The organism is Achromobacter sp. 2789STDY5608615, assembly GCF_001298995.1.
Taxonomy (GTDB): Bacteria; Pseudomonadota; Gammaproteobacteria; order Burkholderiales; family Burkholderiaceae_B; genus Achromobacter; species Achromobacter insuavis.
This window is the reverse complement of sequence record NZ_CYTY01000024.1, coordinates 1-54232: the sequence shown is the minus strand read 5'-3', so window position 1 is coordinate 54232 and position 54232 is coordinate 1. Positions and strand designations below refer to the sequence as shown.

Sequence of the window (54232 nt, the reverse complement as noted above, 5' to 3'; positions counted from 1 at the left end):
CTGTTCGACACCACCCAGCGTGAGTACGGCCGTCTCGACGTGCTGTTCAACAACGCCGGCCGCGGCGCGCCCGCCATGCCGATCGAGGAATTGCCGGTGGCGCTCTGGCGCGAGGTGGTCGATACCAACCTGACCGGCATGTTCCTGTGCGCGCAGGCCGCGATCCGGGTCATGAAGGCGCAGACGCCGCAGGGCGGCCGCATCATCAACAACGGTTCGATCTCGGCGCACGCGCCGCGCCCGTTCTCGATCGCCTACACCGCCACCAAGCACGCGGTCACCGGCCTGACCAAGTCGATCTCGCTGGACTGCCGGCCGTACCACATTGCCTGCGGCCAGATCGACATCGGCAACGCCGCCACCGACATGACCGAGCGCATGGCCGCCGGCATCCTGCAGGCCGACGGCAGCACCAAGGTCGAGCCGCGCATGGACGTGGCCCACGTGGCCCAGGCCGTCGCCGCCATGGCCCGCCTGCCGCTGGACACCAACGTGCAGTTCATGACCATCATGGCGACTACCATGCCGTTTGTCGGCCGCGGTTGACCGCGGCGAGCGTCACCAACAAAAAAGCGCCCGAGGGCGCTTTTTTGTTTGGTTTCCGGTTTCTTGCCGGGCATGAAGTCTGATGCACTGCCGCCGCTCACCGTCAATAGGTTATCTGATCCGAGAGTGTGACTTACGACCAACGCTTGGTCGGACAAACCGGCTCGCGGCATTCCAATCTTCGCCTTCCCTCCATCCAATGCCTAAGCATGATTGCGTGCGGGTACATAGGGAGAGGGGATGGTCGGGTGGTTGCGGCAGGGGGTATGGCTCTCGTTCAGCCTGCTGGTGTTCATGGTCTCGGCGTCTGCACAGACGCAGGATGGCGCCGCGCAGGAACTGTTGCGCCAGCAGGAGCGCGTGAGGAGATTGCGCAAGCAGCTGGAAACGGCGCCGAATGCACGGGCGCAGCCGGCGCGCGCTCCGTCACTGGATCTGTTGCCGCAGGACGAGACGCCATGTTTCCCGATTGGCCGCATCCGGCTCGATGGCGAGGATGCCCAGCGGTTTCTCTGGGCCCTGAGCGCCGCCGACCCCGAGAACGATGCCGCCACGGGACGATGCCTTGGCGCCGAGGGCATCAGCGTGGTCATGGCGCGCGTGCAGAACGCCGTCGTTGCGCGGGGGTTCGTCACCACCCGTATCCTCGCCGCGCCCCAAGATCTGAAGGGAGGCACGCTGACGCTTACCGTCGTGCCCGGTCGCGTCCGCGCCATTCGTTTTTCGCCGGGCACGTCGCGCCAGGCCACGGCCTCGAACGCCGTGCCGGTCAGGCGCGGCGACCTGCTCAATCTGCGCGATATCGAACAGGCACTGGAAAACTTCAGACGCGTGCCGACCGTAGAGGCCGACATTCAAATCACGCCTGCTGAGGGAGACGATGCACGCCCGGGCGACAGCGATGTGGTGATCCTCTGGCAGCAGCGTTCCCCACCCGTGCGCTTCAGCGTGTCACTGGACGACGCCGGCAGCAGGGCGACCGGCAAGCTTCAAGGCGCAGCCACACTTTCGCTCGACTCCCCGCTCTCGTGGAACGATCTGTTTTACATCAACGTCAGCCGCGACATGTTCAACGCCAGCGGTAAGGGTACTCGGGGTTACACCACACATTACGGCGTGCCCTGGGGCTACTGGACACTCAGCGCCACCATCAGCGGCTACAGGTACCACCAGACCGTTGCCGGATACAGCCAGAACTATGTCTACAGCGGTACCAGCAACAACGCCGAAATGCGCCTGTCGCGTCTGGTTTACCGGGATGCCAGCCGTAAAACCTCGTTCTACGGACGCGGCTGGATGCGCAGGTCCGGCAACTTCATCGACGACACCGAAATCGGGGTTCAACGGCGCCGCGCCGGCGGTTGGGAACTGGGCCTGACCCACCGTGAATTCCTGGGCGAAGGCGCACTTGATGCGGGTCTCGCCTGGCGGCATGGCACTGGCGCTTTCAAAGCGATGGCCGCGCCCGAAGAAGACTTTGGCGAAGGCACTTCGCGGATGAAGGTCATCACCGCCGACATTCAACTGGTGGTCCCGTTCCGGCCAGGGGCGCTGCGAGCCCGTTACACCGGCAACTGGCGCGCGCAATGGGAGCGTACTCCGCTGGTGCCGCAAGACCGCTTCTCGATTGGCGGTCGTTACACCGTACGCGGCTTTGACGGCGAACTGACGCTCATGGGCGAGCGTGGCTGGGTCTGGCGCAACGAAATCGGTCTGCATCTGGGCGCCGCACAGGAACTCTATCTCGGGGCTGACTACGGCCATGTATCCGGCCCTTCCACTCGTTGGCTCCAGGGGCGCAATCTTGCAGGCGCGGTCATAGGCCTGCGCGGGGGCGCCGCAGGATTCTGGTGGGATCTGTCTGCCGGCACGCCGCTCTCAAAGCCTGGAGGTTTCCGGAGCGGGTCGCTGACGACCGGTTTCAGCCTCAACTGGTCCTGCTGAGTCCGCACGGATTGCGCGCAAGCAAAGGAAATCGATGGCATGAACAGGAACCTCCACCGCATTGTTTTCAACCGGGCACTGGGCCTGTTCCAGGTCGTCGCGGAAATTGCCCGGCGTGACGGACCGGGTCAAGGCGCGGGTGGAGGCGCCGTCGGCAGCCGTTTCTTTGCCACATTCAGACCGCTGGGCCTTGCCTTGGCTTTCGCTCTCGGGCAAGCGGCTATCAGTACATCGGCGAATGCACAGGTCATGGCCGACCCTGGCGCTCCCGGCAATCAGCGGCCGACGGTGCTGGAAGCGGCTAACGGCGTCCCGTTGGTGAATATTCAGACCCCGAGTGCAGCCGGCGTTTCACGCAATACCTACAGTCAGTTCGATGCCGGGCAGCAGGGCGCCATCCTCAACAATTCCCGCAGGGACACGCAAACGCAGCTCGGCGGCTGGGTTCAGGGCAACCCGTGGCTGGCGCGCGGCACGGCCCGTGTCATCCTCAATGAAGTCAACTCCAGTGACCCGAGCCGGCTCAATGGCTATGTCGAAGTCGCGGGCGATCGGGCGCAGCTTGTCATCGCCAACCCAGCAGGCATTTCCTGCGATGGCTGCGGCTTCATCAACGCGGACCGCGCCATCCTCACCACCGGCCGGCCAGTCATCAATGGGGGTGCGCTGGAGAGCTATCGGGTCAAGGGCGGCACCATCCGTGTCGATGGCCAGGGCATGGATGCCAGTGCCACGAACTACACGGATCTGATTGCCCGCTCCGTGCAAGCCAACGCCGGGATCTGGGCGCGGCAGCTTCAGATCACCACCGGGAGCAATGACGTCAGCGCCGACCATGCGAAGGTACGGAAGACCGCCGCCAGTGGTGATGCGCCAGCCTTCGCGCTGGATGTCGGCGCGCTCGGCGGCATGTACAGCCAGAAAATCGTGCTGGTGGGAACCGAGCATGGCGTCGGGGTGCGCAACGCCGGCACGATGGGCGCTCAGGCCGGGCAACTGGTGCTCACCGCCGACGGACGTCTGGAAAACCTCGGAACGATGCAGGCCGGCACCGACGCCCGCCTGGACGCGAGCGGCGGCCTTGCCAATACCGGCACGCTCAGTGCAGGCCGCGAACTGGCGATCAGCACCCCGAAGGATATCGACAACCGCAAGGGGACACTCAATGCGGGGCGTATCGAAGCGATTGCGCAGTCCCTGACCAACCGGGACGGGGTCATCGGACAGACCGGCTTGCAGGACCTGGCACTTCAGACGGGTCACATCAGTAACCGCGATGGCGGTCGTATCGGCCTCGCCGCGCCACAGACGGATACGGCTTCGGGCGTTGGTGACGTGCCGAATGCGGGTACGGACGGCGGAACTGACAGCGCTGCCGGGGACTCGCCACATGGCGGGAACGCCGGCGACGATGGCACTCAGCCGGGCGCCGGCGTTGCATCGTTGCCCAAGGGGGCACTCAACATCTCCACGATTGACAACGACGGCGGCCGCATCCTGGCTGGCGGGCACATCGACCTGAGCGCAAGCGACGGTTTCGACAATGACGGTGGACATCTGGCCGCGCGTCATTTTGAAGTGAGTGGTGGCGACCTCGGCAACCACAATGGAGAAATCAGGATTGCTGCCGACGCCCGGATGACCACGGGGCTGCTCAACAACGATGAAGGTCTGATGCAACTGAACGGTCCTGTCGTCCTGAACGCGCAGGAATTCTCCAACCGTGCCGGCGCTTTCCTGCACAGCGACACTTCCGATACTCACATCAGGATCAAGGGACGGCTCGACAACCGCGACGGTACGCTGGCCAGCAACGCCAGCCACATTGTCGTTGAAGGGCAGTTTGATAACCGTCGCGGCAATGTCATCACATCGGGTGATGCCACGTTACAGGCCACCGACCTGCAGGGGGCCGGCGGGAGCATCGTCAGCAATGGCGCGCTCGATATCCGTGGCGATAGCACTGACCTCAGCGGCGGCAACACCTCCGGCGAGCGTATTCGTATCAATACCGGTCGCCTGCTCAATGTCGGCGGCAAACTCATCGCCACCGGCGAGGACCTGCTTACGATCCGGGCTAGGGAGCGCGTGGACAATTCCGCGGGGACCATCGCCGGTAATGGCGCACTCGATCTCCAGGCCGGCTCGCTGGTTAACCGCGATGGCATCGTGCAGACGGCGGGCACAGCGGACACCCGTATCGACGTGGCGGGCTTTCTGGACAATGCCGGCGGCACGCTGGTCACGGCCGGAGCCACCACCGTGCGGGCGGGAGGACTGCTCAACCAGCGCGGCACGGTACAGAGTGCCAGCGACGGGGGCCTGGACGTCGACGTCGCCGGTAACCTTGATAACCATGACGGCGGCCTCATAGCCAGCGTTGGCAAGGTCGACGTGAGAGGCGGCGCGCTGGACAACCGCGATGGCGCGCGGATCTTCTCCACCGAAGGCAGGCTGGGCGTGGACACTCGCGGCCGCACCGAGAATGCTGGCGGCATCCTGCAGGCTACGGGTGATGTCAGTCTGGCCAATGGTGGACTTGGCAATGCCGGTGGCACGGTGCTCGGCGCCAGCGTCGCGGTTGATACGCGTCTGGCCTCGCTCGACAATGCCGGCGGCACCATCGCCAGCACCGGCGGTTTGCTCGACATCGACAGCGGTGCGCTGAACAATGCCCGCGGTCTGCTGCAGTCCCGGCAGGGGATGCGCGTGGACACGCATGGCCAGGCACTGACCAATATCGATGCCGGCAGCACCGGCGGCATCCTCAGCGGCGACACGCTGGCTCTGAACAGCGGCGACCTGAATAATCGCGACGGCGTCGTGTATAGCCAGGGAGATCTGATTGCCCATACCGGCGACATCGACAACGCTGCCGGGCAACTGGGAGGCAGCGCTGATGCCGATATCGGCGCAACGTCGATCGGTAACGCTGGCGGCAGGGTTCAGGCGGGCAATGACCTGAAGGCCTTCCTCTCCGGGGTCGCAAACAACAGTGGCGGCCTGATGGTCGCGGGTAATGGCCTGACTCTTAACGCCGCGCGGATCCTCAATCGCGACACGCAAAGCGTGCACGCCAGTCAGCCGCTCGGCTTGCAGGGCGCCAGCGTGGCGCTCGCAGCCAGCCACATTGACAACACCGCCGGCACCATCGCAGCCGACGGCGGTATCGGTATCCGTGGCCCGGACGCGGCAGGTCAGCTCGATAACACGCGCGGCAGTATCTCTTCGGGCGGCAGCATCGACATCGCCGTCAGCCGTGTCCTGAATCCGCTCGGCACGCTGATTGCCGGCCAATTAATCAACGTGGCCGCCGACAGCCTGGGCGGTGATGGCAGCTTGTTGTCCAGGGGGGGGGATTTGCGCCTGAGCCTGCGGCAGGACTTCACCAACCTCAGGGAAATCACCGCCAACGGCCGTGCCGATATCGGCACCGCGGGCCTGTTGACCAACCATGGCATATTGCAGGCGGGCGACCTGGACGCACAGGGCGCCGACGTCAACAACAGCGTCACCGGTGAGATGCGTGGCGTACGTACCACCATCGCTGCCCGCAACATCCTGACCAACCGCGGACTTATCGACGGCAGCCAGACACGCCTCGACGCTGGCGCCCTGGATAACGTGGGCAGCGGTCGGCTCTATGGCGATCATCTTGCCATCCGGGCCGGTACCGTCAACAACCGCGAGGAAGAAGGTCTCGCCGCCGTCCTCGCGGCGCGTCAGCGTCTGGATATTGGCGCCCGCTTAATCAACAACCGGGAGAAGGCGCTGATTTTCAGCGCGGGCGGCGGCAGTGATGCGCTGAACATCGGCGGCACGCTGGACGCCAACGACCAGACCGCCGCAAGCGCCGATCTCATCCTCAATGACAGCGCCACCATCGAGTCACTGGGCGGCCTGACCGTCGACAGCGCCCGTTTGCTCAATCGCAATCTGCATTTCCGTACCGAACTGGCGCAAATCAGCGGCCCGACCAGGTACCTGTATATCCAACCTGAAGGCAATCCTGAAAAACACGATGCCGGCGAGTACCGCTGGGAAGGCTGGAGCCGCGCCGGGCGTTATCACCACAAGCAAACTGGTGCGAAGATTCATGACTGGACCCAATACGACGTCATCCGGACCGAGTACCAAACGCAGGTGGTCGAAAGCGCGCCGGCGCTCATCCGCGCGGGCGGCAACATGACCTTGCGTGGCGATGAACTGGTCAACGACAAGAGCCGGATCATCGCTGGCGGCGTCCTGCAGGGCGACCTGACCCGGATCGACAACGTGGCTGCCCCGGGCGAGCACAGGATCCGTCAGAGCGGAACCAGCCAGTACACCTACTCAAAATGGCGTGGTGGCACAAAACGTTATCACCAGCGCAAATGGGACGGGAAGATTGCCTACGTCCCGGACGACATCGTGCACACGATCGACCTCGATGTTTCCAGCTTCGTGCAGAATGCCGTTGGCACAGGCAGCGGCTTCGCGGTGACTGAACGCCAGGAGCATCAGGTCGGCGCCATTGTGGGCGACGGCGTCCGTGCCAACGGCAATTCTGACCCAAAACGGATAACGGAAGTCCTGGCGGACGTAAACCGCGTCGACAGTCCGGGGGAGGTTACGGGGGCACATGTTAATGACGGTAGCGGTCCCGGTCGGATCCCGGGACAGGAGGCGGCGGGCGGCAACGGCGAGGCGCCGGTGATCATTCGCACCGTTCAGGTGGACGCGAACACGCCCGCCAACAGCCTGTTTCGTGTTGCCCCGAATGCCAGTGGCCACCTGGTCGAGACCGACCCGCGTTTCGCCGACTACCGAAACTGGCTCAGTTCCGACTACATGCTGTCCCAGCTTGGCCATGACCCGGCCACCGTGCACAAGCGACTGGGCGACGGCTTCTACGAACAGAAACTGGTTCGCGACCAGATAGGCCAGTTGACTGGCCGCCGATTCCTCGACAGCTACGCCGATGACGAAGCGCAGTACCAGGCATTGTTGGACGCAGGCGTCACCTATGCGAAAGAATGGAATCTGCGTCCTGGCGTGGCACTCAGTGCCAGGCAGGTGGCCCAGCTCACCAGCGACATCGTCTGGCTGGTCGAACGCGACGTGACGCTGGCCGACGGCAGTATCACGCGCGCGTTGGTGCCACAGGTGTACGTCCGCGTAATGCCAGGCGACATTGACGGCAACGGTACCCTGTTGGCCGCCAGTGCCATCGACTTCAACCTGAAAGGCGATCTTGTCAATTCCGGCACCATTGCCGGACGTGCGGTGGTCAACCTTGCCGGCGAGAACCTGCGTAATCTTGGCGGGCGCATCGCTGGCGGTGCCATGGCGCTTGACGCCCGGACCGATATCGACAACATCGGCGGAACCCTGAGCGCGGGTAGCGCCCTACAGCTCATGGCAGGACGCGACCTCAATGTCGCCAGTACCACCCACACCGGCGCCAGGCGGGCCGGACGCAGCGATTTCAGCCGAACCAGCCTGGACCGCGTGGCGGGCCTCTACGTCACCAACCCGGGCGGCATTCTGCTCGCCTCGGCGGGCCGCGACGCCAGTCTGATTGCGGCCCGGGTCATCCATAGCGGCAAGGATGGTCAGACGGCTGTCGCCGCCGGCCGCGACCTGACGCTGGGCACGGTCAGGATCGCCGAACAGGAAAACAACGTCGGCAACGCCCACAACTATCTCAAACAAGGCTACGCGCAAGATGTGGGCAGCCAGATCAGCACGGCAGGCGACCTGCGGCTGCAAGCCGGGCGCGACCTGAACGCCACCGCCACCAGTGTCACCAGCGAGCAGGGCGTCCTGGCTGCCGTGGCGCAGGGCGACGTGAACATCCTGGCTGGCGAAGCGAGCAGCAACTGGGCCGAAGGCCACCAGCACAAGTCCAGGAGCCTGCTGGGCTCCAGCAAAAAGACCGCCCGCGACAGCCGGGAAGATAGCCGGGCGATTGCCAGCACCTTCAGCGGCAACACCGTCGCGGTGCGCGGCCAGAACGTCACCGTCACCGGCAGCAACGTCGTCTCCGATGCCGGCACGACCATTGTGGCCAACAACAACCTGACCCTCCAGGCCGCCACCGAAAGCAGCACGGAAAGCCATTTCAAGGAAACCCGAAAAAGTGGCTTCCTCTACGCCGGGGGGGGGCTCGCCTTCACCATCGGCAGCCAGATGCAAAGCGGCGACCGCCGGGACGTCAGTACCCGTGCCGCCGCCTCGACCGTGGGTTCCACGGAGGGCGACGTGACCCTGGTGGCGGGTGACCACTACCAGCAGATCGGCAGCCACGTACTGGCGCCGCAAGGCGATATCGACATCCACGCCCAAAAGGTGGATATCGTCGAAGCGCGGGAAACCGGCAGAAGCGTGGAACAAAGCAAGTTCCGCCAGTCCGGACTGACCGTGGCGTTGTCGGCTCCGGTGCTTGCGGCCATCGAGACGGCAGGGCAGATGAAGCGCGCTGTCGGCCAGACGACTGACGGACGCATGCGGGCGCTGGCAGGCGCAACCACGGGGCTGGCGGCCAAGAACGCCTACGATGCCGTCCAGGCCGACCCGCAGGCGGCCGGCGGCGTCAATGTTTCCATCACCGTGGGTGCCAGCAAAAGCGGCAGCAAATCCACCACCGCCACCGATACGGCTGCCGGTTCAAGCGTGGCCGCGGGCGGCGATGTGCGCATCCGTGCCGCCGGCAGTCGGGATTCAGACCTGACCGTGCGCGGCAGTGACATCAGCGCGGGTGGCGACGCCATACTGAAGGCCGATGGCGGCATCAACCTGCTGGCGGCTGGAAACACCGTCGAAACCGACCGCAAGAACAGCAGCGCCAGCGCGGGCGTGGGCGCGGCGATTTCCGTGGGCCAAGGCGGCCCGGCGTTCGGCGTGACCGCCAATGCGAGCGGGGCCAGAGGCAACGGCGAAGGCAAAGACGTGACCTGGACCCACAGCCACGTCACCGCCAGCGAGCGTCTTACCCTGGAATCCGGCGGCGACACCCGCCTGCGCGGCGCGGTGGCCAGCGGCAAGCAGGTGGTGGCCGACGCGGGCGGCAACCTCAGCATCGAGAGCCTGCAAGACACCAGTACCTTCAAAAGCAGGGACACCCAGATCGGCGGCAGCGTGACGGCGGGGACGGGGTTCGCCGCCAGTGGCAGCTACGCCAACAACAAGGTGGATGGCGATTTCGCCAGCGTCATGGAGCAATCGCGCCTTGAAGCAGGCGATGACGGCTTCAAGATCAGCGTCCAGGACAACACCGACCTCAAGGGCGCGGCCATCGCCTCTTCCGAAGAGGCGGTGAAGCGGGGTTTGAATACCGTGATGACAGGCAGCTTGACTGTCAGCGACATCGAGAACCACAGCCGGTACAAGGCGACGGGGGTGAGCCTGTCGGGAGGCTTCAGCGTTGCCGGTGACGACAAGCCGTCAGGCGGCAAGAAAGAAGGCGACGACGGTAGCGCCAGGAAGGCTGATGAGTCCTCGGCCAGCAATGTCGCTGGCAAAGGTGATACATGGTCGGTGCACAACTTCGGCAACAGCGTCAGCGCTGGTGCGCCGGGCATGAGCGCGCGCAAGGGCAGCGAGAACAGCGTGACGCACAGCGGTATCAGCGGCGCGGCCGTGACCATCGCCGATACCAACGCCCAGCGGGAACGCACCGGCAGGACCGCCGATCAGGTGCTGGCCATGCTGGATCGAAGCGTGCTGGCGGGCGATGGCGCCGGCGGCCTGACGAAAAAATGGGATGGCGACAAGCTGCGCCGGCAAGTCCAGGCCGAGGCGGAAATCATCGCGGCGTTCGGCCAGCAGGCCGGCGCGGCCATCGAGCGCCACGCGGAACAGAAACGCGCGGAACTGCGCCAGCAGATCAAGGCCACGCAAGACCCGGAAAAGATCGAGGCGCTGCAGGCACAGATCAACGAGATCAATACCCAGGAGCGGCTGCTGAACGTGGCGGTGGGCGCGCTGGGCGGCTCGGGCGGCGTGGCGGCGCTGCAGGCGGGTTTGTCGGAGGCGGCCGACCGCATGCGGCGGTACACGATCGCGGATTCGGAGAAGTTCGCCGGTATTACCGATGAGGAGACGATGCTGGATAACAAGAGCGGGGAGAGCGGGGGTCTTCGGGGCGATGGATTTAAGACGGCGGGGACGCGGGTGGTGTTGGATATTTTGTGTGGGCCCGTAAATAAACAGTGCAAGACTCAGCACGATGCCAACAACCAGCCCGTACTCGATGAAAACGGCATTCCGAAACTTGAGTTGGATGGAAACGGGCGCGTCCAGTTTGATCCATCCAGGGCTGAAATGTCGTTGGCCAAGTTTCTCGAATCCGACCCAGGGAAGGAAATGCCCGGCCCCACAGGCGGCAATCAGGGTGGACCCGGAACGCTTCTCGGTCTTGCGTATTCGCCAGGGGGAGTTCTTGATCTTGCACACGAGGCTTATGGCGGATCGCATGACTTCATCGGCGGCACCCTGAGCGGCTTTTACGACGAGCAGGGCAATGCCCGGCGCGGCCTGACGCCCTTGCAGAAACGTATGTACGAAACCTGGACCGGCATTGCCCTCGTGCCAGCCACTCCTTTTGCGCTATCAGAAGCGCTGCCGCCGCAAGCATGGAAAGCGCTGGACATTTTGTTGAGGATGAAACGATGAAAACGATGATCAGACTATTTTTTGTCTCTGTTCTTCTGCTGTCGGTGACTGGCTGCTACATCACCAAACAGGGGCGGTTATGTGGCATTACCACGTCGCAGAATTCTTGCTACCCGAATACATATAGAGAGGCAATGTATCCCACTCCTCTTCGAGACTACTGGGTGGGTTCGGATAGTGAATCACGATCACAAGATTGGGTCAGTTGCGGTGGAGACCCTGATGGATGGTTTCACGCCGCAGATTCAAGGTCAAGGCTTCAGAGTATTCAACGGTGCATGCTAAAGAAGAATTATCAGTACATCAGAAAATGCGATAGCGAATTCAGGCGCACATTTCCGTCCTGCGGGGCGCCTTGATAATGCGCTTCGGGGCTAAAAACCCCTTTTTGACATGCTTCCAGCCACCTTGTCTGTGTTGATCTGCATATTTATTTTCTGATATCGAAGCGATAAAAGCGATGATGAGATTATTCTTGCCTCTATTTTTTTCTCTGTTGGCGGCTGGCTGCTGCCCCATACAAGGGCCGAATGCCTGCGCCGACAATGCGCACTGGGATATATATAAAGCGAATCTCCGCGTGGAAGATTATGGATTACTCGATGGCCAAACCGATAAGGCCCGTTTGAGGGATTGGAAGGAGTGTGGCGGTGCGAAAGATGGCTCCTATGATCTTGACGAGAAAACACGAACCCATGAGCAGTATTGGAGAGAGTCGATGGCATTATTCAATCGCATCCGACTCTGCATGGAGGCAAAAAACTACATCTTCGTCGGCCAATGCGATAGCGAATTGAAGCGCGCATATCCGTCATGCGGAGAAGGCAAGGACATGTCCGGGCGTATTGGCGGAGACCCAGGGCGGACCCGGAACGCTTCTCGGATTTGCGTATTCGCCTGGGGGAATTCTTGATCTTGCACATGAGGCTTATGGCGGATCGCATGACTTCATCGGCGGCACCCTGAGCGGCTTCTACGACGAACAGGGCAATGCCAGGCGTGGCCTGACGCCCTTGCAGAAAGGTATGTACGACACCTGGACCGGCATCGCGCTTGTGCCAGCCACTCCTTTTGCGTTATCGGAAGCGCTACCACCCCAAGCATGGAAAGCGCTGGACATTTTGTTGAGGATGAAACGATGAAAACGACGATAAGGCTATTTTTTGTCTCTGTTCTTCTGCTGTCGATGACTGGCTGCTTCTATATCAACAAAAGGGGGTATTTGTGCAGCATCACCGAGTCGCAAACCCTCTGCGACCCTGTGTTGAGTGCCTGGGTTGGGCACGGGGTCCTCCCGATGGAGATGTATTGGCCGTTCAATGGCCAAACAGAGGAAGGTCGTTGGAGGGATTGGAAAGAATGCGGTGGAGATAAAGACGGAAGCTTCTATATTAAGGACTATAGCAAGCTTACTGTTCATGACGAACGGTTTCGTAGGGAATCAGAGGCATTGTTCGATGAGCTTAAACGCTGCATGCAGAAGAAGGGCTACCAGTTCGTTCCCCAGTGCCACCAACTAGAGAAATGCGGCCCACCGCCTCCAGCGCCAAACGGCGTATCGTGGCCAACTTGGGCGTCGGACGTGTGGCCGCCGCAATCGCTGGGGGATCGCCCGCCGCCGCGGCATTTTTTACCGCCGCGGCAAGGAACGCCTTGAGCAATGGCGCGCACCGGCAAGACCGCCGATCAGGTGCTGGCCATGCTGGATCGAAGCGTGCTGGCGGGCGATGGCACGGGCGGCCTCACGCCCTTGCTGCCCCCTTGGGGCAGCAAGTCCACAGCGCACAGTGTGAGAGCCTATCTACTTCTGCGCCAGCATCTGGCCCTTGGCCGTGTCGATGTAGCTGCGCGCGCCGAGATAGCGCTTGGACCAGTAGGGATTCTTCATCTCGTCCACCCGCACCTTGGCGCCGCGGCGCGGGGCGTGCACGAACTTGTCCTGGCCGATGTAGATGCCCACGTGCGAGGTGATGCCGCGGCCGCGGGTGGCGAAGAACACCAGGTCGCCGGGCTTGAGCAGTTTCTTGTTGGACACCGTGTCGCCCTGGGTGCGCTGCTGGCGCGCGGTGCGCGGCAGTTCCAGGCCCGCGATCTCGCGGAAGACGTAGAGCACCAGGCCGCTGCAGTCGAAGCCTTCGGCGGCGTCGTCGCCGCCCCAGCTGTAGGGCGTGCCGATGGCGGACAGGCCGGCCTGCACCACGCGTTCGCGCAGGGTGGGCACGGTCGGTTCCTGTGCCAGGCTCAGGCCGGACAGGGTGGCGCGGGCTTGTTCGGAGGGGATGGACGCCTGGGCGGCGCCGGGTAACCAGGAGAACGTCAGGGCCAGCAGGGGGGCGGAGAGGAAAGCGGGAAGGCGGAACAGGGCGGATCGTGCTTTTCGCGTAGGCGGCGTCATTACGTCACTTCAAGAATCGGAGTGGGCGGCATGGCTTTGTCGGGTCGGACAAGCCGGCGGAAAGGGGTGCAGGGGAGGCTTGAGCTTCACAAACTGCCATCGCATTGTAATGGAATAAAGTTTCATTACATTTGTAGTGCAATGCAGCATCCTGGCGGCGCGCCCGTTACCTCGGCCAGTGGGGAAAAGGTAACGGGCGCCGCGCCTGGCGACTAGAAACTGCCGCGCAGGCCGACCATCACGGCGCGGCCGCCCTCGGGGGCGACGTCGCGCAGCACCGACGTGGCGTAGCGGATGTCCTGGTTGGTCAGGTTGATGCCGCGCACGTAGGCCTGCCATTGCACCGCCGCAACCTTGAAGCGGTAGCCGGCGTTGGCGTCCAGGCTGTAGTAGCCCGCCGTGGCGGTGTCGTTGTCCGGGCGGCTGTGCTGGGCGAAAGCCTTGGAGACGCTGACGCCGGCGCTGTAGGGCCCATAGCCGTAGTCCAGCGCCACGCGCAGGCGCAGCGGCGGGATGCGCGGCAGCGAGCGGCCGGTGTCGCTGTTGCGGGCCACGGTGTAGTCGCCCGACAGGCCCAGGTCCAGCTTGTGGCCGCCCTGTTGCAGCACGCGCGTGCTGCTTTCCGCTTCCACGCCGTACAGGCGCGCGGACACGCCCTGGTAGCGGGCCTCGGGCAGGGCGCCATCGTCGCCGGCCGCGACCAGGTCGCCGTCGTCGTTGCGGAAGCGGCCGGTGTTCATTTCGGCCAGGTAGTTGGAGAAGCGGCTGTAGAACACGCCGACGCTGGCGCTGTCGGCGTCCTTCTTGTAGCGCAACGACAGGTCGCCGGACCAGGCGCGTTCCTTGGCCAGGTTCTGGTCGCCCACCAGGTATTGGCCGGTGGCGGCGTGCGGGCCGTTGGCGTACAGCTCGTAGAAGGTGGGCGCGCGCTCAGTGTAGGCGGTGTTGGCGGCCACCGACCAGGCGCTGTCCAGCTTGTAGATGCCGCCCAGCGAGAAGCTGCCGGCGGTGAAGGTGCGGCGGTTGGAGCCGTCGAAGCGTTCGTTGCCGCCGCCGCCCGGCGTCAGGCGGGTGTGGTCGGCGCGGGCGCCGGCGCTCAGCGTCAGGCGGTCGTTGATCTTCCATTCCTCCAGCGCGAACAGGGCGACCGAGTCGGTGTCGGTGGTGGGCACCAGGGCTTCGTCGCCCAGCGCCGAGAAGCGCGTCTGGCCCAGTTGCAGGCCGACCACGCCGTGCAGCGGCCCGATGTCGGCGTGGCGCGCCTCGATGCGGGCCTCGTAGCCGCGGTTCTTGAAGATGGTGCCGGTTTCGCCGTCCTCGATTTCCTTGTGCTGGTAATCGGTGTAGGCGAAGTTCACCTTGACGCTGGTGAACAGGCCCTCCAGGTCGCGCAGTTCGCTGGCGAAGCCGAAGCGTTCCTGGCGCATCTTGATGCGCACGTCCGGCTCGGCCACCGAACCGTAATCCGAGTCATAGCCGCTGTAGGACAGGCCGGCATAGCCGCGGTCGCCGGTCCAGGACATGCCGAGCGCGCCGCCGCTGGCCTGGCCGTCGCTGTTGGGCAGGGTGCCGCGCGGCTGGGCCTGGTCGGGGCCGTCGATGGCGCGCTGCTGCGCGGTGCGGGCGTAGCCGGGAATGCGCAGGTCGCCGGTCTTGCGGCTGAAGGCGTCGGCGTGGATGGCGAAGTTGCCGTCGCCGCCTTCGAGCTGGATCGCGCCATTGCGGTCGTTGTTGGCGCCGCCGTAGCTGCCGGCGACGTCGCCGTGGATGCCGTCGATGGGTTCGGTCGGAATGCGGTTGTCGATGGTGTTGACCACGCCGCCGATGGCGCTGCCGCCATACAGCAGGGCGGCCGGGCCGCGCAGGATCTCGACCCGGTTGGTGGACAGCGGGTCCTGCGGCACGGCGTGGTCGAACGACAGCGACGAGGCGTCGAGCGAGCCGACGCCGTTGTTCAGCAGGCGGATGCGGTCGCCGTCCATGCCGCGGATCATGGGCCGGCCCACCATCGGGCCGTAGGTGGTGGTGGAGACGCCGGGCAGGCCGTTGAGCGTTTCGCCCAGGTTCGAGCCGCGGCGCAGGTCGAGGTCGGCGCCTTGCACCACCGTGGACGGCGAGGCGAGCGCTTCGCTGCCCAGCGGATTGGCGGTGATGATGACGGGCGACAGCGTGGTGGCGTCGGCGGCGGCCTGGGCGCGGGCGGCCTGCGGCAGCGCCAGCAGGCAGGCGAGGGCCAGCGGGCTCAGGGTGAAGGCGCGCAGGGACGAACGCGTCCCCGCGAAGGAAGAAGCAAAAGACATGGTGGCAGTCCTGGATGCCGGCCGAGGGTCGGCGGCGGTTGATATCGGGCGCGAGGGGATCAGGCCGCGGCGGGCGGGGCGCGCGATTGGAACCAGGGGCTGGTGACGAGGGTGGCGCCGCGCGGGGAGGGCGGCGGCGGCGTCAGCCGGGGCGGGCTGCCGGCAATGACGGGAAACGAGGCCGGCAGCGTCGCGTCCAGCAGATCCCAGATGTGGCAGAGATCGCAATGGCCGAGCTTGTCGGGGGTGTGCGCGGCATCCTGGCTGGACGCCGGTTCGCCATACAGGTGCGACAGCGCGTGCCGCGCGCCGCCCAGCGGCGCCAACAGCAGACAGGCGCACAGCCACGCCAGCGTCGCCCATCGGGCAAGGCGCTGAGTCGAAGGCGGGCGAAGGCCGTTGGCCGGCGGCATGGTCTGGGCGTGAAAAAAGGAAAAACGGAATGATATATTGTTTCCATCTCAATGACGACCATGAGACGGAAGATTGTGCGCCGCCATGCGGGCCAATATGACACTTCATCTGACGACCGGGTCGGGCATAATCGGTGCCATCGGCCCTTTCCGGCTTGATCGCCGACCGCGGCCGCTGAAAACAAGACCATAAGAAAGCGGAGTCCAGCGCATGATGAACGCAGTGCACCCTTTGTCCTCGATGAACCGGCCCGAGGCCATTCCTTTCGAGCCCTACCAAGACGCGGTGGCGGCGGTCGACCGGCTGGCGGAAATCTACGCCCGCAACACGGCATTCCTGCGGGCGGCGTTCCGCGAAGTCCTGAAAGGGTCGTCCAACGGCCGCGAACGGGCCCGGGCCTATTACCCGGCCATCCGCATCCTGGTGGAAACCTACGATCCCATCGATACCCGCTTGTCGTACGGCCACGTGGCCGAACCCGGCATCTACCAGACCACCATCACCCAGCCGGCGCTGTTTCGCGACTACCTGATCGAGCAGGTCGGCCAGCTGCTGCAGAACCACCGCGTGGCGGTGGAGGTCGGCGAATCCGATTCCCCCATCCCGCTGCATTTCGCCTTCCCCGAGGGCGCCTATGTCGAAGGCGAGCACCTGGAGGCGCTCAAGCGCCCGCTGCGCGACCTGTTCGACGTGCCTGATCTGGCGGTGACCGATGACGCCATCGTCAATGGTTCGTGGCGCGGCAAGGAGGGCGAGCCCAAACCGCTGGCGCCTTTCACCGCGCAGCGGGTGGACTACTCGCTGCACCGGCTGCAGCACTACACCGCGACGGCGCCGGCGCATTTCCAGAATTTCGTGCTGTTCACCAACTACCAGTTCTACGTCGACGAGTTCTGCGCCCGCGCCCGCGCGCTGATGGCCAGCGGCAACGAGGACTACGAGATGCTGGTGGAGCCGGGCAACCGCATCACGCGGCGCGGCGAATCCGGCCCGGCCGACGACGGCCAGGCGCAGCGCCTGCCGCAGATGCCGGCCTACCACCTGGTGCGGGGCGACCATTCGGGCATCACGCTGGTGAACATCGGCGTGGGGCCGTCCAACGCCAAGACCATCACCGATCACATCGCGGTGCTGCGTCCGCACGCCTGGCTGATGCTGGGCCACTGCGCCGGCCTGCGCGATTCGCAGCGGCTGGGCGACTACGTGCTGGCCCACGGCTACGTGCGCGAGGACCACGTGCTCGACGATGACCTGCCCACCTGGGTGCCGGTGCCGGCCCTGGCCGAGGTACAGGTGGCGCTGGAGCAGGCGGTCGAAGAGGTCGCCGGGCTGTCCGGCTGGGATCTCAAGCGCATCATGCGCACCGGCACCGTGGCTACCATCGACAACCGCAACTGGGAATTGCGCGACCACGTCGAGCTGGTCGAGCGCTTCGCGCAGTCGCGCGCCATCGCCCTGGACATGGAGTCGGCCACCATCGCCGCCAACGGCTTCCGCTTCCGCGTCCCCTACGGCACGCTGCTGTGCGTGTCCGACAAGCCGCTGCACGGCGAACTCAAGCTGCCGGGCATGGCCAGCGCGTTCTACCGCCGCCAGGTCAACCAGCACCTGGAGATCGGCATCCGGGCGCTCGAGCGCCTGCGCGACATGCCGCCCGAGCGGTTGCATTCGCGCAAGCTGCGCACCTTCATGGAAACGGCGTTTCAATAGCCCCGTCGCCAATATTCCCCGCGCGGGGACGGATCCACGCCTGCCCCCGGCCGTTTCGACGACCGGGGGCAGTTGCGCTATGCTCGCGCGTTGCGTGGAAATCCCACGGCGCCCGGGGGCACAATCCGCGGGGGCTTTTTTGCTCTGAAGGAACACGACTTTGGCATTGACGGAACAGGACCAGCACCGCGATGGCGGCAAGAAGGGGACGACAGAACCGTCCGAATTGCGCCGCGCCCTGTCGGCGCGCCACCTGACCATGATCGCGGTGGGCGGCTCCATCGGGACGGGCCTGTTCGTCGCCTCCGGCGCCACCATCGCCCAGGCCGGGCCGGGCGGGGCGCTGCTGGGCTATGTGCTGATCGGCGTGATGGTCTATTTCCTAATGACCAGCCTGGGCGAGCTGGCCGCCGCCATGCCGGTGTCCGGGTCGTTCTCGACCTACGGCGCGCGCTACGTCGAAGACGGCTTCGGCTTCGCGCTGGGCTGGAACTACTGGTACAACTGGGCCGTCACCGTGGCCGTGGACCTGGTGGCCGCGCAGCTGGTGATGGCGTACTGGTTCCCGGACGTGCCGGGCGTCTACTGGAGCGCGCTGTTCCTGGCCATCACCTTCGGCTTGAACGCGCTGTCGGCGCGCGGCTTCGGCGAGGCCGAATTCTGGTTCGCGCTGATCAAGGTGGTCGCGGTGCTGGCGTTCGTCGCCATGGGCGTGATGATGCTGCTGGGCATCATCCGCGGCGGCGAGGGCGGGGGCGTGGCCAACTGGACGGTGGGCGACGCGCCGTTCGCCGGCGGTTTCGCGGCGCTGATCGGCGTGGCCATGGTGGTGGGCTTCTCGTTCCAGGGCACCGAGCTCATCGGCATCGCCGCCGGCGAGTCCAAGGACCCCGCGCGCAACCTGCCGCGCGCCGTGCGCCAGGTGTTCTGGCGCATCCTGCTGTTCTACGTGATGGCGATCCTGGTGATCGGCCTGCTGATTCCCTATACCGACCCGCACCTGCTGCGCAACGACGTCACCGACGTCAGCGTCAGCCCGTTCGCGCTGATCTTCGAGCGCGCCGGGCTGCTGGCGGCGGCCTCGGTCATGAACGCGGTGGTGCTGACCTCGGTGCTGTCGGCCGGCAACTCCGGCATGTACGCGGCCACGCGCATGCTCTACAGCCTGGCGCGCGACGGCAAGGCGCCGCGCATCTTCGGCCGGGTGTCGCGCAATGGCGTGCCGCTGTGGGCGCTGCTGGCCACCACCGTGGTGGCGGCGCTGTGCTTCTTCTCGTTCATCTTCAGCCCCAAGGCGGTCTACATCTGGCTGCTGAACACCTCCGGCATGACCGGCTTCATCGCCTGGCTGGGCATCGCCATCAGCCACTACCGGTTCCGCCGCGGCTACGTCAAGCAGGGCCGCAACCTGGCCGATCTGCCCTATGTGTCGCCGTTCTTCCCGTTCGGCCCGATCTTCGCCTTCGTGCTGTGCCTGATCATCACGCTGGGCCAGAACTACCAGGCCTTCCTGGAACACCGCATCGACTGGGGCGGCGTCGCGGCGACCTATATCGGCATCCCGCTGTTCCTCCTGATCTGGCTGGGCTATCGGCTGGCCAAGGGCTCGCGCTTCGTCAGCTACAAGGACATGACTTTCCCGGACGCCCGGGCGCGCAGCGCCTACCTGGATTCGGCCCTGCGCGGCGACCCCGCCACGGTCGGGCCGGAAACGGCCGCCACGGCGCCCGGCAGCGCCGGACGATGAAAAAGGCCGCGGTAGTCCGCGGCCCCAGTGAATCCATCCAAGGCCGTCGCGGCAACGCGGCGGCCTTGTCTTTTGGCGTCACTCGATGTTCTGCGCCTGTTCGCGCATCTGCTCGATCAGCAGCTTCAGGTCCATGGCGGCGCGCGTGACTTCCATGCTGCCGGCCTTGGAGCCCAGCGTGTTGGCCTCGCGGTTCATTTCCTGGAACAGGAAGTCCAGGCGCTTGCCGGCGCTGCCGGCGTTCTTCTTGCCTTCGGGCTTGCCGCCGCCATCGGTCAGCAGGTGGCGCAGTTCCGCCACGTGCGAGCGCAGGCGCGACAGTTCCTCGGCGACATCGATGCGCAGCGCGAACAGGTTGGCCTCCTGCGACAGGCGCTCGGACAGCTCGGCGCCGGAGATGTGGGTGAAGCCGCCCGGGAAGGCCGATTCCACGCTTTCGCGCAGCTTGGCGGCGAGCTTGTCGCGGTGGTCGGCCAGCAGTTGCGGCAGGTGGTTCTGCACCAGTTCGACGATGCCGGCCACGCCGTCCGCACAGTCCCGCATCATGCCGGCCAGGCGTTCGCCTTCGCGCGCGCGGCCTTCCTGCAGCTGCGTCAGGGCTTCCTGGGCGGCCTGCATGCAGGCCGCGCCCCAGACTTGCGGGTCGAGCGCGTCGTTGGCGCGCTGGCCGGGCCAGTTGAACAGCTCCACCAGGCGCGGCGCGGCGATGTCGGGCAGGATGCGGCGCGCGGCCTGCAACTGCTCGGCCAGGGTTTCGAGCCAGGCCGGTTCCAGCTTGGACAGGTCGGTGCTGACGTTGCGGGTGTAGGACACGCGGATCTCGACCTTGCCGCGCGCCAGTTGCGCCGTCAGCAGTTCGCGCAGCGGCGTCTCGACGTGGCGCAGCTCGTCGGGCAGGCGGAAATAGAGGTCGAGGAAGCGGCTGTTGACGCTGCGCAGTTCCAGCGCCAGCGTGCCTTGTTCGAGGTCTGCCCGGGCGTTGCCGAAGGCGGTCATGCTGCGAATCATGGTGTCGATATCCTGTTGCTTGTCTTGGATCGGGCCGCGCCGGTTCCGCCGGTCCGTCGAGTGCGGACGAGGGCGGGTATATGCAACCCGTGTATCGCGGCAGGATACTCCAAACCCGGGCGGGGCCGCGACCCGCTGCCCGTACAATGCCGCCAACCGAATCTGATTGGAGCCTTGCCATGACCTCTGCCAACGCCATTGCCCGCCCGTCGGGCCGCGCCGTCGATGAACTGCGCCCGTTCAGCCTGGAGCGCGGTTTCACGCGCTACGCCGAGGGGTCGGTGCTGGTGAAGGCCGGCAATACCCACGTGCTGTGCACCGCCAGCGTGCTGGAAAAGGTGCCGCCGTTCCTCAAGGGCAAGGGAGAGGGCTGGGTCACGGCCGAATACGGCATGCTGCCGCGCGCCACCCACACCCGTGGCGACCGCGAGGCCGCGCGCGGCAAGCAGAGCGGCCGCACCCAGGAAATCCAGCGCCTGATCGGCCGCAGCCTGCGCGCCGTGTTCGACATGCGGGCGCTGGGCGAACGCACGCTGCACCTGGATTGCGATGTGCTGCAGGCCGACGGCGGCACGCGCTGCGCCAGCATCACCGGCGCCTGGGTGGCGGCGTCCGACGCCGTGGCGCTGCTGATGCAGCGCGGCGACCTGGCCGCCAACCCGATCCGCGACGCGGTCGCGGCGGTGTCGGTCGGGCTGGTGCAGGGCCGTGCGGTGCTGGACCTGGACTACGAGGAAGACTCGGCCTGCGACGCCGACGTCAACGTCATCATGACGGGCGGCGGCGCCTTCGTGGAAGTGCAGGGCACGGGCGAGGGCGCCACCTTCACCCGCGCCGAGCTGGACGCGATGCTGGGTCTGGCCGAGAACGGCATCGCCGGCCTGGTGCGGGCGCAGCGCGCGGCGCTGGCGTAACAGCAGGCGGGCGCGGGCCCGGGCGTCAGGGCAGCAGGGCGCCCACCTTGCCGGCCCGTTCCAGGTTCCAGATCGCGCCGATCAGGCCGCGCAGCTCGGTCTCGCTGGCGGCGTCGGCATAGCGGCCCAGGCTCAGCGTCTTGGCCTCGATCTCGGCGCGCGACAGGGTGTTGCCGGGATCGCCCTTGGGTTCGTCGACGCGGCCGTGCAGCACGCGGCCGTCGCGGGTATGCACCGTGACCTTGCCGATCCAGCGCTGCGGATAGGCGCCGTCGACTTCCGGATCCAGTTCCATCGTCACGCGCCCGCGGAAATCGGCCACCGCCGGATCGTCCAGCGCGGCGTCGAATTCCGGCAGGCCGGCGCGGCCCTGGCGCGCGATCAGGCCCAGCACCGTGCCCATCGAGAACTTGGACTGGTGCACCGTGCGCGGATCGACCACCGGCCCCAGCACGTCGATGGCGCCCTGATGCACGTGCGCCACCACCCGCGCGATGTCGCTTTCGGCCAGCTGATGCTCGCGCAGCACCTGCTGCAGCGCATCCGCCGCCGGATGGGTATGGCGGCACGAGGCATGGAACTTGAACGAGGTCTCGGCCAGCGCCCAGCGCGTGCCCAGCCGGTCGGTCAGGCGCGTCGGATCGGCGTCGCTGGACATGCCGGCGGCCATGCCCTGCGGGCCTTCGAGGATGTGGCGCGCGCCGGTGAAGCCTTCCTGCGCCAGGTAGGCCGCGGCGATGCCGTTGGCGGCGGCGCGGGCGGTGTGCAGCTGCTTGGAATCGGCGGCGTCGCGCAGGAATTCCCACAGGCCGGCGGCCTGGGTGCCGGCCGAGCCGAAGGCGTCCAGCATGGCCGCGGGCGCCAGGCCCAGCAGACGGCCGGTGGCCGCGGCGGCGGCCAGCGTGCCCGCGGTGCCGGTGGTGTGGAAGATCTTGTAGTGCGAGCGGCCCAGGAATTCGCCAACCCGGATGCCGACCTCGTAGCCGGCCACGGCCGCCACCAGCAGGTCGCGGCCGCTGCGGCCCAGCGCCTGGGCCACCGCCAGCACCGGCGGGAACACCACGGCCGCGGGGTGGAACACCGAACCATTGTGCACGTCGTCCTGCTCGACCACATGGGCGGCGGCGGCATTGACCATGGCGGCGAACACCGGCGAGGTGCGGCGCCGGTTGATCAGGATCTCGCTGGGGCCGTCGGCCGGCCCCATTGTTGCGGCGTAGCGGTCGATGGCCAGCACCGGGCGCGACGCGGCGCCCGCCAGGATCGAGGCCAGGCAGTCCAGCAGGAGGTCTTCGGCTCGGCGCAGCACCGGGGCGGGGATGTCCTCGAAGCGCAGGTTGGCGGCGAAGGCGGCGAGGGTGGCGCTTGGATGGGAGGTGTCGGGGGTCATGGTCAGAAGGAGCGCGGCAGGCCCAGGATGTGTTCGGCGACGTAGGAGAGGATCAGGTTGGTCGAGATCGGCGCGACCTGATAGAGGCGGGTCTCGCGGAACTTGCGCTCGACGTCGTATTCGGTGGCGAAGCCGAAGCCGCCGTGGAACTGCAGGCAGGCGTTGGCGGCCTCCCAGGAGGCGTCGGCGGCCAGCAGCTTGGCCATGTTGGCCTGGGCGCCGCAGGGCTCGTGGGCGTCGAACAGGCGGCAGGCCTCGTAGCGCATCAGGCTGGCGGCCTCGACGTTGATGTGGGCGCGGGCGATGGGGAACTGCACGCCCTGGTTCTGGCCGATGGGGCGGCCGAACACCATGCGTTCCTTGGCGTAGGCGGTGACCTTGTCGACGAACCAGTAGCCGTCGCCGATGCATTCGGCGGCGATCAGGGTGCGCTCGGCGTTCAGGCCGTCCAGGATGTACTTGAAACCCTTGCCTTCCTCGCCGATCAGGTTGTCGGCCGGGATCTCCAGGTTGTCGAAGAACAGCTCGTTGGTCTCGTGGTTGACCATGTTGGGGATCGGCCGGATCGACATGCCGTGCTTGACCGCCTCGTGCAGGTCCACCAGGAAGATCGACATGCCCTCGGACTTGCGCGTGACCTGGTCCAGCGGCGTGGTGCGCGCCAGCAGGATCATCAGGTCGGAATGCTGCACCCGCGAGATCCAGACCTTCTGGCCATTGATGACGTAGCGGTCGCCGCGGCGCACGGCGGTGGTCTTGATCTTGGTGGTGTCGGTGCCGGTGGTGGGTTCGGTCACGCCCATCGACTGCAGGCGCAGCTCGCCGGCGGCGATGCGCGGCAGGTATTCGCGCTTCTGCGCCTCGGAGCCGTGCCGCAGCAGGGTGCCCATGTTGTACATCTGGCCATGGCAGGCGCCGGAGTTGCCGCCGCTGCGGTTGATTTCCTCCATGATGACCGAGGCCTCGGTCAGGCCCAGGCCGGAGCCGCCGTATTCCTGCGGGATCAGCGCGGCCAGCCAGCCGGCTTCGGTGAGGGCGCGCACGAAGGCGTCGGGGTAGCCGCGTTCTTCATCCACCTTGCGGAAGTACTCGGCGGGAAATTGCGCGCACAGATCGCGCACGGCTTCGCGGATGTCCTGGTAGGCGTGGGAGGCTTGATGCATGGGGTGGGCTGCAATATGGGTGTAGTAAAGGGGTTCGGTACAGGATCGAATGTGCCGCAACGGGCCGCCCCTGCCAATTCACAATTCATTAATACCGGGTTCCTGTTCGCAAAAGCGCACTTATGTGACGGCCGTTCGTCATGCGAGGGGGCGGGTTGTGTCAAGAAATTGCCAAACTGCATCCCCATAATCGCGCCGATACGCCTTTGTGGCGATGCAACAGACGGATGGATATGCGGAAAAATCTCAGGGTGACCACGGCGGTTTCGGCCATTCTCGCGGTGTTTGTGGCGCTGTTCGCGCTGGCGGCGGCGGCCGGGATCTTCGTGCTGCGCGAGAATCGCGCCGACATCGAGGCGCTGGGCCGGGGCAGCATCGAGCGCGCCAGCGACCTGTCGGACATGACCAGCAGCCTGTTCCAGGCGCGCGCCGCGCTGACGGACGCCAAGACCGCCATGGAAGGCGGCCTGGAGGAGGCCCGCGACCAGTCGCTCAACCACGCCGACGCGCTGCTCAAGCAGGCCGCGGCCAGCCTGGCGCGGTTGCGCGCCAACGCCGACACCAGCGCCCAGGGCGCGCCGCTGTTCGACCAGGCGCTGGCGGCCTATGCCGCCTTCGCCGACCAGACGCTGGCGCCGATGTTCAAGGCCATCAAGGGCTGGAACGGCATCGAGGTCAACCGGCTGGTGGACAAGGTGCTGCCGGTGTCCGGCTCGGCCTACGTCAAGCAGGCCGACGCCTACCAGGCCTACGCCCGCCAGCAGGGCCAGGCCGCGGTGGCCGACGCCAGCCAGACCATGCAGCGCGTGACGGTGGTGGCCGCGGCGGTGCTGGGCTTCGTGCTGGTGCTGGCGGTGCTGATCCGGCTGGCCTTCCGTCGCCGCATCCTGCGGCCGCTGAACGAGGCCGGCGCGCACTTCGACCGCATCGCCGACGGCGACCTGACCGGCAACATCGCGGTCCACGGCAACAACGAGATCGGCGTGCTGTATTCGGCCATGCGCCGCATGCAGACCGGCCTGTCGGCGGCGGTGGCGTCGGTGCGCCATGGGGTCGAGGAGATCCACACCGGCTCGGGCGAAATCGCCGCCGGCGGCGCCGACATGTCGGACCGCACGGCGCGCCAGGCCGGTTCGCTGCAGGAGGCGGCGGCCAACATGACCCAGCTGGCCCACACGGTGCAGATGACCGCCGGCAATGCCGACCTGGCCAGCCGCCAGGCGCTCAGCGCCACCCAGCTGGCCCAGCGCGGCGGCCAGGCGGTGCAGGAAGTCGTGACCAGCATGCAGGGCATCGCCGACAGCGCGCGCCGCATCGGCGAGATCGTCGGGGTGGTGGACAGCATCGCCTTCCAGACCAACATCCTGGCGCTGAACGCGGCGGTCGAGGCGGCCCGCGCCGGCGAGCAGGGCAAGGGCTTCGCGGTGGTGGCGGGCGAAGTGCGTTCGCTGGCCCAGCGCAGCGCCCAGGCGGCCAAGGAAATCAAGGGCTTGATCGAGGATTCGACCTCGCGCGTCGAGGTCGGCGTGCGCCAGGTCAACCTGGCCGGCGACACCATGCGCGACATGCTGACCTCGGTCGACCGCGTGACCCAGATCGTGGCCGAAATCTCCAGCGCCACGGCCGAGCAGGCCGCCGGCATCGCCTCGGTCAATGACGCCGTGGCCGATATCGAACGCTCGACCCAGGAGAACGCGGCAATGGTCGAACAGACCGCCGCCGCGGCCGCCGCGCTGGAACAGCAGGCCCAGGGCCTGCAGCGCGCGGTGTCGGTCTTCCAGATCGCCCAGGCGGCGCAGGCGGCCGCCGGGCAGGCGTCAGGGCACGAGCTGCGGCAGGGCGCCGCCGCTGTAGCGCTCGGTCACCAGCGACAGGTTCCCATGCTTGACCTTGTGCTTGACATGGGCAGCGGCCGACGCGATGTCCTCCGGGCGGATGCGCTCGCATAAGGACGGGGTGACGGTGAGCGCGCCCACGCCCAGCGTCACGAACGGAAAGAAGCGCGGCACGCCGTAGCGGTCCTCGGCCTCGATGCCGCCGTTGCGGCGGCCTTCGTCGTCGTACAGATCGATGGCGCGCTCGTTGAACTCGGCGATGACGCGCTGGATGCGCTCGTTCCAGTCGGGGCTGCGCAGCAGCACCACGAAGTCGTCGCCGCCGACGTGGCCGACGAAATCGCGCAGCGGATCACAGTGGCGCTTGATGACGTCGGCGGTCAGCATGATCATGTCGTCGCCGCGCCAGTAGCCGTAGACGTCGTTAAATGGCTTGAAGTTGTTCAGGTCGCCATAGCAGATGGTGAAATCGGCGGCGTCCTCCAGCAGCGTGGCGATGTGCCGGCTGATGGGAATGTTGCCCGGCAATGACGTCAGCGGATTGGCGTAGCGCGCGGCCTCGATGCGCATCTCGGTCACCGAGCGCACCAGCGTTTCGCCGGTGGCCAGGCCGTCGTAGCGGCCGTCGCGGGTGATGATGAGGCCGTCCATCAGGTAGCGCTGGTCTTCCGAGATCAGCACGTGGCTCAACTGGTCGATCGACACGTCCAGGTCGACCAGCACCGGCTCGCCGTTCATGAAGGTCGAGCAGGCGTCGCGGCCGAACAGTTCGCGGGTGTAGCGCTGCGCGTAGTGTTCCGAGAAGTCGCGGCGGTTGATGATGCCCACCGGCCGGTTGTCGCCATCGACCACGGCCACCGCGTGCAGGCTCTTGTGCTCGATGAAGAGGCGGTGCACGTCGTCGTTGGTGTGCTTGTTCAGCAACGCCGCCGGGGCCTCGACCCGCAGGCTGGCGGCGGTGCCGCCGGCCGAGCGCTGCGACAGCGGGGCGGGCGCGCGCACCCGCAGCGAATCGCGCAGCGGCGGGGTCAGCTCGGTCAGCAGCGCTTCGTCGGGGCGGCCCAGCAACCAGCCTTGGGCGTAGCGGATCTCCAGGTCGCGCACCACCGCCAGGTCCTCGGCGGTCTCGATGCCCTCGGCCACGATGGCGGTGCCCAGGTACTGCGCCACCTTGAGGATGGCGCGCACCATGTTCTGCTTGCGGTCATCGTGGCCGATGCCATTGAAGAAGTAGCGGTCGATCTTGACCAGGTCGGGCTGCATTTCGGCCCACAGCTGCAGGTTCGAATTGCCGACGCCGTAGTCGTCCAGCGCGATGCGCATGCCGTATTCGCGCAGGCAGGCGAAGGCGCTGCCCAGCGTCGACATGTGTTCGGACAGCGGGTCCTGCTCGGTCAGCTCGACGATGATGTTGGACGGCGCCAGCGTGCAATCCTTGAGCAGCCGCAGCGGCATTTCGTCGCCCCACAGCGTCCAGTAGTGGATCAGGGCCGAGCCGGACAGGTTCAGGAACAGCTTGCCGGCGGCCGGGTTCTGGTCGAAGCCCTGGGCGCCGGCGCGGAAGCTGGCCAGCTCCAGTTGCGGATGCAGGCCCTGGCGGCGGGCTTCGGCGAACAGGGCGTCGGGAAAGTGCAGGGTGGTGTCGACCGGGCCGCGGATCAGGCTTTCGTGGCCATAGATGCGGCTATGCGACAGGTCGATCACTGGCTGGAAGCGGGGGCGCAGCAGCCGTTCGCGCAGGATGCCCGCCAGGCTGACGGGAGTTGGCGCAGCGGCGCCGGACGAAAGGGTGGGCGCGCTGGCCGCAACCGGCCGTGGCAAAGCGTGAAGTGGGTTCATCGCCGGGGCGTTCAGATACGATCAGTGACAAGATTGTCCATATTGACGACGAAATATGTCTGTGTTGTTGCGCTGACACGTAACTTGCAGGGCGGGTTTACGACCACGCCCTATACAATTTACCCCATGACTTCCCCCAAGATTCCCGAATCCCTGCGCCGCGTCGTGCTGGCGTCCAACAATCCCGGCAAGCTGCGTGAGTTCTCCGCCTTGTTCGCCCCGCTCGGCATCGAGCTGGTGCCCCAGGGCGACCTGGGCGTGCCCGAGGCCGAGGAGCCGCACGTCACGTTCGTCGAGAACGCGCTGACCAAGGCGCGCCATGCCAGCCGCCTGACCGGACTGCCGGCGCTGGCCGACGATTCCGGCCTGTGCGTGGCCGCGCTGGACGGCGCGCCGGGCGTGTACTCGGCGCGCTACGCCAAGATGCACGGCGGCGAGAAATCCGACCAGGCCAACAACGCGCTGCTGGTCGGCAAGCTGGCGTCGGTCGCCGACCGCAGCGCCTGCTATGTGGCGGTGCTGGCGCTGGTGCGCGGCGAAAACGACCCGCGGCCGCTGATCGGCGAAGGCGTGTGGCAGGGCGAGATCATCGACCAGCCGGAAGGCGAGAACGGCTTCGGCTACGATCCGCACTTCTACCTGCCCGACCAGGGGCTGACGGCCGCCGCGCTCGATCCCGAGGAAAAGAACCGCATCAGCCATCGCGCCCGCGCCCTGCGCGAACTGCTGAGCAAGCTGAACCAGGCTTGACCCCGGGGCGTCGCCCGCGCCGCCTCCAGGAATACCGAATGTCCATCACCATCCCCATCCGCTCCGAACTGGGCGCGGCCCGCTCGCGCCTGGTCACCCCGGCCGGCGCCACCCTGACCAGCCTGCCGCCGCTGTCGGTCTACGTGCACGTGCCCTGGTGCGTGCGCAAGTGTCCGTACTGCGACTTCAATTCGCACGCCGCGCCCGGCGGCGAGATCCCCGAACGCGCCTACCTGGATGCGCTGCGCAGCGACCTGGAACAGGCGCTGCCGTCGATCTGGGGCCGTCAGGTGGTCTCGGTGTTCATCGGCGGCGGCACGCCCAGCCTGCTGTCGGCCGCCGGCCTGGACGAGTTGCTGGCCATGCTGCGCGCCTGTCTGAACGTGTGGCCCGACGCGGAAATCACCATGGAGGCCAACCCCGGCACCGCCGAGGCCGACCGTTTCCGCGACTACGCCGCCAGCGGCGTGACCCGTTTCTCGCTCGGCATCCAGAGCTTCGACGACGCCCAGCTGAAGAAGCTGGGCCGCATCCATGATTCGGCGCAGGCCCGCGCCGCCATCGAGATGGCCCAGCGCGCCGCGCCGCGCGTCAACCTGGACATGATGTTCGCGCTGCCGGGCCAGACCCTGGAGGCCTGCGTGGACGACCTGCGCCAGGCCATCGGCTTCGGCACCGAGCACCTGTCGCTCTATCACCTGACGATGGAGCCCAACACGGTCTTCGCCAAGTTCCCGCCCGAGGACCTGCCGGACGACGACACCAGCGCGGCCATGCAGGACGCGGTCGAGGCCGAGCTGGCCGCGGCCGGCCTGGCGCGCTACGAGGTGTCGGCCTATGCCAGGCCGGGGGCCCGCAGTCGCCACAATCTGAATTACTGGGAGTTCGGCGACTACCTGGGTCTGGGGCCGGGCGCCCACGGCAAGCTGTCGTTCCACGACCGCATCGTGCGCGAGGCCCGCCTGCGCAGTCCGGAATCGTGGATGCGGGCCGCCGCCGCCCGCGACGGCAGCCACCTGGCCGAAAACCGCCAGGTCGGCCCCGACGAACTGCCGTTCGAGTTCATGCTGAACGCCTTGCGGCTGAAGGATGGCGTCGCCGCCACCCTGTTCAACGAGCGCACCGGCCTGTCACTGGCCGCCATCGCGCACCAATTGGAGGCAGCGTCCGCCAAGGGCCTGCTGGACGCCGATCCCACCCGCCTGCGGGCCACGCCCCTGGGCTGGCGCTTCCTGAACGACCTGCAGGAAATGTTCCTGTAGCAATCAGGCACCAAGATGGGGCAATCATGCCCCATTATTTGCACCAAGTTGGTGCTACATTGCCCCATGACATGACAGGCCTCCCCGGGGAATCCCGGGGGTGAGACCTGGCACGCTTATTGCTTCCCTCTTTTATGCCAGTCGAGCGGCACAGCCCTCGACCCTTTTATCTAATGGAGATGACATGGCAAGCCCGAAAGACGTCCTGAAACAGATCGCCGACAACGAAGTCAAATTCGTGGATTTCCGCTTTACCGATACTGTTGGCCGTGAGCACCACGTGTCCGTGCCCACCAGCCAGATCGACGAAGACAAGCTGGAAAGCGGCCAGGCTTTCGACGGTTCGTCGATCCCGGGTTGGAAGGGCATTGAAGCGTCCGACATGCTGCTCATCCCCGACTGCGCCACCGGCAACCTGGACCCGTTCCGTGAAGAGCCGACCCTGATCCTGTCGTGCGACGTGGTCGAACCGTCGGACCTGAAGGGCTATGACCGCGATCCGCGTTCGCTGGCCAAGCGCGCCGAAGCCTACCTGAAGGCCTCGGGCCTGGGCGACACCGCCTACTTCGGTCCGGAACCCGAATTCTTCGTGTTCGACGGCGTGACCTGGAACACCGACATGTCGGGCACCTTCGTCAAGATCAAGTCGGAAGAGGCCTCCTGGTCCACCGGCCTGGACTTCGACGGCGGCAACACCGGCCATCGTCCCGCGGTCAAGGGCGGCTACTTCCCGGTTCCCCCGGTCGATTCGTTCCAGGACATGCGCTCGGAAATGTGCCTGCTGATGGAACAGATGGGCGTGCCGGTCGAAGTGCACCACCATGAAGTCGCCGGCGCCGGCCAGCTGGAAATCGGCACCAAGTTCAGCACCCTGGTGCAACGCGCCGACTGGACCCAGATCGTCAAGTACATCGTGCACAACGTGGCCCATGCCTACGGCAAGACCGCCACCTTCATGCCCAAGCCCATCGTTGGCGACAACGGTTCCGGCATGCACGTGCACCAATCCATCTGGAAGGATGGCCAGAACCTGTTCGCGGGCAACGGCTACGCCGGCCTGTCGGAATTCGCGCTGTACTACATCGGCGGCATCATCAAGCACGCCCGCGCCCTGAACGCCATCACCAACCCGGGCACCAACTCGTACAAGCGCCTGGTCCCGCACTACGAAGCCCCGGTCAAGCTGGCCTACTCGGCCCGCAACCGTTCGGCCTCGATCCGCATCCCGTACGTGGGCAACCCGAAGGGCCGCCGCGTCGAAGCGCGCTTCCCGGACCCCCTGGCCAACCCGTACCTGGCCTTCTCGGCCCTGATGATGGCCGGCCTGGACGGCGTGCAGAACAAGATTCACCCCGGCGATCCCGCCGACAAGAATCTGTACGACCTGCCGCCGGAAGAAGACGCGAAGATCCCGACCGTGTGCTCCTCGCTGGAGCAAGCGCTGGAAGCGCTGGACAACGACCGCGAGTTCCTGACCCGCGGCGGCGTGTTCAGCAACGACATGCTCAACGCCTACATCGACCTGAAGATGGCCGATGTGAACCGTCTGCGCATGACCACGCACCCGGTCGAATTCGACATGTACTACAGCCTCTGATTTCAGAGGTTGTGGCTGGGGGAGCGCGATGATGTAGGCAGAAACCAGGGCCGACACCACGCGCACCGCCAGGTCGCCGACCCAAGACTTGCCCGTCCGGCCCCGTGCCGGCGGGCAGGGCGCCGCACTCAGGCGCCGCCGGGCCGGTGTTCCGATTTCCCCCTGTAGTCATTCGGGTACGTTGAAAAATGAATGTAGAAGCTCTCGATCTGCTTGCCACGTCCGTTTTCCTGGTCAACGCACGCGGGCATATCGAATACGCCAATGCGGCCGCCGAGGATCTGTTCGGCCGTTCCCGCAAGCAGCTGTGCGGCCACTCCGCCGCCACGTTGTTCGACAATCCGGAAAACATCCAATCGTCCATCGACCGCGCCGCGGCCGGCAGGTATGCCGACGTCCGGCAGCTGGCCTCATTGCGCCGCGCCGCCGAATCGGTGGAAGTGGCCGTGACCACGGTGGGCTTGAGCGGCCAGGCCTGGCCGGTCCTGATCGAGACCCGCGAGATCGAGCAGCGCGTGCTGGCCGACCGCAACCATCGCCTGGTCGACGAGATCGAGGCGCATCGCGAGCTCCTGCGCAACCTGGCGCATGAAGTCAAGAATCCCCTGGGCGGCTTGCGCGGGGCCGCGCAACTGCTGGAAGCCGAGCTGCCGAGCGCGGCGCTGGCCGAGTACACCCAGGTCATCATTTCCGAAGCCGACCGCCTGCAGGCGCTGGTGGACCGCCTGAGCGGCCCGCAACGTGTGCCGCTGAACGCGCGGCCGGTGAACATCCATGAGATCTGCGAGCGCGTCTGCGCCCTGATCCAGGCCGAATTCCGCAACGACGTCACGCTGGTGCGCGACTACGACGCGTCCATGCCCGACCTGAAGGGCGACGCCGCCCGCCTGATGCAGGCGGTGCTGAACGTGGCCCGCAACGCCGCGCAGGAACTGGTCGCGCGGCCGCAGGCGCCCGGGCTGGAGCCCGGCGTCGTCACGCTGCGCACCCGCGTCGCGCGGCAGGTCATGCTGGCGCATCGCCAGCACCGCCTGGCGCTGGAACTGTCCATCATCGACAACGGTCCCGGCGTGCCGGAGCATATCCGCGACCGCATTTTCCATCCCCTGGTCACCGCCCGCGCCGGCGGGACCGGCCTGGGCCTGAGCCTGGCCCAGGATTTCGTGCAGCAGCACGGAGGCATCATCGAATTTGAATCCCGACCCGGGCGCACCGAGTTCCGCCTGGTCCTACCGATGGAGCCCGCACTCTGATGAAACCCGTATGGATCGTCGACGACGACCAGGCCATCCGCTGGGTCCTCGAAAAGGCCCTGGCCCGCGCCGGTGTCCCCACCCGTAGTTTCTCCCAGGCAGCCGACGTGCTCGACGCGCTGGCGCACGACACGCCCGTCGCCCTGGTGTCCGATATCCGCATGCCCGGCGGCAACGGCCTTGAGCTGCTGCGCCAGCTCAAGGAACGCCATCCCGGCCTGCCGGTCATCGTCATGACCGCCTTCGCCGACCTCGACAGCACCGTGTCCGCCTTCCAGGGCGGCGCTTTCGACTACCTGGCCAAGCCCTTCGACGTGAACGAGGCGGTGGCGCTGATCCAGCGCGCCATGCAGGAATCGACCCAGCCCGAAAGCCCCGAAGGGCAGGGCGAGGCCCAGAACAATGAACGCTGGATGATGACGCAGTCGTCGTCCACCGCCATGCAGGAAGTGTTCCGCGCCATCGGCCGGCTGGCGCAGTCCAAGGTCACCGTGCTGATCACCGGCGAGTCCGGCACCGGCAAGGAACTGGTGGCGCGCGCGCTGCACGGCCACGGCATGCGCGCCGGCGGCCCGTTCGTGGCGCTCAACGCCGCCGCCATCCCGCGCGACCTGCTCGAAGCCGAGCTGTTCGGCCACGAGCGCGGCGCCTTCACCGGCGCCAACACCCTGCGCCGCGGCCGCTTCGAGGAGGCCCACGGCGGCACGCTGTTCCTGGACGAAATCGGCGACATGCCGATCGAACTGCAGACGCGCCTGCTGCGCGTGCTGGCCGAAGGCAGCTTTTACCGCGTCGGCGGCGCGCAGCCCGTGCGGGTCGACGTGCGCATCGTCGCCGCCACCCATCAGCCGCTGGAGCAGCGCGTCGAACAAGGCCTGTTCCGCGAAGACCTGTTCCACCGCCTGAACGTCATCCGCCTGCGCCTGCCGCCGCTGCGCGAGCGGGTCGAGGATATCCCGGCGCTCGCCAACCACTTCCTCACCGCCAGCGCCCGCGCGCTCGGCGTGCCGGTCAAGCGCCTGACCCCGGAAGCGCTGGCCGTCCTGACCAAGTTCGACTTCCCCGGCAACGTGCGCCAGCTGGAGAACTTCTGCCACTGGCTCACCGTCATGGCCCCCGGCCAGACCGTCGAGCGCGCCGACCTGCCGCCCGAAATCCGCGCCATGGAACACGCGCCCGCCGCCGGTTCGGTGTCCCCGCGCCCGCCCGCCGGCGCCAGCGTCGCCGCCATCGGCACCGTGGTCCAGCATCCCGCGCCCGCCGCCGCCGACGAAGCCACGCCCCGCAACTGGCAGGACTCCCTGCTGCGCGACGCCCAGTACCGCCTCGAACGCGGCGAACCCGCCGTCATGGCCACTCTGACGCGCCAGTTCGAGAAAATCCTGCTCCAAAGCGCCCTGGACGCCAGCCGCGGCCGCCGCGTCGAAGCCGCCTCAAGACTGGGCATCGGCCGCAACACCATCACGCGCAAACTGCGCGAACTCGGCATCGAAGACGAGTAGGGCGGCACGCGTTCTCCACCCGCGCGCAGCGACCGCCGCCACCCCATCCTCCGCCGCGTAAGTCAGGTAGCGGCCGCCCGCGCGGCCCTACCTGACGGGCAGAACCCACTCTCGGCTAAGACACCCCTCCAGCAACGCCACAAACCCGCCTACCCGACGCCCCGGGCGGCCTACGAAGCCCGCGCGATCGCACACCAACGTCCAAGACAAGAACGCCCCTTCACCCCATCCCCAGCAACCCCTCACAAAGCCGAGGCGACTTCAACTTCTGCAGCCACCACTTGAGCGCCTCCCCCGGCTTCTCCGCCCGCCACGCATATGCCACATGCTCGGTCAACGACATCCCCTCATCGGTATCGCAGACCACCAGCACCCCCTGCGCCAGATACGGCGCCGCCAGCGTCAGCGGCAGATACCCGCACCCCAGCCCGCGGATCTGCGCCTCGATCTTGGCCTGCATCGTCGGCATCACCAGCGTCGGCTGCTCCGCCAGGATCCCGCGCGACTGCGGCGGCAGGTTGCGTGACGTGTCGGCCACCACCACCGCGCAATAGCGCGTGATGTCGGCCCGGCTCAGCGGCTGCGGCGCCGACGCCAGCGGATGGTGCGCCGCCACGCAGAAGCCGAACTGCGCCTGTCCCATCGTCACCGAGCGGTAGGGGCCGGTCGGTTCGCCCGCCGCGCCCGCTCCGATCACCAGGTCGGCGCGGTTCGACGTCAACGCATCCCAGTTGCCGCTCAGCACCTCGGTCGAAAAGCGCAGCTTGGTCGCGCTGCCCAGCGCCTGGAACTCCTCGACCAGGTCGTACAGCGGCCGCCACGGCAGCACCGCGCTCACCGCGATGCGCAGCTCCACCTCCCAGCCGGTGGCGATGCGCTTGACCCGGCAGGCCAGGTCGTCGAGCGACTGCAACACGTGACGCCCATCCTTGAGCAGCGCCTCGCCCGCCGGCGTCAGCAGCGCCCGGTGCCCCGAGCGGTCGAACAGCAGCACGTCCAGCCCGTCCTCCAGCTTGCGGATGGCGTAGGTCACGGCCGACGGCACCTTGTCCAGCTCGCGCGCCGCCTTGGCGAAGCTGCCATGGCGCGCGATGGCGTCCACCAGGATGAGCAATTCGGGCGTGATCGGCTGCATGGGAAGGTTCCGGGCGATATCGTTCAAAAAATTTGAATGGTTTCTTCAAATCATAGCGTCAAACCGGCTGCCGAGTACGCGCACAATGTCACTCATGCCGGTTGAGCAGCTGGCGCCAGACCCAAACAGGCAGGCGCCGGATCGAGCGAAACCATTCACATATTTGAAACAGGAGTCCACCATGCTTACCCTTCGCCGTAGCGCCGAACGCGGTCACGCCAACCACGGCTGGCTCGATTCGTTCCACACCTTTTCGTTCGCCAACTACTACGATCCCTCGCACATGGGCTTCGGCGCGCTGCGCGTGATCAACGATGACCGCATCGCCGCGGGCCGCGGCTTCGGCACCCACGGCCACCGCGACATGGAGATCATCACCTACGTGCTGGACGGCGCCATCGCGCACAAGGACAGCATGGGCAGCGGCTCCACCATCCAGCCCGGCAACGTGCAGCGGATGAGCGCCGGCCGCGGGGTGATGCACTCCGAGTTCAACCCGCGCGCCGACAAGGAAACGCACATGCTGCAGATCTGGATCGAGCCGAACGTCACCGGCATCGCGCCGGAGTATGAGGAAAAGGCCTTCACCGACGCGCAAAAGCGCGGCCGCCTGCAAGCCGTGGTGTCGGGTGACGGCATCGATGGCTCGATGACGATCCATCAGGACGTGCGGCTCTACGCCGGCCTGTTCGACGGCGACGAGTCGGCCACGCTGGAACTGGCCCCTGGCCGCCGCGCCTGGGTGCACGTGGCGCGTGGCAGCCTGACCGTCAACGGCGTCGTGCTGGCGGCCGGCGACGCGGTCGCCATCAGCGATGAAACGCGGGTGGCGCTGTCCGGCGGCGACAACGCCGAAGTGCTGGTGTTTGATCTGGCCTGAGGCCGGCAGCCGGGTGGATCGCCGATCCGCCCGGCCTTAACATGGCCCCAAGACGGCCAACCTACAGGAGCATTCCCATGTCCACTTTGTCCCAAGCCGGCGACAGCCAGATCGAAACCGTGGTGGTGCCGCGCAGCAGCGACCTGGGCGGCTTCGAAGTCCGTCGCGCGCTGCCCTCGGCGCAGCGCCGCACCGTCGGCCCGTTCGTCTTCCTGGACCACATGGGCCCGGTTGAATTCACGGCCGGCTCGGGCATCGACGTGCGCCCGCATCCGCACATCGGCCTGTCGACCGTTACCTATCTGTACGAAGGCTCGATGGTGCATCGCGATGGTGCCGGCAACACCCAGACCATCCTGCCCGGCGAGGTGAACTGGATGACGGCGGGCCGTGGCATCGTCCACTCCGAGCGCTCCTCGCCCGAAAGCCGCCAGGCCGCGCAACGCCTGGCCGGCCTGCAGATCTGGGTCGGCCTGCCCAAGGCCCACGAGGAAACCGATCCCGGTTTCACCCACTACGGCCTGGACGCCCAGCCCGTGATCGAAGGCGAGGGGGTGCGCGCGCAGGTCGTGGCCGGCTCGCTGTTCGGCAAGACGTCGCAGGTCAAGACCCATTCGCCGCTGTTCTATGGCGACATGCAGTTGCAGGCCGGCGCCGTCACGGTGCTGCCCGCCGAGCACGAAGAGCGCGCCGCCTACCTGGCGATCGGCTCGGTCGAGGTGGACGGACAAGTGTTCGAGAGCGGCCGCCTGATCGTGTTCGCCCCGGGCCGTCCGGTGCAGATCCGCGCCTGTACCGACGCGCGTTTCGCGGTGCTCGGCGGCGAGCCGCTGGAAGGCCCGCGCTTCATCTGGTGGAACTTCGTCTCCAGCAGCAAAGACCGCATCGAGCAGGCCAAGGAAGACTGGCAACGCAACCGCTTCGGCCAGACCGTGCCGGGCGACGAGACCGAGTTCATTCCGCTGCCGCCGCCGCGGGCTTGACGCGCCCGACCGGAGCGCCGGGCGGCATGCGCCTGGCGGCTCCGGTCGATTCGTCGTCTATCCGGCTTTCAACAACTGGAACGCCTCTCCCTTGAACACGCGCGCGGGATCACCCCGTGCCACCTCGTGGTGGAATTGGCGCCGCCGGGCCCGCTCCGTGGCATGCGCGGCCTGCTCATGTTGGGCCAGCTGATGCGCGATCAGCAGTGCGGCGATGCGCTTGTTGGCATGCTGGCTGCGTTCGGACTGCACCTTCACGCTGATGCCCGTCGCCACGTGCGTCGCGCGCACCGCCGATTCCGTCTTGTTGACGTGCTGGCCGCCGGGCCCGGATGAGCGCGTCGTTTCGAAGCGTATTTCCGTGTCCTGGCGGATGGCCGGCGGGTCGCAACGCAAAGCGCCGATAAACCAGTTTTTGCGCAGGTGACCAGGGCGATAGGGGCTGGGGCAGATCCACTGGATCGATCCCTCCCAACACGCGGCCAGGCCGGCCGCGCCCGGACCATCGAGGGCCAGCAGCACCGAGCGGTAAGTGCCGGCCCTGGCGCCGGTCTCCTGTTCGAGGATATCGATGCCAACGCCGCGAGCCTCGGCCTCGCGCAACAGGTAGGCAAGGGCCTTGGCGACCGCCAGGCAGCACTCATCGGGGCCCTGGGCCGCGGATAGCTGTAGCAGCATCATCAGCAGCACTCCCCCCGGGTCTTGTAGGTCAACACCGGGCGCAGCCTGGCCAGCACCGTCAGCAGGCCCGCCTGTTGCAGGCTGGCGATGATACTGTCCACGGGTTTGTACGCTTCCGGCGCTTCCTCATAGATCAGTTGCTTGTCCTGGCAGATGACATGGCTGCCCAACCGGGTCTTGCTCAGTTGCGCGGGACTGTAGCGCTTGAACAGCCGGTCCTTGCACTCGCTGCGCATCCACTTGCGGCCCGCGCCGTGCGCCAGCGAGAACAGGCTGGCCTCGCTGGCGATCGGCGCCACCAGATAGCTGAAGTCGCCGCGCGAACCGGGGATGATGACCGGTCCGCCGTCTGACGGGGTCGCGCCTTTGCGGTGCAGCCAGCCCGCTTCTCCGGCGATGACGGCGGGGGTTACCAGGTTGTGGTCGACGTCCAATACCTGTTCGCCATCCACGCCCCAGCGTGCCAGCATGCGGCGCGCGATGAGGTGGCGATTGGCTTGCGCGAATCGCAACGCGTCGTCGTGTTGCGCCAGGTAATCCCGGCATGCGGCGCTGTCCTGCTCGAGGCCGTCATGGCCATGGCGACGGACGTGTTCCTCCAGGATCGAGCGGCCCAGGCCCCGCGAACCGCTGTGAACCAGCAGCAGCAGCTTTTTCTCGTCGATGCGCAAGGCCGCCAATGCCTGCGCATCGTGGATTTCGTCGATGCACTGCAGCTCGGCGAAGTGGTTGCCGCCGCCGATGGTGCCCAGTGCCTGTCGATGGCCGACGCCGGCGGGAGCCAGTTCCGACACCAGTGCCTGCCAAGTGTCGTCCAGCGGTTCGTCGATGTTGCGCAGCCGCTTGTCGAGCTTGTCCGGCGCGACTTTGCGGCTTTCGAGATGAGTCGACCAGAGCGCCATGCCGCAGCCGATGTCGCCGCCGATCAAGGCCGGATACAGGCGGCCGAGCGAGAAGAACGCGGCGCCCACTGGATAGCCGCGTCCGGGATGCAGGTCCGGCATGCCCGCGACGTGGCGCATGCCGGCGAGCCTGGCGGTGGTATGGAGTTGTTGGATCGCGTTGCCTTCGATCCAGGTGTCGTCCGAGGCGATCAATGTGACGCGCTCGGACAGTGCTTGAATGCAATTGCCCATGGAAATTCCAGATCAGGTCATGAGGAGGGCTTGCTCTCATTGCGCTCGCGCGCTCCAGGTCGCGCCAAGACCCGCCGCGAAAGCGCGGCGGGCGCAAGCGACCAATGGCGAGGCGTTCACAGCGGCCGCGGCCGTGTGGATGCGGTACGGATGAGAGACCCTGTCAGGCAGGTCCGGGCCAAGGCAATGCGAATGGTCTGCCGCCAGGAATGCGGCAAGGAAATTCGAACGTGCTAGACGCGGCCTGCAACGGGGGAAGTCTGTTGTTGCATGGTGCTTTCCTCCTGTGCAGTACGGTGTGTGGGGGTAGGGCGCCGCATCGGGCGCGGCGCCTCGGGGCCGGCGAAGCCGCGACGCAATCAAGGCGCCGCTTGCCGGGAAGTCCGCACTGTATCACCGATCGCGGCGGATTGATCGGCGCACGTGCGAAGAACTGCGATTTCGTTCTTCATGGCGTCTGAATTGCGCCACACAGTATGATGCGCATCCCTAACGTGATAACAATCGGGATGGAGACATCATGCAACGCTTTACCCTGAACGCGCTGCGCGGCCTGGCCGCGCTGGCGCTGGTCCATGGCGCCGCCGCGGCGCAGGCCGCCGGCTATCCGGCCAAGCCCATCGTGTTCATCGTGCCGTACACCGCCGGTGGCACCACCGACCTGGTGGCGCGCACGGCCGGCGCGAAGGTCGCCGAGAAGCTGGGCCAGCCGGTCATCGTCGAGAACCGTCCGGGCGCCGGCGGCAACATCGGCATGGACGCCGTGGCCAAGGCCGCGCCGGACGGCTACACCATCGGCTTCGGCGCCATCTCCACCAACGCGCTGAACCCCTTCGTCTACCCGTCGATGCCGTTCGATCCGACCAAGGACTTCACCGGCATCAGCATGCTGGGCGCGTCCTCGGTGGTGCTGGAAACCGGCCCGTCGCTCAAGGTCGACAGCGTCAAGGACCTGGTGGCCTATGCCAAGCAGCACGCCGGCACCGCCTTCGGCACGCCCGGCACCGGCACCTCGATGCACCTGGCCGGCGTCATGTTCGACCAGCTCACCGGCGCCGGCATGCAGCACATCCCCTACAAGGGCAGCGCGCAGGCGCTGAACGACCTGCTGGGCGGCCACCTGCCGATCATGTTCGACAACCTGCCGGCCTCGCTGCCGCACATCAAGTCGGGCAAGGTCCATGCGCTGGCGGTCACCGGCAGCAAGCGCGCGCCGGCCTTGCCGGACGTGCCGACGCTGGCCGAGCTGGGCTATGGCGGGGCGGCGGTGGATCCGTGGTTCGCGGTCTATGGCCCGGCCAAGCTGCCGCCGGAAATCACGGCCGCGCTGAGCGAAGCCTTCCAGGCGGCGCTGGCGATGCCGGACGTCAAGGACAAGCTGGAGCAGGCCGGTTTCATGCCCTATGGCTCGACGCCCGCCGAAGTCGAGCGCCTGACCCGCAGCCAGTACGAGTCGTTCAAGGCGCTGTCGCAGAAGGTCAAGCTGTCGGCCGACTGAGCGCCGCGCGGTCCGTGGATCAGCGGCCGCGCTCGAACACCTGTTCGCGCTGCTCGGCCAGCGCTTCGCGCCGGATGAAGTCGCGCACGAAGTCGTCGGCCGGGTGGTGGTGCAGGTTGTAGGGCGTGTCCCACTGCGCGATGCGCCCGGCCGCCATCACGCCGATGCGGTCGGCGATGGCGAAGGCCTCGGCCTGGTTGTGCGTCACCAGGATGGCGGTGTGGCCGGTGGTCTTGAGGATCTCGCGCACCTCGAAGGCGAGGCGTTCGCGCGTGCCCACGTCCAGATTGGAAAACGGTTCGTCGAGCAGCAGCAGGTCGGGCGAGGGCGCCAGGGCCCGGGCCAGGGCCACGCGCTGCTGCTGGCCGCCGGAGATTTCGTGCGGATAGCTGTTGGCGACGTGCACCAGGCCGACCAGGGTCAGCATTTCCTCGACCCGGCGCGCGCGTTCGGCGCGCTCCAGGCGGCGCAGGCCGAAGGCCACGTTCTGCGCCACCGACAGGTGCGGGAACAGCGCGTAGTCCTGGAACATCATGCCGACGCGGCGCTTTTCCGGGGCAACCTGTTCGGTGGGCGAGGAGATGACCGTGCCGTCCAGCAGGATGCGGCCGGCGCGTACCGGCTCGAAGCCGGCGATGGCGCGCAGCACGGTGGTCTTGCCGCAGCCGGATTCGCCCAGCAGGCAGCCGATGTGGCCGGCCGGCAGGCCCAGCGTCAGGTCCTGCACCACGGGGCGCAGGCCCTTGGGCGTGTCGTGCGCCAGCGAAAGATGATCGAGTTCGAGCAGATCGGGCACGATGTTCAATGTCCCATTTTCAGATTGGTGCGGGCCAGCAGGATGACGGGCAGCAGGCCGGCCAGCACGATCGCGAGCGCGGCGACCGCGCCTTCCTCGTAGGTGCCGCGGGCCGCTTCGGCATAGAGCCAGGTGGCGAGCGTGTCGAAATTCATGGGCCGCAGCAGCAGCGTGGCCGGCAGTTCCTTCATGGCGTCCACGAACACCAGCAGCGCGCTGGCCGCCAGCGCCGGGCGCAGCAGCGGCAGGTGGACGCGGCGCAGGGTGCCGGCCGAGCTTTCGCCCAGCAGGCGCGAGGCCTGCTCCAGCGACGGCGGGATGCGCGCCAGGCCGGCCTCGAGCGCGCCGGTGGAAATGGCCAGGAAGCGGATGGCGTAGGCGCACACCAGCGCCGCCATCGAGCCCATCAGGAACAGACCGCTGCCGCCGAAGACCTTGGCCACGGCGGTGTCGATCCAGACGAACGGCGTCAGCAGGCCGATGGCCAGCACGGTGCCGGGCGCGGCGTAGCCCAGGCTGGCGACGCGGGCGCAGGCGCGGCCCGGGTTGAAGCCGGCGCTCTCGCGCAGGGTGCGTCCGGCCCAGGCCACGATCAGGCCGCAGACCAGCGTCACGAGGGTGGCGCTGAACGCCACGATCAGCGTGTTGCTCAAGCCGTTGAGCAGTTGGCGGGAGACGCCGCCCACCATGTGCAGGCGCTTGTAGGTCTCGACGACCAGGTACAGCGCCGGGGCGATGAAGCCGATCAGCACCGGGATCCAGCCCAGCACCGCCGCCAGCGCGGCGGCCGCGCCGCGCAGCCGGCGCGGCTGCATCGGCCGCATGCGTTGCGTGTTGGCGTAGCGCTGGCGCTTGCGGCCATGGCGCTCCAGCAGGATCAGGCCGATCACGATGGCCAGCATGGTCAGCGCGATCTGCGCCGCGCCGGCCAGGTCCGAGCGCGTGACCCAGGTGGTGTAGACCGACACGGTCAGCGTCTGCACGCCCAGGAATTCCGAGGCGCCGATGTCGTTCAGGGTTTCCAGCAGCGCCAGGCTGACGCCGACCACGATGGCCGGGCGCGCCAGCGGCAGCGCCACGCGGAAGAACACGCCGTAGCGGCCCGCGCCCAGCGTGCGCGCCGCTTCCAGCAGGCTGGCGGCCTGCGTCATGAACATGACGCGGGTGCTGAGATAGACGTAGGGGTAGAGCACGAAGCCCAGCACGAAGATCGCGCCGTAGATCGAGCGCAGGTCCGGCAGCCGGAACTGGCGCGGGCTGTCATAGCCCAGCAGCGCGCGGATGGCGCTCTGGATCGGGCCGATCGGGTGCAGCAGGTCGAGATAGGCGAAGGCGATGATGTAGGTCGGCACCGCCAGCGGCAGCAGCAGCGCCCAGGTCAGGGCGCGCCGCGAGGGGAATTCGTAGGCCGTCACCAGCCAGGCCGAGCCGGTCCCCAGCAGCGTCACCAGCACGCCGACGCCGGCTAGCAGCGCGGCGGTGTTGGCCAGCGCCTGCGGCAGCACGTAGGTGGCCAGATGGCGCCAGTGCGACAGGTCGCCGCCCAGGGCCCACCAGACCAGGGTCAGCACCGGCGCCAGCACCGCCAGGCCGATGAGGGAGGCGCCAGCCAGCCAGCCGGCGCCGCGTTCAGCCCAGCGCAAACGCAGCGGCCGGGGCAGGGAATCTGTATGCATGCTTCACAAGGGTTGCTGCGGGAAAGGCGCCACGCGGGCGGCGCCTATAGTAGCGTCAAGGCCTGCCGCCGCCCGTCCCGGGGGGTTCCGGGCGAGCGGGGGCAGGCCTGAGTGCCGCGAGGCGGCGCCGGCGGGCGCCGCCTGGCCGCGTTTTAGTTGTCGAAACCGACCTTGTCCACCAGCTCGCTGGCTTGCTTGCGGTACTTGGCGATCTCGGTCAGGGGCAGGGGATCGACCTTCAGTTCGCCGAAGCTGGCGATGACCGGGTCGAGCTTGACGCCCTTGCGCACCGGGTACTCGTAGTTGGCCTGCGCGTACAGCGCCTGGGCCGGCTCGGAGACCAGGTAGTCCAGCAGCTTGATGGCGTTGGCCTTGTTGGGCGCGTGGGCGGCCACGGCGGCGCCGCTGACGTTCACGTGGGTGCCGCCGCTCTTCTCGTTGGCGAAGGTCGGGCGGATCACCTTGATGGCGTCGCCCCATTTGCGGGCGTCGGTGCCGGCTTCGGCGTTCTTCATGTGGCCGACGTAATAGGCGTTGGCCAGGCCGATGTCGCAGATGCCGCCCAGGATGTCGCGGGCCACGTCGCGGTCGCCGCCGGCGGCCTTGCGGGCCAGGTTGGCCTTGACGCCGCGCAGCCACTTCTCGGTGGCCTCGGCGCCGTCATGGGCGATCATGGAGGCGACCATGGCGGTGTTGTAGGGGTGCTGGCCCGAGCGGATGCAGACCTTGCCCTTCCATTTCGGGTCGGCCAGGTCTTCGTAGCGGAAGGATTCCAGCTTCAGGTCCTTTTCGACGTACAGCACGCGGTCGCGCAGCGACAGGGCGTACCACTTGCCATCGGCGCCGCGCAGGTTGGCGGGGATGACCGATTCCAGCGTGGCCGACTTGACCGACTGCGTCACGCCGCCGTCCACCAGGTCCAGCAGGTTGCCGATGTCGACGGTCATCAGCACGTCGGCGGGCGACTTGGCGCCTTCGGCCTTGACGCGCTCGAGCAGGCCGTCCTTGACGAAGACGGTGTTGACCTTGATGCCGCTTTCCTTGGTGAAGGCGTCCAGCAGCGGCTGGATCAGCTTCGGTTCCCGGGTGGTGTAGAGGCTGACTTCCTCGGCCGCGTGGGCCGGGACGGCGAAGGCGGCGGCGCCGGCCAGGGCCAGGGCGCGCAGCAGGGTGGTCATTTGGGGACGCATGGACATAACGGGAACTCCGGCAAGGGTTGCGGCGGCCGGCGCGTAAACGCCGCCGCCGCTCAAAGCGGTCTGCTAACGAAAATGATTATCAAGTCAGAGCGGCACGATAACAGGAAGTTTTATCGTGTTCAACTAGATGTAAGACTGACGCTAAGACCCTTGATCCCCATCAATACGGCATAAGCGTATTACGGAATAATGAGAGCAATTATCATCAAGTCCCTGTAGAATAGGGACAACCCTAATACCGGGCGCGTCTTTTGTGCGCCGCGGCGAACCCCAGCGGGGCAGGTTGGGCATGATGTCCTTTGTTCCGCGCTTACTAGATACGACATGGCTGCTTTCAATACCGAGCGTGTACTGAGCGTGCACCACTGGAACGACACCCTGTTCTCCTTCACCACCACGCGTGACGCGGCCCTGCGGTTCCACAACGGCCACTTCGTCATGATCGGCCTGGAAGTCGAAGGCAAGCCGCTGCTGCGGGCCTACAGCATCGCCAGCGCCAACTACGAAGAAAACCTCGAATTCCTCAGCATCAAGGTGCAGAACGGTCCGCTGACCTCGCGCCTGCAACACCTGAAGGAAGGCGACACCATCCTGGTCAGCCGCAAGCCGGTCGGCACCCTGGTGGTCGACGATCTCAAGCCGGGCAAGCACCTGTTCCTGTTCGGCACGGGCACCGGCCTGGCGCCCTTCATGAGCATCATCAAGGACCCGGACGTCTACGAACGTTTCGACAAGGTCATCCTGGTGCACGGCGTGCGCTGGGTCAGCGAACTTGCCTACGCCGACTTCATCGAAAACGAGCTGCCGAACAACGAGTTCTTCGGCGACGTGGTGCGCGACAAGCTGGTTTACTACCCGACCGTCACGCGCGAGCCGTTCCGCAACCAGGGCCGCATCACCGAGCTGATGGAAAACGGCAAGCTGTGCGCCGACATCGGCATTCCCCAGATCAACCCCGAAACCGATCGCGCCATGATCTGCGGCAGCCCGCACATGCTGGCCGACATCAGCGCCATGCTGGACAAGCGCGGCTTCGTGGTGTCGCCGGGCGTGGGCCAGCCGGGCGACTACGTGGTCGAGCGCGCCTTCGTCGACAAATAAATCGCGGTTCACCCGCGCCAGCAAAAAGCCCCGTCACGCATGCGACGGGGCTTTTTGTTTCTGGCGTCAGCGCGTTGAGCGGGTGGGCCTCATTCCGGCTGGATGCCGGCCTTCTTGATGATGTCGCCCCACTTCTTCGACTCGGCTTGCTGGAACTGCGCCAGTTCGTCCGGCGTGGAGCTGGCCGGGTCGGTGCCGGTCTGGGCGTAGAACTGCTTGGCCGGCGCGCTCTGCGTGGCCTTGACCAGCAGCTCGTTCAAGCGCTTGACCACGTCGGGCGGCGTGCCGGCCGGCGCATAGGCCGCGAACCAGTAGCCCATCTCGTAGCCCGGCACGCCGGACTCGGCGATGGTGGGCACGTCCGGCGCCAGCGGCGAGCGGGTCAGCCCGGTGACGCCCAGCGCGCGCAGCTTGCCCGACTTGACCTGCGGCAGGCCGGTGGCGGTGTCGGTGATCATCATGTCGATCTGGCCGCCGAGCAGGTCAGTGACGGCCAGCGGGTTGCTCTTGTAGGGCACGTGCAGCAGCTGCACCCCGGCCATCTGCTGCAGCAGCTCGCCGGCAATGCGGCTGCTGGAGCTGCCGCTGCCAAAACTCAGCTTACCGGGCGACTGGCGCGCCTGCGCCAGGAAGTCGCCGACCGACTTGGCGGTCGAATTGGGGTTGACCACCATGATCTGGCCGCCCTTGCCGAGCAGCGAGATCGGCGCGTAGTCCTTGACCGGGTGGTAGGTCAGCGTCTTGTACAGGTGTTCGTTGGCGGCGTGGGTGGTGTTGGTGGTGATCAGCACCGTGTAGCCGTCGGGGGCGGCTCGGGCCGCGGTGGCGGCGCCGATCATGGCGCTGGCGCCGGGCTTGTTCTCGATCACCACGGCCTGGCCGGTCTGCTCGGTGACGCCCTGGCCGATGGCGCGGCCGATCTGGTCGGTGGCGCTGCCGGCGGCGAACGGCACGATGAAGGTGATCGGCTTGGCCGGAAAGGCGCCGGCCGTGCCGCCCTGGGCCAGGGCGGTCAGCGGCAAGGCCGCCAGCAGCAGGGCCAGCCGGCCCTTGAGGGTAAAGCGCATGGTGTGTCTCCTGTCGTGTGTTGTGTGTGTTGTTGTCGTGGGGGGCTGCGGGGTCAGGCGGGGGCGGGGTGGTCGCCCGGAATGTCGGGCAGACGGGCGGCCAGCGCGGGGCTGACCTGGACCGTCATGTCCAGCAAGCGGAAGGACAGGCTCTTGCCGTGCGCGTCCAGGTTGAGGGCGTCGTTGACGCCGCCGTCCAGCACGCCTTCGAGCACGAAGTTCATGGCGTGCAGGGTCGGCAGCAGGTAGCGGGTGACGCGGGCCGGCTGGCGGTAGGCGAACCAGGCGGCCACGCGCGCCTCGGTGACCTGCGCGGCCAGCGCCTCGTAGCATTCGGGGTCCCAGGCGATCAGGCTGAGATTGGAGGTGTCGCCCTTGTCGCCGGAGCGGCTGTGGCCCAGGCGGTACAGGGGGACGGCTATCGACGGGGTGTTCATTGCGGGATCTCGTCCAGGAAGCGCCAGCCGCTGTGGACGGCGTCGCGGGGGATGGTGCAGGACACCATGTTCAGGCGCGGGCGCAGCGCGGTGCGCACGCCGCCGCCGCCGGCCGGGCCGCAGGTGTAGAGCGCGGTGACTTCGCGCAGCACGCGCTCGGCCACGGCGCGGTCGGCGTGCTCGCCGGCGATCCGCAGCCGCACGTCGCGGGCGTGGCCGTCGGGGCGGCCCTGGCGCAGGGCGCCGGCGTCGTCGTCGAGGATGCTGAGGGCGCCGATCAGGTCGGCGCGCAGGCGCAGCGCCGAGCCGAGGCGCTTTTGCACGATGTCGGCGGCCAGGCGGGCGCGCGCCTCGGCCTGCACGCCGGCGTAGGAAATCTCGGCCTCGGCCAGCCAGCCGCCGCGATAGCAGACGTTGACCTTCAGTTCGGCGGGGCGGGCATGGCCGGTGATGCCGCGCACCGCGACGCGGTCGCCGCCCAGATCCTCGACCCGGGCCTGGCTCAGGTCGGCGATCACGTCGGGCGTCAGGTAGCGGGCGGGGTCGTGCACTTCGTACAGCAGTTGTTCCTTGACCGTGCGGGCGTCCACCATGCCGCCGGTGTCGGCGGCCTTGCCGATGACGAATTCGCCGTCGGCGTCGATCTCGGCGATGGGAAAGCCGGCGGCGTGCACGTCGGGCACTTCCTTCAGGCCGGGCACGCAGAAGTAGCCGCCGGTGACCTGCAGGCCGCATTCGAGCATGTGGCCGGCCATGGTGGCGCGACCCAGCCGGGCCCAGTCGTCCCGATTCCAACCGAAATGCGCCAGCGCCGGACCCAGCGTCAGCGACGGGTCGGCGACGCGGCCGGCAACGACGATCTGCGCGCCGGCGGCCAGCGCCTCGGCGATCTCGGTGGCGCCCAGGTAGGCGGTGGCGCTGACCACATCGACGCCATCCAGCGCCGCGCCCAGGCGTTGTCGCAGCAGCTCGCGCTGGGCCGGCGCGTCGAGCGCGTCGCCATGGATCACGGCGATGCGCGGCGCGGGCAGGCCTTGCTGCGCGGCCAGTTCGGCGATGCGGCGGGCGGCGCCGACCGGGTTGGCGGCGCCGAAGTTGCTGACGATGGCGATGCCGTGGCGCAGGCAGTCGGCCAGGACCGGCGCCACCAGTTCGTCGAGCAGCGGCTCGTAGCCGCGGCGCGGGTCGTCGTTGCGCGCCAGTTGCGCCAGCGCCAGGGTGCGTTCGGCCAGCGTTTCGAAGATCAGCGTGCCGCCGCCCCGGGCGGCCAGCGTGCGCACCACGGCGGCGGCGCCGTCGCTGCGGTCGCCGGAAAAGCCGGAGGCGCAGCCGATGAGCAGGGGAGAGGAAGGCATAAGGGTCCAGGCAGGGCGCGTAAGGGAATCCGGAGCCACTATAGGCAGCGCTCGCTCATCAGTAAAATAGAAATATCGGATCAATTAATCCAGAAAAGCCATGAATCTATCCGCCCGGCAATTGCGCGCTTTCGTGGCCCTGGCCGACGAACGCCACTTCACCCGCGCCGCGCAGCGCTGCCACCTGACGCAGCCGGCCTTCAGCGCACTGATCCGCCAGCTGGAGGAGAGCGCCGGCCTGCGGCTGTTCGACCGCAATACCCGCAACGTCGAGTTGACCGCCGAAGGCCGGGTGCTGGACGCGTCGGCGCGGCGCCTGCTGGCCGACATGGACCTGGTGATGGAGGACCTGCGCGACCACGCCGCCCGCCGGCGCGGCCGGGTGGCGCTGGCGGCGCTGCCGTCGCTGGCGGCGGGCTGGCTGCCGCCGCTGCTGGCGCGGTTCCGCGAGCAGCATCCGGGCATCGCGGTGGACCTGCGCGACGCCTTGCTCGATCCCTGCCTGGACATGGTGCGCGACGGCCAGGTGGACTTCGCGGTGGCGTCGCGGCGGCCGGACATGAGCGACCTGGACAGCGAATTCCTGCACGCCGACCGCTATTTCCTGGTGTGCCGCGCCGACCATCCGCTGGCGGCGATGGCGCGCGTGCGGCTGCGCGACGTGGCCCGCCACGCGGTGATCCAGCTGGCGCGCAATAGCAGCGTGCGCAAGCACCTGGACGCGGCCTTCGGCGCCGAGGCGCCGCCGCCCGTGTTCGAGGTCGAGCACCTGGCCACGGTTACCGGGCTGGTGCGCGCCGGTCTGGGCGTGGCGGTGGTGCCGGCGATGACGCTGTTCCATTTCGGCGGCGCCGACCTGCGCATCGTGCCGCTGGCGGGCAAGGCGTTGCTGCGGCCCCTGTACCTGGTCTGGCGCCAGGGGCGCAGCCTGCCGCTGGCGGCACAGGCGCTGTACGACCTGCTGTGGGCCAGCCGGGCGGAGATCGGCGCGGCGTTCCGATGACGGATTGCATTTGCGCGTCGTGAAGAGTGGGTAACATGGAAAGCCTGGGTTGGTTCGCGGGCTGGTTCGCATGAGCCTTTCGCAAAACCCTATTGCCGATTAAAATCCGATAGTTGTAGCTATCCGTCACCAGAAGGATTCCGCCCATGAGCAAGCAAATCATCCACACCGACGCCGCGCCCGCCGCCGTTGGCCCTTACTCGCAAGCGGTTGCCGTCAGCGGCACCAAGACCGTCTACCTGTCGGGCCAGATCGGCCTGGAGCCGGGCACCGGCGACCTGGTCTCCGAGAATTTCGATGCGCAGGTGCGCCAGGCCTTCGCCAACATGACGGCGGTGGTCGAAGCCGCCGGCGGCACGCTGGACAAGGTGGTCAAGCTGACGCTGTTCCTGACCGACCTGGGCAAGTTCACCGCCGCCAACGCCATCATGGCCGAGTTGATTCCGCAGCCGTTCCCGGCCCGTTCCACGGTCGGCGTGGCCAGCCTGCCCAAGGGCGCGCAGTTCGAGGTCGAGGCCATCCTGGTCCTGTAAACGCCGCCCACGCGCGTTTTTCCAGAGGTTTCCCCCCATATGCCGGCCGCGGCCGTGGCAACCAAGCGATCCGGCGCCGAACCCAAAGGCGCCGGCAAAGCCATGACGGATACGGAGCGCAAGCTGCGTAACCTGGGCCTGGTGCTGCCCGAGGACTTCGTGCTGCACCTGCCGCTGCGCTACGAGGACGAGACCCGGGTCATTCCGATCAGCCAGTTGCGGCCCGGCTTTGCCGGCCAGGTCGAAGGCGAGATCACCAAATCCGAAGTGCTGTACCGGCCGCGGCGCCAACTGACCGCGACGCTGGCCGATGACAGCGGCGAACTGCAATTGCGCTGGCTGAATTTCTACCCCAGCCAGCAGAAGCAGGTCACCGTCGGCAAGCGGCTGCGCGCGCGCGGCGAGGTGCGCGGCGGCCTGTTCGGGCGCGAGATGGTGCATCCGCGCATGACCAACGCCGACGCGCCGCTGCCCACGGCGCTGACGCCCGTCTATCCCACCACCGAAGGCCTGCCGCAGCTGACGCTGCGGCGCGCCATCGCGCAGGCGCTGGACCGCGCCGACCTGTCCGATACCCTGCCGCCGCAGGCGCTGGCGCGCTACGAGCTGTCGCCGTTCGAGCCGGCGATCCGCGCCTTGCACACGCCGGCCCAGGGCGAATCCGAGGCGGCCCTGCTGGAGCGCGTGCATCCGGCCTGGCGCCGCATCAAGTTCGATGAATTGCTGGCCCAGCAGCTGTCGCTGGCCGCCGCGCGCGCCGCGCGCCGCGTCAAGGAAGCCGAGGCGCTGCCGGTGCGCGACGAGGCCGGCGGCCTGGTGGACCGGCTGTATCAGGCGCTGCCGTTCAAGCTGACCGGCGCGCAGCAGCGGGTGGTGGCCGAGATCTCGGCCGACCTGGCGCGGCCGTATCCGATGCATCGCCTGTTGCAGGGCGACGTCGGCAGCGGCAAGACCGTGGTCGCCGCGATTGCCGCGGCCCAGGCCATCGCCGGGGGCGCGCAGGTGGCGCTGATGGCGCCCACCGAAATCCTGGCGGAACAGCATTTCCGCAAACTGGTGTCGTGGCTGCAGCCGCTGGGCGTGAATGTCGCCTGGCTCAGCGGCAGCCTGACGGCCAAGGCGCGCCGCGAGGCCGCCGCCGCGGCGGCGGACGGCAGCGTGCAATTGGTGGTGGGCACCCAGGCCCTGATCCAGGACCATGTCGAATTCCACCGGCTGGGGCTGTCGATCGTCGACGAGCAGCACCGCTTCGGCGTCGGCCAGCGCCTGGCGCTGACGCGCAAGGGCGAGACGGTGCGCGGCCGCATCGTGCCGCACCAGCTCAACATGAGCGCGACGCCGATTCCGCGCACGCTGGCCATGACCTTCTTCGCCGACCTGGACGTGTCGGTGATCGACGAACTGCCGCCGGGCCGCACGCCGGTGCTGACCAAGCTGGTGTCGGACGCGCGCCGCGAGGAAGTCATCGCCCACATCGCGCAGGGCGCGCGCGGCGGCCGGCAGGCCTATTGGGTCTGTCCGCTGGTCGAGGAAAGCGAAGCCCTCGAGTTGCAGACCGCGGTCGACACCTACGAGGGCATGCGCGCCGACCTGCCGGACCTGCGCATCGGCCTGGTGCACGGCCGCCTGCCGCAGGCCGAGAAGGCCGCCGTGATGCAGGCCTTCCGCGAAGGCGAGATCGACCTGCTGGTGGCGACCACCGTGATCGAGGTCGGGGTGGACGTACCCAATGCCTCGATGATGGTGATCGAGCACGCCGAGCGCTTCGGCCTGGCGCAGCTGCACCAGCTGCGCGGCCGGGTGGGGCGCGGCACCGCCGAGTCCGTCTGCGTCCTGATCTACCAGACGCCGCTGTCGCAGGTGGCGCGCGAACGCCTGCGCGCCATGTTCGAAACCTCCGATGGCTTCGAGATCGCGCGCCGCGACCTGGAGCTGCGCGGTCCGGGCGAATTCCTGGGCACGCGCCAGTCCGGCATGGCGCTGCTGCGTTTCGCCGATCTGGAGACCGACGCCGAAATCGCCGAACAGGCGCGCGATGCCGCGGTCTGGCTGCGCGCCGAACATCCCGCCGCCGTCGAGGCGCACCTGGCCCGCTGGATGCGGGGCCGGGAAGACTTCCTGCGCACCTAGGGCGCATCGACCCAGCGGATGAATGCCACCATGACCTTCCCATTTTCCAGCGCCGCCCGCCGGGCGCGCGCTCAACTCCCGGGGGCGTAGTCCACCATGACTCTCACCGAACTGAAATGCATCGTGGCGGTGGCGCGCGAGCGCCATTTCGGCCGGGCGGCCGAGGCCTGTTTCGTCAGCCAGCCCACGCTGTCGGTGGCGATCCGCAAGCTCGAGGACGAGCTGGGCGTGACGCTGTTCGAGCGGGGCGGGGCTGAAGTGGGCGTGACGCCCATCGGCCAGCGCATCGTCGCGCAGGCGCAGAAGGTGCTGGAGGAAAGCGCCAGCATCAAGGAGATCGCGCGCCAGGGGCATGACCCGCTGGCCGGTCCGCTGCGGGTCGGCGTGATCCACACCATCGGCCCGTACCTGCTGCCGCGCCTGGTGCCGGTGCAGATCGGCCGCACTCCGCAGATGCCGCTGCTGCTGCAGGAGAACTTCACCGTGCGGCTGGTGGAACTGCTGCGCCAGGGCGAGATCGACTGCGCCATCATGGCGCTGCCGCTGCCGGAAGCGGGGCTGGTGATGCAGCCGCTGTACGACGAGCCGTTCGTGGTGGCGGTGCCGCAGGACCACGAGCTGGCGCAGCGCGAATCGATCGACGCGCAGGACCTGAAGCAGCAGACCATGTTGCTGCTGGGCAGCGGCCACTGTTTCCGCGACCAGGTGCTGGAGGTGTGTCCGGAGCTGTCGCGCTTCTCGGCCGCCAGCGACGGCATCCAGCGCACCTTCGAGGGCTCGTCGCTGGAGACCATCCGCCACATGGTCGCGGCCGGCATCGGCGTGACGGTGCTGCCGGTGACGGCGGTGCCGGAGCAGCCGCCATCCAACAGCCTGCTGCGCTACCTGCCGTTCGAGGGCCACGTGCCCGAGCGCCGCGTGGTGCTGGCCTGGCGCCGCAGCTTCCCGCGACTGGCGGCGATCGAGGCGCTGGCCCAGGCGGTGTACGAATGCGAACTGCCCGGCGTGCGGATGTTGTCGGACGAAGCCGCGGCCGTACAGGATTGAAATTGCGGGCGCATTTGCGCACGATCAAGCCGCGGCGCGCCGGTCTGTTCCCGCACCGGATTGTCGCAGTCGCGGTGTTATCCTAGTTTTGTCTACCAACCCCAACAGGGAGCTAGCAATGGCAAAGTCCTCCAAGAAGACCCCCAGCGTTCCGCGCATCAACATCGGCATCTCTGACAAGGACCGTGCCGCCGTCGCCGGCGAGCTGTCCAAGCTGCTGGCCGATTCGTACACCTTGTACCTGATGACGCACAACTTCCACTGGAACGTCACGGGGCCCATGTTCAATACGCTGCACCTGATGTTCATGACCCAGTACACCGAGTCGTGGAACGCGCTGGACAGCATCGCCGAGCGCATCCGCGCGCTGGGCCACTATGCGCCGGGCACGTACCGCGAGTACGGCAAGCTGTCGTCCATCGCCGAGCCGGACTCGGTGCCGGAAGCGCTGGAAATGGTGCGCCTGCTGGTCAACGCCAATGAATCGGTCGCCAAGACCGCCCGCGCCGCCTTCGAGAAGGCCGACGCCGCCAACGACCAGCCCACCGCCGATCTGCTGACGCAGCGCCTGGACGTGCACGAAAAGAACGCCTGGATGCTGCGCAGCCTGCTGCAGTAAACATGGCGATGGCGCCCAATGCGGGCGCCTGCAATCATCCAACCCGGCGCCTCACGGCGCCGGGTTTTTTTGCGCTCGAAAAAATGCGGGATCGGGCGACGCCCGGAATCATCGCTGCCGCCGTGTCGAGGAAAAGTGTCCGCTTTGCGGCTGTCTCGCATTTTGACGCAAGAGGCGGCGCGCTATACCGAAGCACGGATATGCCGGCGTTGTTCGCCGACGTATAAGTGACTGCTGCCTGCCTTCGGTTTTCCCCCTCGTTGCCTACCTAGAATTTTCATCGCGCTTGCCCGCAGGCAGCGCGTATGTCCATTCATTTCCGAAGGAGTTTCGTCGAGCGCCGTCGCGATGACGGTGGCCGACGTCTGCGTAGGCAATCATGAAGATATCCCATTCGCCCGAGCCGAGCGCGACATGCGTGGCATTGAAGAAAAAACCCACCGGCACGCTGTCCACGTCACGGATTCCGTTTCGCTTGAACAGGACGACCGCGGCCCTCTGCGCGGGTTTGATGGTTTCGGGCTACTTTTCCTCCGCGATCGCCGCGACCGGCGCGCAGACCGTCAGGCTGCCGGCCCAGGAAGATCCGTACTCGCTGGAAGAGGTCGACGGGCTGGGCGCGACAGGCAGTTCCGCCTATGTCTTCAGTACGCCGGACGGGGCCGACGTCGAGGCGAACCGAGTGTCTGTCGGTGGGAGCACGGTGGTCACGGGGGGGCAAGGGGACCGGGG

The 54232-nt window shown here is 67.2% G+C and carries 39 protein-coding genes and 1 pseudogene; 24 read left to right on the top strand and 16 right to left on the bottom strand.

Annotation, left to right across the window (positions count from 1 at the left end; translation table 11 throughout):
- The 5 genes from AOZ49_RS20265 to AOZ49_RS32590 all read left to right on the top strand — a co-directional run.
- The coding region (locus tag AOZ49_RS20265) for an SDR family oxidoreductase (protein WP_054477390.1) at nucleotides 1–546 on the top strand (546 nt) is incomplete at its 5' end.
- A 240-nt stretch (nucleotides 547–786) separates the two neighbouring features.
- Nucleotides 787–2490, top strand: coding sequence for a ShlB/FhaC/HecB family hemolysin secretion/activation protein (locus AOZ49_RS20260; protein WP_054477388.1), 1704 nt, complete (start codon nucleotides 787–789; stop codon nucleotides 2488–2490).
- Nucleotides 2491–2529: 39 nt separating this feature from the next.
- Nucleotides 2530–11145: a two-partner secretion domain-containing protein gene (locus AOZ49_RS20255; protein WP_054477386.1), complete on the top strand. Its 8616-nt coding sequence runs from the start codon at nucleotides 2530–2532 to the stop codon at nucleotides 11143–11145.
- Between the two features lie 845 nt (nucleotides 11146–11990).
- The gene (locus AOZ49_RS32595; RefSeq protein WP_156355691.1) at nucleotides 11991–12287 is read left to right on the top strand and encodes a hypothetical protein; all 297 of its coding nucleotides are present in this window, start codon (nucleotides 11991–11993) and stop codon (nucleotides 12285–12287) included.
- Nucleotides 12284–12802: a hypothetical protein gene (locus AOZ49_RS32590; RefSeq protein WP_156355690.1), complete on the top strand. Its 519-nt coding sequence runs from the start codon at nucleotides 12284–12286 to the stop codon at nucleotides 12800–12802. The genes AOZ49_RS32595 and AOZ49_RS32590 overlap by 4 nt, the downstream gene beginning before the upstream one ends.
- 144 nt (nucleotides 12803–12946) lie before the next feature.
- Here AOZ49_RS32590 and AOZ49_RS20250 read toward each other — a convergent pair whose 3' ends face one another.
- From AOZ49_RS20250 to AOZ49_RS20240, 3 genes are all read right to left on the bottom strand, one after another.
- The gene (locus AOZ49_RS20250) at nucleotides 12947–13540 is read right to left on the bottom strand and encodes a C40 family peptidase (RefSeq protein WP_054477385.1); all 594 of its coding nucleotides are present in this window, start codon (nucleotides 13538–13540) and stop codon (nucleotides 12947–12949) included.
- Between the two features lie 212 nt (nucleotides 13541–13752).
- The gene (locus tag AOZ49_RS20245; RefSeq protein WP_054477384.1) at nucleotides 13753–15840 is read right to left on the bottom strand and encodes a TonB-dependent receptor; all 2088 of its coding nucleotides are present in this window, start codon (nucleotides 15838–15840) and stop codon (nucleotides 13753–13755) included.
- Between the two features lie 59 nt (nucleotides 15841–15899).
- Nucleotides 15900–16253, bottom strand: coding sequence for a hypothetical protein (locus AOZ49_RS20240; RefSeq protein ID WP_054477379.1), 354 nt, complete (start codon nucleotides 16251–16253; stop codon nucleotides 15900–15902).
- 211 nt (nucleotides 16254–16464) lie between these two features.
- Between AOZ49_RS20240 and AOZ49_RS20235 the strand changes: the two genes are divergently transcribed.
- Together AOZ49_RS20235 and AOZ49_RS20230 are read left to right on the top strand one after the other, a co-directional pair.
- The gene (locus AOZ49_RS20235; protein WP_369815833.1) at nucleotides 16465–17964 is read left to right on the top strand and encodes an AMP nucleosidase; all 1500 of its coding nucleotides are present in this window, start codon (nucleotides 16465–16467) and stop codon (nucleotides 17962–17964) included.
- Nucleotides 17965–18130: 166 nt separating this feature from the next.
- On the top strand, nucleotides 18131–19711 hold the full coding sequence (locus AOZ49_RS20230; protein ID WP_156333316.1) for an amino acid permease: 1581 nt from the start codon (nucleotides 18131–18133) through the stop codon (nucleotides 19709–19711).
- Nucleotides 19712–19789: 78 nt separating this feature from the next.
- Here the strand turns inward: AOZ49_RS20230 and AOZ49_RS20225 are convergent, their stop codons facing one another.
- A complete protein-coding gene (locus AOZ49_RS20225; protein WP_054431409.1) occupies nucleotides 19790–20719 on the bottom strand; it encodes a YicC/YloC family endoribonuclease in 930 nt (309 codons plus the stop codon).
- Nucleotides 20720–20898: 179 nt separating this feature from the next.
- Between AOZ49_RS20225 and rph the strand changes: the two genes are divergently transcribed.
- On the top strand, nucleotides 20899–21633 hold the full coding sequence (gene rph, locus AOZ49_RS20220) for a ribonuclease PH (protein ID WP_054431410.1): 735 nt from the start codon (nucleotides 20899–20901) through the stop codon (nucleotides 21631–21633).
- 25 nt (nucleotides 21634–21658) lie between these two features.
- Here the strand turns inward: rph and AOZ49_RS20215 are convergent, their stop codons facing one another.
- Together AOZ49_RS20215 and AOZ49_RS20210 are read right to left on the bottom strand one after the other, a co-directional pair.
- The gene (locus tag AOZ49_RS20215) at nucleotides 21659–23029 is read right to left on the bottom strand and encodes an MmgE/PrpD family protein (RefSeq protein ID WP_180188488.1); all 1371 of its coding nucleotides are present in this window, start codon (nucleotides 23027–23029) and stop codon (nucleotides 21659–21661) included.
- Nucleotides 23026–24186, bottom strand: a complete 1161-nt coding sequence (locus AOZ49_RS20210; protein ID WP_006394775.1) for an acyl-CoA dehydrogenase family protein — start codon at nucleotides 24184–24186, stop codon at nucleotides 23026–23028. Before AOZ49_RS20210 ends, AOZ49_RS20215 begins: the two co-directional genes overlap by 4 nt.
- A 140-nt stretch (nucleotides 24187–24326) precedes the next feature.
- On the opposite strand from AOZ49_RS20210, the pseudogene AOZ49_RS31845 reads away from it, so the two are divergent.
- Nucleotides 24327–25853 (top strand): annotated as a pseudogene (locus AOZ49_RS31845) (methyl-accepting chemotaxis protein); the annotation flags it as partial.
- A gap of 150 nt (nucleotides 25854–26003) precedes the next feature.
- Here the strand turns inward: AOZ49_RS31845 and AOZ49_RS20205 are convergent.
- A complete protein-coding gene (locus tag AOZ49_RS20205; RefSeq protein WP_231690398.1) occupies nucleotides 26004–27860 on the bottom strand; it encodes an EAL domain-containing protein in 1857 nt (618 codons plus the stop codon).
- A 126-nt stretch (nucleotides 27861–27986) separates the two neighbouring features.
- Between AOZ49_RS20205 and rdgB the strand changes: the two genes are divergently transcribed.
- The 5 genes from rdgB to ntrC all read left to right on the top strand — a co-directional run bounded on the left by rdgB (nucleotide 27987) and on the right by ntrC (nucleotide 34224).
- Nucleotides 27987–28610 carry an RdgB/HAM1 family non-canonical purine NTP pyrophosphatase gene (gene rdgB / locus AOZ49_RS20200; protein ID WP_054431413.1) on the top strand — a complete coding sequence of 208 codons (624 nt, stop codon included), beginning with the start codon at nucleotides 27987–27989 and terminating at the stop codon, nucleotides 28608–28610.
- Between the two features lie 38 nt (nucleotides 28611–28648).
- Nucleotides 28649–29872, top strand: coding sequence for a radical SAM family heme chaperone HemW (gene hemW, locus AOZ49_RS20195; protein ID WP_054477375.1), 1224 nt, complete (start codon nucleotides 28649–28651; stop codon nucleotides 29870–29872).
- Between the two features lie 184 nt (nucleotides 29873–30056).
- On the top strand, nucleotides 30057–31469 hold the full coding sequence (gene glnA / locus AOZ49_RS20190; RefSeq protein WP_054431415.1) for a type I glutamate--ammonia ligase: 1413 nt from the start codon (nucleotides 30057–30059) through the stop codon (nucleotides 31467–31469).
- A 188-nt stretch (nucleotides 31470–31657) separates the two neighbouring features.
- The gene (gene glnL, locus AOZ49_RS20185) at nucleotides 31658–32722 is read left to right on the top strand and encodes a nitrogen regulation protein NR(II) (RefSeq protein WP_054431416.1); all 1065 of its coding nucleotides are present in this window, start codon (nucleotides 31658–31660) and stop codon (nucleotides 32720–32722) included.
- On the top strand, nucleotides 32722–34224 hold the full coding sequence (gene ntrC / locus AOZ49_RS20180) for a nitrogen regulation protein NR(I) (RefSeq protein ID WP_054431417.1): 1503 nt from the start codon (nucleotides 32722–32724) through the stop codon (nucleotides 34222–34224). The genes glnL and ntrC overlap by 1 nt, the downstream gene beginning before the upstream one ends.
- Before the next feature lie 220 nt (nucleotides 34225–34444).
- Here the strand turns inward: ntrC and AOZ49_RS20175 are convergent, their stop codons facing one another.
- Nucleotides 34445–35359 carry a LysR family transcriptional regulator gene (locus tag AOZ49_RS20175; protein ID WP_054431418.1) on the bottom strand — a complete coding sequence of 305 codons (915 nt, stop codon included), beginning with the start codon at nucleotides 35357–35359 and terminating at the stop codon, nucleotides 34445–34447.
- 181 nt (nucleotides 35360–35540) lie between these two features.
- Between AOZ49_RS20175 and AOZ49_RS20170 the strand changes: the two genes are divergently transcribed.
- Together AOZ49_RS20170 and AOZ49_RS20165 are read left to right on the top strand one after the other, a co-directional pair.
- Entirely contained in the window at nucleotides 35541–36239 is a 699-nt protein-coding gene (locus AOZ49_RS20170; protein WP_054477373.1) for a pirin family protein, read from the top strand.
- 77 nt (nucleotides 36240–36316) lie between these two features.
- The gene (locus tag AOZ49_RS20165) at nucleotides 36317–37222 is read left to right on the top strand and encodes a pirin family protein (protein WP_054477371.1); all 906 of its coding nucleotides are present in this window, start codon (nucleotides 36317–36319) and stop codon (nucleotides 37220–37222) included.
- 57 nt (nucleotides 37223–37279) lie between these two features.
- Here the strand turns inward: AOZ49_RS20165 and prfH are convergent, their stop codons facing one another.
- Together prfH and AOZ49_RS20155 are read right to left on the bottom strand one after the other, a co-directional pair.
- A complete protein-coding gene (gene prfH, locus AOZ49_RS20160) occupies nucleotides 37280–37903 on the bottom strand; it encodes a peptide chain release factor H (protein WP_054477429.1) in 624 nt (207 codons plus the stop codon).
- Entirely contained in the window at nucleotides 37903–39039 is a 1137-nt protein-coding gene (locus AOZ49_RS20155; RefSeq protein ID WP_054477369.1) for an RNA ligase RtcB family protein, read from the bottom strand. Before AOZ49_RS20155 ends, prfH begins: the two co-directional genes overlap by 1 nt.
- Before the next feature lie 520 nt (nucleotides 39040–39559).
- Here AOZ49_RS20155 and AOZ49_RS20150 point away from each other — a divergent pair.
- A complete protein-coding gene (locus AOZ49_RS20150) occupies nucleotides 39560–40537 on the top strand; it encodes a Bug family tripartite tricarboxylate transporter substrate binding protein (RefSeq protein ID WP_054477367.1) in 978 nt (325 codons plus the stop codon).
- Between the two features lie 19 nt (nucleotides 40538–40556).
- On the opposite strand, the gene AOZ49_RS20145 is transcribed toward AOZ49_RS20150, so the two are convergent.
- The 3 genes from AOZ49_RS20145 to AOZ49_RS20135 all read right to left on the bottom strand — a co-directional run bounded on the left by AOZ49_RS20145 (nucleotide 40557) and on the right by AOZ49_RS20135 (nucleotide 44205).
- The gene (locus tag AOZ49_RS20145; protein ID WP_054477427.1) at nucleotides 40557–41333 is read right to left on the bottom strand and encodes an ABC transporter ATP-binding protein; all 777 of its coding nucleotides are present in this window, start codon (nucleotides 41331–41333) and stop codon (nucleotides 40557–40559) included.
- A gap of 5 nt (nucleotides 41334–41338) precedes the next feature.
- The gene (locus tag AOZ49_RS20140) at nucleotides 41339–43009 is read right to left on the bottom strand and encodes an ABC transporter permease (protein WP_054477365.1); all 1671 of its coding nucleotides are present in this window, start codon (nucleotides 43007–43009) and stop codon (nucleotides 41339–41341) included.
- A gap of 152 nt (nucleotides 43010–43161) precedes the next feature.
- Nucleotides 43162–44205 (bottom strand): Fe(3+) ABC transporter substrate-binding protein, encoded by a 1044-nt coding sequence (locus AOZ49_RS20135; protein WP_054431423.1) that lies wholly within the window; start codon nucleotides 44203–44205, stop codon nucleotides 43162–43164.
- Between the two features lie 327 nt (nucleotides 44206–44532).
- On the opposite strand from AOZ49_RS20135, the gene AOZ49_RS20130 reads away from it, so the two are divergent.
- Nucleotides 44533–45309: a ferredoxin--NADP reductase gene (locus AOZ49_RS20130; RefSeq protein ID WP_054431424.1), complete on the top strand. Its 777-nt coding sequence runs from the start codon at nucleotides 44533–44535 to the stop codon at nucleotides 45307–45309.
- Nucleotides 45310–45398: 89 nt separating this feature from the next.
- On the opposite strand, the gene AOZ49_RS20125 is transcribed toward AOZ49_RS20130, so the two are convergent.
- Genes AOZ49_RS20125 through AOZ49_RS20115 form a run of 3 tightly spaced genes read right to left on the bottom strand, consistent with a single transcriptional unit; the run spans nucleotide 45399 to nucleotide 48168 of the window.
- On the bottom strand, nucleotides 45399–46376 hold the full coding sequence (locus AOZ49_RS20125; protein ID WP_054431425.1) for a Bug family tripartite tricarboxylate transporter substrate binding protein: 978 nt from the start codon (nucleotides 46374–46376) through the stop codon (nucleotides 45399–45401).
- A 53-nt stretch (nucleotides 46377–46429) separates the two neighbouring features.
- On the bottom strand, nucleotides 46430–46813 hold the full coding sequence (locus AOZ49_RS20120) for an AtuA-related protein (protein WP_054477360.1): 384 nt from the start codon (nucleotides 46811–46813) through the stop codon (nucleotides 46430–46432).
- Entirely contained in the window at nucleotides 46810–48168 is a 1359-nt protein-coding gene (locus AOZ49_RS20115) for an acyclic terpene utilization AtuA family protein (protein WP_054477358.1), read from the bottom strand. Before AOZ49_RS20115 ends, AOZ49_RS20120 begins: the two co-directional genes overlap by 4 nt.
- A gap of 100 nt (nucleotides 48169–48268) precedes the next feature.
- Between AOZ49_RS20115 and AOZ49_RS20110 the strand changes: the two genes are divergently transcribed.
- The 6 genes from AOZ49_RS20110 to AOZ49_RS32585 all read left to right on the top strand — a co-directional run.
- Nucleotides 48269–49171 (top strand): LysR family transcriptional regulator, encoded by a 903-nt coding sequence (locus AOZ49_RS20110; RefSeq protein ID WP_054477356.1) that lies wholly within the window; start codon nucleotides 48269–48271, stop codon nucleotides 49169–49171.
- 146 nt (nucleotides 49172–49317) lie between these two features.
- The gene (locus tag AOZ49_RS20105) at nucleotides 49318–49704 is read left to right on the top strand and encodes a Rid family detoxifying hydrolase (protein WP_006394795.1); all 387 of its coding nucleotides are present in this window, start codon (nucleotides 49318–49320) and stop codon (nucleotides 49702–49704) included.
- Between the two features lie 39 nt (nucleotides 49705–49743).
- Nucleotides 49744–51834 (top strand): ATP-dependent DNA helicase RecG, encoded by a 2091-nt coding sequence (gene recG / locus AOZ49_RS20100; protein WP_054431429.1) that lies wholly within the window; start codon nucleotides 49744–49746, stop codon nucleotides 51832–51834.
- 96 nt (nucleotides 51835–51930) lie between these two features.
- Complete coding sequence (locus AOZ49_RS20095; RefSeq protein ID WP_054477353.1) at nucleotides 51931–52881, top strand: LysR substrate-binding domain-containing protein; 951 nt, start codon at nucleotides 51931–51933, stop codon at nucleotides 52879–52881.
- 118 nt (nucleotides 52882–52999) lie between these two features.
- Nucleotides 53000–53500, top strand: coding sequence for a Dps family protein (locus AOZ49_RS20090; protein ID WP_006394798.1), 501 nt, complete (start codon nucleotides 53000–53002; stop codon nucleotides 53498–53500).
- Nucleotides 53501–53879: 379 nt separating this feature from the next.
- Nucleotides 53880–54232, top strand: a 353-nt coding sequence (locus tag AOZ49_RS32585) for a hypothetical protein (RefSeq protein ID WP_156355689.1), incomplete at its 3' end; no start/stop codon positions are given.

Excerpts from the sequence above, each read along its gene's own strand:
- AOZ49_RS20095 (WP_054477353.1), top strand. The coding sequence starts at position 51,931 with ATGACTCTCACCGAACTGAAATGCATCGTGGCGGTGGCGCGCGAGCGC.
- AOZ49_RS20120 (WP_054477360.1), bottom strand. The coding sequence starts at position 46,813 with ATGAACACCCCGTCGATAGCCGTCCCCCTGTACCGCCTGGGCCACAGC.
- AOZ49_RS20125 (WP_054431425.1), bottom strand. The coding sequence starts at position 46,376 with ATGCGCTTTACCCTCAAGGGCCGGCTGGCCCTGCTGCTGGCGGCCTTG.
- AOZ49_RS20115 (WP_054477358.1), bottom strand. The coding sequence starts at position 48,168 with ATGCCTTCCTCTCCCCTGCTCATCGGCTGCGCCTCCGGCTTTTCCGGC.
- glnA (WP_054431415.1), top strand. The coding sequence starts at position 30,057 with ATGGCAAGCCCGAAAGACGTCCTGAAACAGATCGCCGACAACGAAGTC.
- AOZ49_RS32590 (WP_156355690.1), top strand. The coding sequence starts at position 12,284 with ATGAAAACGACGATAAGGCTATTTTTTGTCTCTGTTCTTCTGCTGTCG.
- rph (WP_054431410.1), top strand. The coding sequence starts at position 20,899 with ATGACCTCTGCCAACGCCATTGCCCGCCCGTCGGGCCGCGCCGTCGAT.
- AOZ49_RS20260 (WP_054477388.1), top strand. The coding sequence starts at position 787 with ATGGTCGGGTGGTTGCGGCAGGGGGTATGGCTCTCGTTCAGCCTGCTG.
- AOZ49_RS20250 (WP_054477385.1), bottom strand. The coding sequence starts at position 13,540 with ATGACGCCGCCTACGCGAAAAGCACGATCCGCCCTGTTCCGCCTTCCC.
- AOZ49_RS20245 (WP_054477384.1), bottom strand. The coding sequence starts at position 15,840 with ATGTCTTTTGCTTCTTCCTTCGCGGGGACGCGTTCGTCCCTGCGCGCC.
- AOZ49_RS20235 (WP_369815833.1), top strand. The coding sequence starts at position 16,465 with ATGATGAACGCAGTGCACCCTTTGTCCTCGATGAACCGGCCCGAGGCC.
- glnL (WP_054431416.1), top strand. The coding sequence starts at position 31,658 with ATGAATGTAGAAGCTCTCGATCTGCTTGCCACGTCCGTTTTCCTGGTC.
- AOZ49_RS20155 (WP_054477369.1), bottom strand. The coding sequence starts at position 39,039 with ATGGGCAATTGCATTCAAGCACTGTCCGAGCGCGTCACATTGATCGCC.
- AOZ49_RS20225 (WP_054431409.1), bottom strand. The coding sequence starts at position 20,719 with ATGATTCGCAGCATGACCGCCTTCGGCAACGCCCGGGCAGACCTCGAA.
- AOZ49_RS20165 (WP_054477371.1), top strand. The coding sequence starts at position 36,317 with ATGTCCACTTTGTCCCAAGCCGGCGACAGCCAGATCGAAACCGTGGTG.
- AOZ49_RS20130 (WP_054431424.1), top strand. The coding sequence starts at position 44,533 with ATGGCTGCTTTCAATACCGAGCGTGTACTGAGCGTGCACCACTGGAAC.
- AOZ49_RS20255 (WP_054477386.1), top strand. The coding sequence starts at position 2,530 with ATGAACAGGAACCTCCACCGCATTGTTTTCAACCGGGCACTGGGCCTG.
- AOZ49_RS20135 (WP_054431423.1), bottom strand. The coding sequence starts at position 44,205 with ATGTCCATGCGTCCCCAAATGACCACCCTGCTGCGCGCCCTGGCCCTG.
- AOZ49_RS20170 (WP_054477373.1), top strand. The coding sequence starts at position 35,541 with ATGCTTACCCTTCGCCGTAGCGCCGAACGCGGTCACGCCAACCACGGC.
- AOZ49_RS20090 (WP_006394798.1), top strand. The coding sequence starts at position 53,000 with ATGGCAAAGTCCTCCAAGAAGACCCCCAGCGTTCCGCGCATCAACATC.
- AOZ49_RS20205 (WP_231690398.1), bottom strand. The coding sequence starts at position 27,860 with ATGAACCCACTTCACGCTTTGCCACGGCCGGTTGCGGCCAGCGCGCCC.
- AOZ49_RS20110 (WP_054477356.1), top strand. The coding sequence starts at position 48,269 with ATGAATCTATCCGCCCGGCAATTGCGCGCTTTCGTGGCCCTGGCCGAC.
- prfH (WP_054477429.1), bottom strand. The coding sequence starts at position 37,903 with ATGATGCTGCTACAGCTATCCGCGGCCCAGGGCCCCGATGAGTGCTGC.
- AOZ49_RS20210 (WP_006394775.1), bottom strand. The coding sequence starts at position 24,186 with ATGCATCAAGCCTCCCACGCCTACCAGGACATCCGCGAAGCCGTGCGC.
- AOZ49_RS20175 (WP_054431418.1), bottom strand. The coding sequence starts at position 35,359 with ATGCAGCCGATCACGCCCGAATTGCTCATCCTGGTGGACGCCATCGCG.
- ntrC (WP_054431417.1), top strand. The coding sequence starts at position 32,722 with ATGAAACCCGTATGGATCGTCGACGACGACCAGGCCATCCGCTGGGTC.
- hemW (WP_054477375.1), top strand. The coding sequence starts at position 28,649 with ATGTCCATCACCATCCCCATCCGCTCCGAACTGGGCGCGGCCCGCTCG.
- AOZ49_RS20150 (WP_054477367.1), top strand. The coding sequence starts at position 39,560 with ATGCAACGCTTTACCCTGAACGCGCTGCGCGGCCTGGCCGCGCTGGCG.
- AOZ49_RS20240 (WP_054477379.1), bottom strand. The coding sequence starts at position 16,253 with ATGCCGCCGGCCAACGGCCTTCGCCCGCCTTCGACTCAGCGCCTTGCC.
- AOZ49_RS20140 (WP_054477365.1), bottom strand. The coding sequence starts at position 43,009 with ATGCATACAGATTCCCTGCCCCGGCCGCTGCGTTTGCGCTGGGCTGAA.
- rdgB (WP_054431413.1), top strand. The coding sequence starts at position 27,987 with ATGACTTCCCCCAAGATTCCCGAATCCCTGCGCCGCGTCGTGCTGGCG.
- AOZ49_RS20105 (WP_006394795.1), top strand. The coding sequence starts at position 49,318 with ATGAGCAAGCAAATCATCCACACCGACGCCGCGCCCGCCGCCGTTGGC.
- recG (WP_054431429.1), top strand. The coding sequence starts at position 49,744 with ATGCCGGCCGCGGCCGTGGCAACCAAGCGATCCGGCGCCGAACCCAAA.